The organism is Nonomuraea sediminis (genome assembly GCF_018531495.1).
GTDB classification, from domain to species: Bacteria; Actinomycetota; Actinomycetes; order Streptosporangiales; family Streptosporangiaceae; genus Nonomuraea; species Nonomuraea sediminis.
The window spans coordinates 448,088-504,835 of record NZ_JAHDTI010000007.1 but is presented as its reverse complement, the minus strand read 5'-3'; the positions used below and the strand labels follow the sequence as shown (position 1 = coordinate 504,835).

The 56,748-nt window shown below is 69.7% G+C and carries 53 protein-coding genes (2 of these 53 only partly in view); 31 read left to right on the top strand and 22 right to left on the bottom strand.

What is annotated here, in order from left to right:
• The 6 genes in view from KIK09_RS30800 to KIK09_RS30775 are tightly spaced (at most 14 nt apart) and all read left to right on the top strand, a layout consistent with a single transcriptional unit that may run on beyond the window.
• On the top strand, positions 1-817 hold the 3' portion of the coding sequence (locus KIK09_RS30800) for a lipid-transfer protein (protein WP_214322891.1). The gene continues 371 nt to the left of window position 1, outside the view; only the last 817 of its 1,188 coding nucleotides appear in the window; its start codon lies off the left edge, out of view; it ends in the stop codon at positions 815-817.
• Between the two features lies 1 nt (position 818).
• Complete coding sequence (locus KIK09_RS30795) at positions 819-1,271, top strand: MaoC family dehydratase N-terminal domain-containing protein (RefSeq protein ID WP_214322890.1); 453 nt, start codon at positions 819-821, stop codon at positions 1,269-1,271.
• Entirely contained in the window at positions 1,268-1,660 is a 393-nt protein-coding gene (locus KIK09_RS30790) for a MaoC/PaaZ C-terminal domain-containing protein (RefSeq protein ID WP_214322889.1), read from the top strand. The genes KIK09_RS30795 and KIK09_RS30790 overlap by 4 nt, the downstream gene beginning before the upstream one ends.
• A 14-nt stretch (positions 1,661-1,674) precedes the next feature.
• Positions 1,675-2,502 carry an SDR family NAD(P)-dependent oxidoreductase gene (locus tag KIK09_RS30785; RefSeq protein WP_214322888.1) on the top strand — a complete coding sequence of 276 codons (828 nt, stop codon included), beginning with the start codon at positions 1,675-1,677 and terminating at the stop codon, positions 2,500-2,502.
• Between the two features lie 7 nt (positions 2,503-2,509).
• Positions 2,510-2,881, top strand: coding sequence for an acyl-CoA dehydrogenase family protein (locus KIK09_RS59455; protein WP_214322887.1), 372 nt, complete (start codon positions 2,510-2,512; stop codon positions 2,879-2,881).
• Positions 2,882-2,891: 10 nt separating this feature from the next.
• Positions 2,892-4,439, top strand: coding sequence for an acyl-CoA synthetase (locus tag KIK09_RS30775; protein ID WP_214322886.1), 1,548 nt, complete (start codon positions 2,892-2,894; stop codon positions 4,437-4,439).
• 353 nt (positions 4,440-4,792) lie between these two features.
• On the opposite strand, the gene KIK09_RS30770 is transcribed toward KIK09_RS30775, so the two are convergent.
• On the bottom strand, positions 4,793-5,353 hold the full coding sequence (locus tag KIK09_RS30770) for a PadR family transcriptional regulator (protein ID WP_214322885.1): 561 nt from the start codon (positions 5,351-5,353) through the stop codon (positions 4,793-4,795).
• A 74-nt stretch (positions 5,354-5,427) separates the two neighbouring features.
• On the opposite strand from KIK09_RS30770, the gene KIK09_RS30765 reads away from it, so the two are divergent.
• From KIK09_RS30765 to KIK09_RS30750, 4 genes are all read left to right on the top strand, one after another.
• Positions 5,428-6,816: an MFS transporter gene (locus KIK09_RS30765; protein ID WP_214322884.1), complete on the top strand. Its 1,389-nt coding sequence runs from the start codon at positions 5,428-5,430 to the stop codon at positions 6,814-6,816.
• Positions 6,813-7,604, top strand: coding sequence for an alpha/beta hydrolase family protein (locus KIK09_RS30760; RefSeq protein ID WP_214322883.1), 792 nt, complete (start codon positions 6,813-6,815; stop codon positions 7,602-7,604). The genes KIK09_RS30765 and KIK09_RS30760 overlap by 4 nt, the downstream gene beginning before the upstream one ends.
• A complete protein-coding gene (locus KIK09_RS30755; protein ID WP_214322882.1) occupies positions 7,601-8,377 on the top strand; it encodes an alpha/beta hydrolase family protein in 777 nt (258 codons plus the stop codon). Before KIK09_RS30760 ends, KIK09_RS30755 begins: the two co-directional genes overlap by 4 nt.
• Before the next feature lie 103 nt (positions 8,378-8,480).
• Positions 8,481-9,308 (top strand): alpha/beta hydrolase family protein, encoded by an 828-nt coding sequence (locus KIK09_RS30750; RefSeq protein WP_214322881.1) that lies wholly within the window; start codon positions 8,481-8,483, stop codon positions 9,306-9,308.
• On the opposite strand, the gene KIK09_RS30745 is transcribed toward KIK09_RS30750, so the two are convergent.
• The 11 genes from KIK09_RS30745 to KIK09_RS30695 all read right to left on the bottom strand — a co-directional run bounded on the left by KIK09_RS30745 (position 9,305) and on the right by KIK09_RS30695 (position 20,916).
• Complete coding sequence (locus KIK09_RS30745) at positions 9,305-10,225, bottom strand: phosphotriesterase family protein (protein WP_214322880.1); 921 nt, start codon at positions 10,223-10,225, stop codon at positions 9,305-9,307. The two genes, KIK09_RS30750 and KIK09_RS30745, sit on opposite strands and share 4 nt — an antisense overlap.
• Positions 10,222-11,433, bottom strand: a complete 1,212-nt coding sequence (locus KIK09_RS30740) for an FAD-dependent oxidoreductase (protein WP_214322879.1) — start codon at positions 11,431-11,433, stop codon at positions 10,222-10,224. Before KIK09_RS30740 ends, KIK09_RS30745 begins: the two co-directional genes overlap by 4 nt.
• On the bottom strand, positions 11,430-12,125 hold the full coding sequence (locus tag KIK09_RS30735; RefSeq protein ID WP_214322878.1) for an SDR family oxidoreductase: 696 nt from the start codon (positions 12,123-12,125) through the stop codon (positions 11,430-11,432). Before KIK09_RS30735 ends, KIK09_RS30740 begins: the two co-directional genes overlap by 4 nt.
• Positions 12,126-12,163: 38 nt before the next feature.
• On the bottom strand, positions 12,164-12,928 hold the full coding sequence (locus KIK09_RS30730; RefSeq protein WP_214322877.1) for a sugar isomerase domain-containing protein: 765 nt from the start codon (positions 12,926-12,928) through the stop codon (positions 12,164-12,166).
• Entirely contained in the window at positions 12,928-13,800 is an 873-nt protein-coding gene (locus KIK09_RS30725) for an ROK family protein (RefSeq protein ID WP_214322876.1), read from the bottom strand. The genes KIK09_RS30730 and KIK09_RS30725 overlap by 1 nt, the downstream gene beginning before the upstream one ends.
• Positions 13,794-15,857 carry a GH36-type glycosyl hydrolase domain-containing protein gene (locus KIK09_RS30720; protein WP_214322875.1) on the bottom strand — a complete coding sequence of 688 codons (2,064 nt, stop codon included), beginning with the start codon at positions 15,855-15,857 and terminating at the stop codon, positions 13,794-13,796. The genes KIK09_RS30725 and KIK09_RS30720 overlap by 7 nt, the downstream gene beginning before the upstream one ends.
• Positions 15,854-16,627 (bottom strand): carbohydrate ABC transporter permease, encoded by a 774-nt coding sequence (locus tag KIK09_RS30715; RefSeq protein WP_214322874.1) that lies wholly within the window; start codon positions 16,625-16,627, stop codon positions 15,854-15,856. The genes KIK09_RS30720 and KIK09_RS30715 overlap by 4 nt, the downstream gene beginning before the upstream one ends.
• Positions 16,620-17,537 carry a carbohydrate ABC transporter permease gene (locus tag KIK09_RS30710; protein WP_214322873.1) on the bottom strand — a complete coding sequence of 306 codons (918 nt, stop codon included), beginning with the start codon at positions 17,535-17,537 and terminating at the stop codon, positions 16,620-16,622. Before KIK09_RS30710 ends, KIK09_RS30715 begins: the two co-directional genes overlap by 8 nt.
• A complete protein-coding gene (locus KIK09_RS30705) occupies positions 17,534-18,811 on the bottom strand; it encodes an ABC transporter substrate-binding protein (RefSeq protein WP_214322872.1) in 1,278 nt (425 codons plus the stop codon). Before KIK09_RS30705 ends, KIK09_RS30710 begins: the two co-directional genes overlap by 4 nt.
• The gene (locus KIK09_RS30700; RefSeq protein WP_214322871.1) at positions 18,808-19,590 is read right to left on the bottom strand and encodes a GntR family transcriptional regulator; all 783 of its coding nucleotides are present in this window, start codon (positions 19,588-19,590) and stop codon (positions 18,808-18,810) included. Before KIK09_RS30700 ends, KIK09_RS30705 begins: the two co-directional genes overlap by 4 nt.
• Positions 19,591-19,737: 147 nt before the next feature.
• Positions 19,738-20,916, bottom strand: coding sequence for an ROK family transcriptional regulator (locus KIK09_RS30695; protein WP_214322870.1), 1,179 nt, complete (start codon positions 20,914-20,916; stop codon positions 19,738-19,740).
• A 78-nt stretch (positions 20,917-20,994) separates the two neighbouring features.
• On the opposite strand from KIK09_RS30695, the gene KIK09_RS30690 reads away from it, so the two are divergent.
• The 5 genes from KIK09_RS30690 to KIK09_RS30670 all read left to right on the top strand — a co-directional run bounded on the left by KIK09_RS30690 (position 20,995) and on the right by KIK09_RS30670 (position 28,526).
• Positions 20,995-22,851 carry a DUF5107 domain-containing protein gene (locus KIK09_RS30690; RefSeq protein WP_214322869.1) on the top strand — a complete coding sequence of 619 codons (1,857 nt, stop codon included), beginning with the start codon at positions 20,995-20,997 and terminating at the stop codon, positions 22,849-22,851.
• A 15-nt stretch (positions 22,852-22,866) separates the two neighbouring features.
• Complete coding sequence (locus tag KIK09_RS30685) at positions 22,867-25,386, top strand: DUF8189 domain-containing protein (RefSeq protein ID WP_214322868.1); 2,520 nt, start codon at positions 22,867-22,869, stop codon at positions 25,384-25,386.
• A gap of 11 nt (positions 25,387-25,397) precedes the next feature.
• The gene (locus KIK09_RS30680; protein ID WP_214322867.1) at positions 25,398-26,729 is read left to right on the top strand and encodes an ABC transporter substrate-binding protein; all 1,332 of its coding nucleotides are present in this window, start codon (positions 25,398-25,400) and stop codon (positions 26,727-26,729) included.
• Between the two features lie 74 nt (positions 26,730-26,803).
• Positions 26,804-27,673 carry a carbohydrate ABC transporter permease gene (locus tag KIK09_RS59450; protein WP_214322866.1) on the top strand — a complete coding sequence of 290 codons (870 nt, stop codon included), beginning with the start codon at positions 26,804-26,806 and terminating at the stop codon, positions 27,671-27,673.
• A gap of 7 nt (positions 27,674-27,680) precedes the next feature.
• The gene (locus KIK09_RS30670) at positions 27,681-28,526 is read left to right on the top strand and encodes a carbohydrate ABC transporter permease (protein ID WP_214322865.1); all 846 of its coding nucleotides are present in this window, start codon (positions 27,681-27,683) and stop codon (positions 28,524-28,526) included.
• 12 nt (positions 28,527-28,538) lie between these two features.
• Here the strand turns inward: KIK09_RS30670 and KIK09_RS30665 are convergent, their stop codons facing one another.
• Both KIK09_RS30665 and KIK09_RS30660 read right to left on the bottom strand, forming a co-directional pair.
• Positions 28,539-29,642, bottom strand: coding sequence for a glycoside hydrolase family 172 protein (locus tag KIK09_RS30665; RefSeq protein WP_214322864.1), 1,104 nt, complete (start codon positions 29,640-29,642; stop codon positions 28,539-28,541).
• A gap of 118 nt (positions 29,643-29,760) precedes the next feature.
• Complete coding sequence (locus KIK09_RS30660) at positions 29,761-30,336, bottom strand: helix-turn-helix domain-containing protein (RefSeq protein WP_308164372.1); 576 nt, start codon at positions 30,334-30,336, stop codon at positions 29,761-29,763.
• A 59-nt stretch (positions 30,337-30,395) separates the two neighbouring features.
• Between KIK09_RS30660 and KIK09_RS30655 the strand changes: the two genes are divergently transcribed.
• Positions 30,396-31,697: an alpha/beta hydrolase gene (locus KIK09_RS30655; protein ID WP_214322863.1), complete on the top strand. Its 1,302-nt coding sequence runs from the start codon at positions 30,396-30,398 to the stop codon at positions 31,695-31,697.
• A gap of 15 nt (positions 31,698-31,712) precedes the next feature.
• Here the strand turns inward: KIK09_RS30655 and KIK09_RS30650 are convergent, their stop codons facing one another.
• The gene (locus tag KIK09_RS30650; RefSeq protein WP_214322862.1) at positions 31,713-33,107 is read right to left on the bottom strand and encodes a PucR family transcriptional regulator; all 1,395 of its coding nucleotides are present in this window, start codon (positions 33,105-33,107) and stop codon (positions 31,713-31,715) included.
• 93 nt (positions 33,108-33,200) lie between these two features.
• Here KIK09_RS30650 and KIK09_RS30645 point away from each other — a divergent pair, with 93 nt between their 5' ends.
• The 7 genes from KIK09_RS30645 to KIK09_RS30615 are packed head-to-tail and all read left to right on the top strand — an operon-like array spanning position 33,201 to position 40,947.
• Positions 33,201-34,322 carry an S-methyl thiohydantoin desulfurase family protein gene (locus tag KIK09_RS30645; protein ID WP_214322861.1) on the top strand — a complete coding sequence of 374 codons (1,122 nt, stop codon included), beginning with the start codon at positions 33,201-33,203 and terminating at the stop codon, positions 34,320-34,322.
• A complete protein-coding gene (locus KIK09_RS30640) occupies positions 34,319-35,842 on the top strand; it encodes a hydantoinase/oxoprolinase N-terminal domain-containing protein (RefSeq protein ID WP_214322860.1) in 1,524 nt (507 codons plus the stop codon). The genes KIK09_RS30645 and KIK09_RS30640 overlap by 4 nt, the downstream gene beginning before the upstream one ends.
• 8 nt (positions 35,843-35,850) lie before the next feature.
• On the top strand, positions 35,851-37,416 hold the full coding sequence (locus tag KIK09_RS30635; RefSeq protein WP_214322859.1) for an ABC transporter substrate-binding protein: 1,566 nt from the start codon (positions 35,851-35,853) through the stop codon (positions 37,414-37,416).
• Position 37,417: 1 nt separating this feature from the next.
• Positions 37,418-38,434 carry an ABC transporter permease gene (locus tag KIK09_RS30630; RefSeq protein WP_214322858.1) on the top strand — a complete coding sequence of 339 codons (1,017 nt, stop codon included), beginning with the start codon at positions 37,418-37,420 and terminating at the stop codon, positions 38,432-38,434.
• Entirely contained in the window at positions 38,431-39,309 is an 879-nt protein-coding gene (locus KIK09_RS30625; RefSeq protein ID WP_214322857.1) for an ABC transporter permease, read from the top strand. Before KIK09_RS30630 ends, KIK09_RS30625 begins: the two co-directional genes overlap by 4 nt.
• Positions 39,306-40,073, top strand: a complete 768-nt coding sequence (locus tag KIK09_RS30620) for an ATP-binding cassette domain-containing protein (protein WP_214322856.1) — start codon at positions 39,306-39,308, stop codon at positions 40,071-40,073. Before KIK09_RS30625 ends, KIK09_RS30620 begins: the two co-directional genes overlap by 4 nt.
• Positions 40,060-40,947 (top strand): ABC transporter ATP-binding protein, encoded by an 888-nt coding sequence (locus KIK09_RS30615; RefSeq protein ID WP_214322855.1) that lies wholly within the window; start codon positions 40,060-40,062, stop codon positions 40,945-40,947. Before KIK09_RS30620 ends, KIK09_RS30615 begins: the two co-directional genes overlap by 14 nt.
• 40 nt (positions 40,948-40,987) lie before the next feature.
• Here the strand turns inward: KIK09_RS30615 and KIK09_RS30610 are convergent, their stop codons facing one another.
• The 3 genes from KIK09_RS30610 to KIK09_RS30600 all read right to left on the bottom strand — a co-directional run bounded on the left by KIK09_RS30610 (position 40,988) and on the right by KIK09_RS30600 (position 44,616).
• Positions 40,988-43,288, bottom strand: coding sequence for an ATP-binding protein (locus KIK09_RS30610; RefSeq protein ID WP_214322854.1), 2,301 nt, complete (start codon positions 43,286-43,288; stop codon positions 40,988-40,990).
• Positions 43,289-43,390: 102 nt separating this feature from the next.
• Positions 43,391-43,915 (bottom strand): hypothetical protein, encoded by a 525-nt coding sequence (locus KIK09_RS30605; protein WP_214322853.1) that lies wholly within the window; start codon positions 43,913-43,915, stop codon positions 43,391-43,393.
• A complete protein-coding gene (locus KIK09_RS30600) occupies positions 43,870-44,616 on the bottom strand; it encodes a hypothetical protein (protein WP_214322852.1) in 747 nt (248 codons plus the stop codon). Before KIK09_RS30600 ends, KIK09_RS30605 begins: the two co-directional genes overlap by 46 nt.
• A 225-nt stretch (positions 44,617-44,841) precedes the next feature.
• On the opposite strand from KIK09_RS30600, the gene KIK09_RS30595 reads away from it, so the two are divergent.
• From KIK09_RS30595 to KIK09_RS30585, 3 genes are all read left to right on the top strand, one after another.
• Positions 44,842-45,267, top strand: a complete 426-nt coding sequence (locus tag KIK09_RS30595) for a hypothetical protein (RefSeq protein ID WP_214322851.1) — start codon at positions 44,842-44,844, stop codon at positions 45,265-45,267.
• Positions 45,264-45,563: a transcriptional regulator gene (locus KIK09_RS30590; protein ID WP_214322850.1), complete on the top strand. Its 300-nt coding sequence runs from the start codon at positions 45,264-45,266 to the stop codon at positions 45,561-45,563. The genes KIK09_RS30595 and KIK09_RS30590 overlap by 4 nt, the downstream gene beginning before the upstream one ends.
• A 355-nt stretch (positions 45,564-45,918) precedes the next feature.
• Entirely contained in the window at positions 45,919-48,237 is a 2,319-nt protein-coding gene (locus KIK09_RS30585) for an ATP-binding protein (protein WP_214322849.1), read from the top strand.
• A 222-nt stretch (positions 48,238-48,459) separates the two neighbouring features.
• On the opposite strand, the gene KIK09_RS30580 is transcribed toward KIK09_RS30585, so the two are convergent.
• Positions 48,460-49,023, bottom strand: a complete 564-nt coding sequence (locus tag KIK09_RS30580) for a dihydrofolate reductase family protein (RefSeq protein WP_214322848.1) — start codon at positions 49,021-49,023, stop codon at positions 48,460-48,462.
• 263 nt (positions 49,024-49,286) lie between these two features.
• Between KIK09_RS30580 and KIK09_RS30575 the strand changes: the two genes are divergently transcribed.
• From KIK09_RS30575 to asnB, 3 genes are all read left to right on the top strand, one after another.
• Positions 49,287-49,922, top strand: a complete 636-nt coding sequence (locus KIK09_RS30575) for a TetR/AcrR family transcriptional regulator (RefSeq protein ID WP_214322847.1) — start codon at positions 49,287-49,289, stop codon at positions 49,920-49,922.
• 77 nt (positions 49,923-49,999) lie between these two features.
• Positions 50,000-51,211, top strand: a complete 1,212-nt coding sequence (locus tag KIK09_RS30570) for a cytochrome P450 (RefSeq protein WP_214322846.1) — start codon at positions 50,000-50,002, stop codon at positions 51,209-51,211.
• A gap of 95 nt (positions 51,212-51,306) precedes the next feature.
• Positions 51,307-53,145 carry an asparagine synthase (glutamine-hydrolyzing) gene (gene asnB, locus KIK09_RS30565; protein WP_214322845.1) on the top strand — a complete coding sequence of 613 codons (1,839 nt, stop codon included), beginning with the start codon at positions 51,307-51,309 and terminating at the stop codon, positions 53,143-53,145.
• 207 nt (positions 53,146-53,352) lie between these two features.
• Here asnB and KIK09_RS30560 read toward each other — a convergent pair whose 3' ends face one another.
• Positions 53,353-53,979, bottom strand: a complete 627-nt coding sequence (locus KIK09_RS30560) for a TetR/AcrR family transcriptional regulator (protein WP_214322844.1) — start codon at positions 53,977-53,979, stop codon at positions 53,353-53,355.
• Between the two features lie 65 nt (positions 53,980-54,044).
• On the opposite strand from KIK09_RS30560, the gene KIK09_RS30555 reads away from it, so the two are divergent.
• Complete coding sequence (locus KIK09_RS30555) at positions 54,045-54,320, top strand: SCO4226 family nickel-binding protein (protein WP_250573979.1); 276 nt, start codon at positions 54,045-54,047, stop codon at positions 54,318-54,320.
• Between the two features lie 39 nt (positions 54,321-54,359).
• Here the strand turns inward: KIK09_RS30555 and KIK09_RS30550 are convergent, their stop codons facing one another.
• Positions 54,360-54,806, bottom strand: a complete 447-nt coding sequence (locus KIK09_RS30550) for a ClpX C4-type zinc finger protein (protein WP_214322843.1) — start codon at positions 54,804-54,806, stop codon at positions 54,360-54,362.
• Between the two features lie 97 nt (positions 54,807-54,903).
• Here KIK09_RS30550 and KIK09_RS30545 point away from each other — a divergent pair, with 97 nt between their 5' ends.
• Positions 54,904-56,283, top strand: a complete 1,380-nt coding sequence (locus tag KIK09_RS30545; RefSeq protein WP_214322842.1) for an alpha/beta hydrolase domain-containing protein — start codon at positions 54,904-54,906, stop codon at positions 56,281-56,283.
• A 350-nt stretch (positions 56,284-56,633) separates the two neighbouring features.
• Here the strand turns inward: KIK09_RS30545 and KIK09_RS30540 are convergent, their stop codons facing one another.
• Positions 56,634-56,748, bottom strand: the 3' portion of a protein-coding gene (locus KIK09_RS30540; RefSeq protein ID WP_214322841.1) for a MarR family winged helix-turn-helix transcriptional regulator. Its footprint extends 383 nt past the window's final position; only the last 115 of its 498 coding nucleotides appear in the window; its start codon lies off the right edge, out of view; it ends in the stop codon at positions 56,634-56,636.

The window sequence follows — 56,748 nt, the reverse complement described above, 5'->3', positions numbered from 1 at the left end:
CACCAGCCCGTTCGCGCGGTTCGACGCGATCCGCGAGGCGGCACAGGGCATCGACGACACGGCACCGCTCGCGGCGCAGTTCTTCGGCGGAGCCGGCCGGGAATACGCCGAGGAGTACGGCACCGACCCCGCGACGTTCGCGGCGATCGCCGTGAAGGCACGCAGGCACGCCGCGCACAACCCGCGGGCCGTGTTCCGCGAGCCGCTCACCGTCGAAGAGGTGCTCGCGTCACCGCCGATCTACGGGCCGCTTACCCGGCTGCAGTGCTGTCCTCCGACGAGCGGCGCTGCCGCGGCGATCCTCGCGAGCGAGGACTTCTGCCGCCACAACGGGATCGAGCCTGCCGTCCGCATCGCGGCGCAGGCGTTGACCACGGACCAGCCCGGCAGCTTCGCCGGCGCCGGCATGCGGAAGCTGGTCGGCTACGACCTCGCCGTCGCCGCCGCCCGGCGGGTGTACGAACAGGCCGGTGTCGGTCCGGAGGACGTCCCCGTGGTCGAGCTGCACGACTGCTTCACCACGAACGAGCTGCTGAGCTACGAGGCCCTCGGTCTGACCCCGGAAGGCACCGGCGAAAGGTTCGTCGCCGACGGCGACAACACCTACGGCGGCAAGGTGGTGACCAATCCGTCGGGCGGACTGCTGGCCAAGGGACATCCGCTTGGCGCCACCGGTCTCGCTCAGTGCGCCGAGCTCACCTGGCAGTTGCGCGGCCAGGCAGGCGCGCGCCAGGTCGAGGGGGCGAGGCATGCCCTGCAACACAACCTCGGTCTCGGCGGTGCGTGCGTCGTCACCCTTTACGAGAAGGTGGGCTGACATGCCGGTCGATGTCGGTGTGATCGGCAGGTGCTTTCCCGACCTGACCGTCGATGTCGAACGCGGACGGCTGCGCTTCTTCGCGAAGGCGATCGGTGAGACCGATCCGGTTTACACCGACGTCGCCGCCGCCCGGGCCGCCGGGCACCCCGACCTGCCCGTGCCGCCGACGATGCTGTTCGGCCTGGAGCTCGACCGGCCCGACCCGTACCGGTGGCTCGACGAGATCGGCGTCGACCTGCGACACGTCCTGCACGGCGAGCAGTCGTTCACGTACCACGCGCTGGCCTATGCCGGCGACCGCCTCACCTTGTCGGCACGTGTCTCAGACGCCTACATCAAGGATGGCGGCCGGCTCGGCTTCGTCGTACGGGACACCGACGTCCGCAGGGACGCGACCCGCATCGCGGCGATGCGCCAGGTCATCGTGGTGCGCCACACGGATATCTCATGACGATCACCGCGCTCCCCCCGCTGACCGTCGACCCGATCAGCCGCGCCACCCTCGCCCTGTTCGCCGGCGCATCCGGCGACCACAATCCGATCCACCTCGACCTCGACGTCGCACGATCCGCCGGACTCGACGACGTGTTCGCCCACGGCATGTTGTCGATGGCGTACCTCGGCCGGCTGCTGACCGGATGGGTGCCGCAGGAACGGATCCGCGAGTACTCCGTGCGGTTCACGCGGATCACACCGGTGCATGCCACGCCGACCTGCCGCGCGACGGTCACGTCGGTCGATGTGGTCGCCGGTGAGCGCCGCGCGAGTCTCGACCTGACCGTGACTCTCGCCGACGGCACTGTGACGCTGACCGGCACCGCCATCGTCGCGCTGTACTGAAGGGAACCGACCGCATGGGAACGCTTACCGACAAGGTGGCCATCGTCTCCGGGTCCGGGCGCGGCATCGGGCGCGAGGTCGCGGTGAAGCTCGCCGCCGAAGGCGCCCGCGTCGTGGTCAACGACCTCGACGAGGGACCGGCAAAGGAGACCGCCGACGCTATCGCGTCTGCTGGCGGCGAGGCCGTCGTGTGTATCGGCAGCGTCACCGAGGCCGGCTTCGGTGAGCGCTTCGTCCAGGCCGCCGTCGACACGTATGGCGGCCTGGACATCGTCGTCAACAACGCCGGCTACACCTGGGACTCCGTGATCCAGAAGATGTCCGACGAGCAGTGGGAGGCCATTCTTGACGTCCACCTCACCGCGCCGTTCCGCATCCTTCGCGCCGCGCAACCTGTGATCAGTGCCGCCGCCAAGCGGGAGGCGGCCGACGGCGCACCCGTGTGCCGGAAGGTCGTCAACATCTCGTCGCTCGCGGGCATCGGCGGCAACGCCGGCCAGGCCAACTACGCCGCGGCGAAGGCCGGGATCGTCGGGCTGACCAGGACGCTGGCGAAGGAGTGGGGACGTTACAACGTCACCGTCAACGCCGTCGCCTTCGGCCTCATCACGACGCGGCTCACCGAGGCGGCCGCGGACAGGACCGCGACGATCGACGTGCAAGGCCGTCAGATCAAGGTCGGTGTGAACCAAGCGTTGCTCGCCGCCACGGAACGGCTCGTGCCACTCGGCCGCGCCGGAACCCCGACGGAGGCGGCCGGGGCCGTCTACCTGCTCTGCGTCCCCGAGTCCGACTACATCAGCGGCGAGACAATCGTCTGCGGTGGCGGGCTCGTCCTGTGAGGGCACGATGACGTTGACTCCCCGGCCACAATGGCTCGACGACGGCAAGCTGCTGCCCGCCGCCGGGCGGATGATCGGCGCGATCGCGATGACGGAGCCGGACGGTGGCTCCGACCTGAAGAACCTCACGACCCGCGCCGTCCGGACCGGGCGGGCGTTCGTCGACGATGCGATCGAGCGGCACCTGCGCGGCCGCCTCGATACGGCGACCGCGTCGATGGCGAAGTGGTGGCTCGCCGACCTGCAGTGCCAGGTCGGCGACCGGTGCCTCCAGTTGTTCGGAGGATACGGGTACATGCGGGAATACCTGGTTCAGACGCCAGGTGCAGAAGATCGAAGTGATGAAGGAACTGATCGCACGTTCCCTATGACGTGGTGAGGAGACGACGATGTACCTGACCCTCGGCCTGCACCGTGCGCTGCAACAGCGTCCGCACGCACCGTTCACCATCACCCGTGACCGGGTCCGCACCGTCGCCGAGTGCGCCGACCGCGTCGCGCGACTCGCCGGCGCGCTCGTTCAGCTCGGTGTGGCGAAGGATGACCGCGTCGGCATCCTCTCCCTCAACTCCGACCGCTTCCACGAGTACCTGCTCGCGGTACCGTGGGCCGACGCCGTGATCGTCCCGGTCAACTTCCGCTGGAGTCCCACCGAGATCGCCACGTCCCTAGAGGAGTCCGGGACCGCCGTGCTCTTCGTCGACGACACGTTCGCACCGCTCGTCCCGGCGTTACGCGAGCAGTGGCCAGGACTGCGCACCGTCGTCCACTGTGGAGACGGCCCGGTGCCCGGTGGGGCACTGCCGTACGAGGACCTCGTCGCCGACGCCAAGCCCATCCCCGATGCGCGCCGCGGTGGCGACCAGCTCGCCGGCATCTTCTACACCGGCGGCACGACCGGCTCGCCGAAGGGCGTCATGCTCAGCCACGCCAACATCATCACCTCGGCGCTCGGCAGTTCGGCCGCCGGCCATTTCGTCACCCCAGGCGGACGGCTGCTGCACGTCGCGCCCCTGTTCCATCTCGCCGGCCTCGGCGCGTGGGTGGCGGGAAACCTGGTCGGCACCACGCACATCGTGCTGCCCACGTTCGACCCGGCCGCCACCGCCAGAGCACTGGCCGAGTACCAGGCGACCGACGTGCTGATGGTCCCGACGATGATGCACATGCTCGTCAACGACCCCACCGCACACGAGGTCGACCTCTCCGGTGTCCGTCGCCTCATCTACGGCGCATCCCACGTCTCCGAACCGACTCTCCGAGCGATCGAGAAGATCATGCCCAATGCCGCGCTGACCCAGGCGTACGGCATGACCGAGCTCGCACCCGTCGCCACCCTGCTGCAACCCACTGACCACGCCGACCCGACGCTGCGCACCTCGGCCGGACGCGCCGCACCCCACGCCGAGGTCCGCATCGTCGACCCAGACGGCAACGAAGTACCACGCGGCCAAACCGGCGAGGTCGCCGTCCGCGGAGCACACGTGATGCTCGGCTACTGGAACCGGCCCGAGGAGACCGCGCACGCGTTACGCGACGGATGGATGCACACCGGCGACGCCGGACGCATGGACGACAACGGCTACGTCTACATCGTCGACCGCATCAAAGACATGATCATCACCGGCGGCGAGAACGTCTATTCCGCCGAGGTCGAAGCCGTCCTGGCCACACATCCCGCCGTCGCCACCTGTGCCGTCGTCGGCGTACCTGACACCGAGTGGGGCGAACGCGTCCACGCCGTCGTCGTCCCCAAACCCGGCACCCACCTGACCGGTGCCGAACTACGCGAGTACTGCAAGACCCGCATCGCCGGCTACAAGTCACCCCGCAGCATCCAATTCGTTGACCAGCTACCCATCTCCGCAGCGGGCAAGATCCTCAAACGTACGCTCCGCGACCAGTACCGCGAACGCCCCGAACACCTCCTAGGCTGACCGCGACGCGCTGCCGGGGGCGTAGGCAAACGCGGTCGCGTTCCTGGTCTCCAACGAGGCCCGCAAGCTCCACGCCGCGGCTGCCCGTCGAGCGTCGCTCGAACGCCATCCACGGCGAGCTGGCCGCGCTCGCCAACCGCACCTGCTGCATCCCGCTCTTTCCCCCGCCCCGCGAGCGTTGGCGGCGTCGGTCCCTGCTGACCCTCCACGAGTGGAGCCCGGCCACCGGGCGCCTGGTCGGCCTGACCCACGTCGCCGCCGAGCGCCGCGCCGTACCCGCGTGGACGACTTCAAGCCCTTACCGATCAGTCGGTGCTGCCCGCCCGTGATCTCTGGAATGCACGGCGTGCGGTTCATCCAGACCGGGGTAGTCCGGCGAGGATCTCCCCCAGCCAATGGACATGTGTCTCGAGAGCCCGGCCCTCGTGATCGTGCGCGAGGTCGAGGACGCGCATCGTCCGGTCGATGTCCAGCTCCGGCGCCCAGCGTTCGATGGGCCGCGCCCGGTTCCGGTACTCGGTCAGCTGTGCTTGCCTGGCAGCCAGTTCGACCCGTACCAGGTCTGCCAGGTCGGCATCGGACAGCAGCGCGCCGACGAAGATGAACCGGGTGAGGAACTCGGGCTCGGCGAACCGAGGCGTCGGTTCGTACGGCCCGGCCAGCCAGTCGCGCAGCACCTGTTCGCCCTGCGGGGTAAGCCGATAGACCTTGGAGTCGGGGCGTCCATCGTTGCGCTCGATGTCGAAGACCACCCACTCCTGCTCGGCCATGCGGGTGAGCGCCCGGTAGATCTGGCTCAGCTGCGTGCTGGGCCGCAGCATCCGGCCCAGCTCAGAGTCCAGCCACCGCTTGAGGTCATAGCCGGTGGAATGCCGCATGCCCAGATAGCCCAGCAGCAGGTTTTCGAACTTCACACGACACCCCATACGCCACTAGTCATATATGCCACAAGTCATATACTCTCACGGCACCCCCACCTGGAGTGTCCATGATGACCACCACCCGGATCTCCCCAGCATCCCTTCTGACCGCCTTGATCCTGGCCATCACGGCCTACCAGCTCACCATCACCATGACCATCCCGGCGCTGCCGGCCATCACCGCGGGCCTCGGCGGCGACACCGGCTCGATCGGCCTGGCCCAGGCGCTGTTCGCCCTGGCCGGCGCCCTCGGCACGGTTTTCCTGCCGTTGTCGGACCGGTTCGGCCGCCGCAACGCCCTGCTCGTAGCTCTGGTCGCGGGTGTGCTCGGCTCGCTGCTGTGCGCGCTCGCCTCCGGGCCTGGCCTGTTCACCGCGGGCCGCGTCCTGCAGGGCTTCGGTGTGGTCGCCCTGCCGTTGTCCAACCTCCTCATCCACAGCAACCTGCCCGCCGAACGCTTCGGCCGCGCGCTCGGCTTGCTCAACATGGTCAACCTCGGTATCAGCGGGACGGACACGATCCTGGCCGGATGGCTCGCCGACACCTACGGCCACCGGATCATCTTCTGGATCATGCTGGTGGTTCAGGTCGTGGCCGTGGTCACCGTCGGACGCCTCCTGCCGGCCGACGAACCCGACCGCACACTACGCCCGGACTGGACCGGAATGGTGACGCTCGCCCTCGGCGTGCTGACCCTGCTGACCGGCGTCTCCAACAGCAGCACGTGGGGCTGGACCTCACTCAAGACCATCGGTGCGCTGATCGGCGGACTGGTCCTGCTCTCCGTCTTCGTCGCGGTCGAAAGACGCGCTGCCCGGCCGATGGTCCAGGTGGGCCACCTGCGCTCGCGCCGTACATGGCCGCTGCTGCTGGTGCCCATCTTCGCGATGGGTGCGCTGCTTGGCCTGATCGCCTTCGTGTTGCCGATCTACGGGCAGAACCCCCAGGTCGGCCTGGGATTGTCCGCGCTGGAGTTCGCCATGCTCGGCAGTATCCCCTCCTCCATCCTGGCCTTCGTCTGCGCTCCGATCGCCGGCATCATCGCCCCGAAGGTCGGCTGGCGCCGCGTGCTGTTGCTCGGTCTGGCGGGCATGGCCGCGGGCATGATCGTGCTGACCGCCTTCCTCTCGGTGCTGTGGGCCGTGATCATCTGTGCGGCGCTGCTCGGCGCGCTGTTCTTCGGCTTCGCCTCGACCGCCGCCAACGGCCTGGCCGTACTGCTGTCGCCCAAGGAGAACCCCTCGTTCCTGCCCGCGATGATGTCGTGCGCGTTCTCCATGGGCGCCGCACTGGGCATCTCGATCGCCGTCTCGGTGCTGACCGGCCTGGGCGGCGCGAGCCAGGGAGCCTTCACCGCCACCGTAGGTGTGCTGGCAGGTATGGCGGTGCTGTCTCTCCTGGCCGCCGCTCTTGTTCCCAGCCCCCAGCACACGCCCGCAGAGCAGGTCCCCGCGTGACCGAGCGAGAACTCCATTTGCGCGGGGACGGCCACACCATCCCCGCGACCTGGAACACCCCCGCCCCCGCCGGCCCCGCCGTACTGCTGATCCACGGCACCAACGGCAGCAGGGACGACGTCGGCGGCCTGCTGCGCCGGCTTGCCCAGGCCCTGGCCGAACGCGGCCTGGGCTCGCTCCGCATCGATCTGCCCGGCTGCGGCGACAGCGAACTGCCACAGACCGCCTGCACGATCACCTCCCAGGTCGCCGACGTGACCACCGCGTTCCGCTGGATGGCCGGGCAACCCGAGACCACCACCGCCGCGCTGCTCGGCTTCTCCCAGGGCGCGTTCGTCACCGCGCTGGCCACCACCGCGATCACCCCCACCGCCCTCGCCGCGTGGTCCCCGATGAGTCGCCTGGACCTCGACGGGTTCTTCGCCGGACTGTACGAGATCGCCCAGCGGGAGGGATCGGCTCCCATGCCGCCCTCCCCCGGCTTCGCCCCTTGGAGGTTCGGCCTGGAGTGGTTCGAGACAGCCATCGCCGCTCGCCCACTCGCCGCGATCGCCGACTACACCGGGCCGCTCTTCATCCTCGGCGCGGATCAGGACGACCTGACCGGCCCCGCCCAGGCCAGAGAGCTGTTCGCGCACGCCGGATCACGCGAGGCCCAGTTGCGCATCCTCGCCGGCGCCGACCACCTGTACAACGTCCTGACCAGCGACCAGCACAAGGCCGAGCAAGCCATCACCCTGACCGCCGACTGGTTCGCCACCGCGCTGCTGAAGGAGACCACACGATGACCTCGATCAAGATCGACGGTGGCGGCTTCGACATCCCCGCCGTCCTGGTCACACCGGACCTGCCCGGCCCGTATCCCGCAGTGGTGCTGCTGCACGGCACGATGTCGCACAAGGACGAGGTGGGAGATCTTTTCGTACGGCTGGCGCACCGGCTCGCCGTGGCCGGGATCGCCTCCCTGCGCATCGACTTCCGCGGCTGCGGCGACTCCACCGAGCCGCAGACGGACATGACGATCACTACCGAGGTAGCCGACGGCACCACAGCACTCGACTGGCTCGCCGCCCGCCCCGACATCGACAAGCTGGCACTGACCGGATTCTCCCAGGGCGGACTGATCGCCACCCTGATCGCCGGCACCGACCCACGGGTGGCGGCGCTGGTGCAATGGTCCTCCGGCGCGATCAACCTGATGGACGGCCCGTTCGGCCGACTCCGCGCGCAGGCCGAACAAGACGGCCAGGTCACCGTGGACATGCCCTGGCGGTCGTTCACCTTCTCCAGGGAATGGTTCGAGACCGCGGCCGCCACCGACGCCGCAGCCGCCATCGCCGGATATCGAGGACCACTGCTCTGCGTGGCCTGCACGGGCGACGACCTGGTGCCACCAGCGGCAAGCCGCGCCCTCATCGCCGCCTCCGCCTCGACGGACGCCACCCTCAAGGTCTTCGAGGGCGGCGACCACATCTTCGGCGTGGAAACCAACCAGCCCATCGCCGAGAACACCGTCACCCTGACCGCCGACTGGCTCCGCGATCACCTGAGCGGAAACTGAGGCGGGCGACAACCCAACACGGCTCATGCCGAAGCGTGCCCCATTGACAACAACCTCGTTGAAGCAAAAGATACGGTCATCCGTACAACATAGGGGAGGTTGTATGAGGCTTCTGGTTGCGGTGATGCTGTTGTTAGGAATCTTGGCTTCCCCCGCGCAGGCCGCCGGCACGATCGAATCCCACTACAAGGTCGCCGGACCGTGGGCGGTGGCCAGCGCCGACGTCGGCAGCGCGTACAAGCTCTACTACCCGGCCGACCTCGGCGCCGGAGGTGTCAAGCACCCGATCGTCACGTGGGGCAATGGCACGTACGCCGCGCCCACGGATTATCCGGGCGTGCTCAACCAGCTGGCGTCCTGGGGCTTCGCGGTGGTCGCCTCGACGGACAAGACAACGGGCACCGGATCGGAGATGATCGAGGCCGCGCGGTACCTGGTGGCCAGGAACGCCGACCCCACCAGCGTCTTCTACGGCAAGCTCGACGTGACCAAGGTCGGCGCCGTCGGCACTTCGCAGGGCGCGGGCGGCGCGGTCAACACCGCGACCAAGTCGGGCGGCCTGATCAAGTCCGTGGTACCGATCGCCCTGCCTGCGCCGATCTGGGTGGCGCCCGGCGACAAGTTCTTCGTGGACCAGCTGACCTGCCCCGTCCTGTTCCTCAGCGGCACCGACGACGGCATCATCTCGCCGCACTCCGCCGTCCTCGCCTACTACAACGCCGTCCCGGGCGCCGCCGCCAAGGCCATGCTCAAGGGCGCCGGGCACACCGAGATCCGGGGGACGGGCGGCGGCTACCTCGGCTACTTGACCGCCTGGTTCATGTACACCCTCCAGGGCGACAGCTACGCCAGGGGCGCGTTCGTCGGCTCACCACCGGAGATCAACACCAACGCCTCCTGGGAGAACGCCGCCCAGAAGAACCTCCCCTAACGCAGAGAGAAGGCGGCCTGAGCGTTGCCGATCAGCGCCGCCTTCGCCACCTCGCCGAGTCCCGCGGCCTCCAGCCGCGGGACGAACCTCTCCAGCAGGTACGTCAGGCCCGGGCCGCCACCGAGACTCGGCCAGTAGGACCTGCGCGCCAGATCCATGCCGAACAGCAGCCGGTCCCCCAGCCCCCGCGCGGCAAGCGCCTCGACGAGCGCGACGATGTCGCTGTCCGGCCCGTACTTGATCCGCCCCGGCCGGTCGAAGGCCAGATAGGCCCCACGCTCGGCCAAGGAGGCGAGATATCCGGCGTCGGGGTTGTGGTCGATGTGCCCGAGGATGACCCGGTCCACCTGGAGCGCGTCCAGCAGCTCGTGTCCCATGGTGCCCTTGTCGCAGTGGGTGACCACCGGGACCCCGGTCCGCTGGGCGGCCTCGGCGACGGCCTTGATCAGCCGTTCGCCGGGCAGCCTGTGGTAGCCGGCCGCCAGTTTGATGGCACCGGCCCGCGCGGGTGAGCGCCGGATGATCGGCCCGACCAGGCCGAACTCGTCCATGCCCGCCTCGATCTCGGCGGCCAGCAGGCCGGCGATCTCGTCCACGGTGTAGTGGTGCAGCCAGTGCGCGTCGCTGTAGTACGTGCTCTTGTGGAAGCCGGTCACGGCCACCACGTGCAGCCCGGTCCGCTCGGCGAGCGCCCGCATCAGCCGTGGGCTGCGGCCGAAGCCCAGCGGGGTCATCTCCACGACGGCGGACAGGCCGAGCCGCTGCGCCGCGGCGACCTCCTCGACGGCGGCCTCCAGCGAGTCCAGCCGGTAGTCCGGCTCATTGCGCACAGCCCAGTCGCCGGTCATGAACAGGTGCTCGTGCGCGTAGGTGACGCCGAGCTCCTCGACGTCTCCCAGCACGGTGCGGACACTCACAACAGCGCTCCTTCCGCCAGCAACCTGCTGCGCAGCACGTTCACGTCGATCTCGGCCGGATCCAGGGAGCCCTCGGCCGCCAGGGCGGCAGCCGTACCCGCCGCCTGGCCCATCGCCATGCACTGCGCCATCGAGCGGGCGGAGGCATGTGCGTCGTGTGTCGCCGACAGGCATCGCCCGGCGACGATCAGGCCTGGTGTCTCGACCGGCAGCAGGCACCGGTACGGGATGCCGTAGGTGCCGAAGTCGCGGACGTACTCCCAGCGCGTGCCCGATCCCGAGTCGTGGTCCTCGATGGGCGCGCCGCACCGGGCGATCGTGTCGGGATGATCCCGCCCGGCCAGCACATCCTCTGCGGTCAGGACGTACCGCCCGACCAGCCGCCGCGACTCGCGCACTCCGATCCTGACGTTCGTGCCGAGCAGGACGGCGGAGCCGTACCCGGGGACCTTCTCGCGCAGGAAGCGCACGTACTCGCCCACCTGCCGCCGCCCCTCGCGCTCGGCCTGCGACAGCTCCATCGGGTCGGTCGGGTCAAGGCCGGTCACCCGGGTGAGGTTGGTGTGCACGATCCCGTCGTGCACGGTCCTGTGCACGGATCCCTCGCGCCTGGGCAGGTCGCTGTCGGCCATGAGCGCGTGGAGCTCGGCCGTCGAGGTGGCGGACAGGTCCACGCCGCCGAGCCTGAAGGTCGCTGTCATGGGCTGCAGCCGCATGCCGGGCCGCTCGAGCGCGGCCCCGGCCCGCCAGGCGAGTTCGGCGTCGCCGGTGGCGTCGATGACGACGGGCGCCTTGACCTGGAATCGCCCGGCGACGGTCTCCACCTCGACTCCGGGGCCGCAGACCCGGGCGTGCAGCAGGACGGTGACGCCGGAGGTGAGCTCGTCCCACACGACCTTGAGCGCTTCAGGCTCGTAGGTCACCCCGGTCCCGGCCCCGTAGGTGTTGGGCCGCTCGAAGGCCGACCCGGTGTCGAACAGCCGCTCGCACACCTCCCACCCGATCCCGCCGACCACCCGCGGTGACTCGGGGCCTGGTGCGTAGAAGCCGTAGAAGGTGTCGAGCACCGCGGCGCCGGTCCCGCCGAGGAACCCGTTGGACTCCACGAGCAGGCAACGGGCGCCGGAGCGGGCAGCGGCCACGGCGGCGGCGCACCCCGCGCTCCCACCTCCCGCGACGATCACATCGCCTTCCCAAAGGACCTTCATCGCAGATGCCAGCCGCCGTCGACGGGGATCACCGCGCCGGTCGTGCAGCCGGAGGCCGGGGAGAGCATCCAGAGGACGGCGGCGGCGACCTCCTCCGGTTCACAGAGCCTGGCGCCGAGCGGCATGAGCTCGGGCAGCCTGGCCTGGATGGCGTGATCGGTCTGGGCGCGGCGGCTCATCGCGGTGGCCACGAGCCCGGCCGAGATCAAGTTGATCCGCACTCCGCGCGGAGCCGCCTCGCGGGCCGCCGACCTGATCAGCGGTATGAGCGCGCCCTTGGCCGAGGCGTAGGCCACGGTGCGGAAGCCGTCGTCGAGCGAGGTCCCCAGCGCGGAACCGATCACCACGATCGACCCGCCCTCCCCCATCGCGGGGACCGCGGCGCGCAGCAGCCTGAAGACCGACTCGTGGTTGACCCGGTGCACCTCGCTCCAGGCCTCGTCGCTGCATTCGGAGATGCCGCCGTCCCCCAGGGACCTGCCGGACATGCCGACCGCGTGCACCACCCCGGTGAGCTTTCCATGTACGGCTGTCGCCTGCGCCACCGCCTGCTCAGCGCCGCCCGGCCTGGTGATGTCGATGCCATCGCCCTCGGCGAGGTCGACGCCGAACGCCGTGCCTCCCGCCGCCTCCACCGCCTCGACGCACGCCCGGCCGATGCCCCCGGTCGATCCGGCGACCAGAACGGTCATGAGACCTCCTTCGACGGCCTCACTTGAATGATGCTCTGTCAAGGCTTCCTCAAGACCTCGGCCGCCCGGCGTGCGTGCTCCAGGTAGGCGCCTTCGAACAGCTCCTCGGCGCGCCGGCGGCCGACGAGCTTGGCGCTGGAGATGACGGGCGGGACCAGGCCGTCCTTGGCGAGGTGCTCGGCCGTGCGTACCTTGATCTCGTTGACCACCGCGACGGCCGCGACCGTGCTACCGGGGCCTACCGGCTCGACCAGCCCGTCGATCTGGCACATCGCGTCGCCCACAGGGGTGCAGAGGTCGATGACCACGTCGGCGTGGTCGGCCAGCCTGGTGCCGCTCGGATGCCCTGGCTCGACAGCGGTCGTCTCGCGCATCGACGTCACCGCGATCACGGGCAGGCCCGCCTTGCGCAGCCCCATGGCCATCTCGATGGGGACGGCGTTGAGCCCGCTGACGCTGAACACGATGGCCGCGTCGGTGGGCCGCAGTTCGTAGTTGGCCAGGATCTGGTCGGCCAGCCCTTCGACCCGCTCGATGAACATCGCCTGCCGCATCCCGTTCGGGCCGGCGACCTGCGTGTAGAACGTCGACGACAACTCCACGATGGGATGGAACCCCGGGTAGGAGCCGTACCTGGGAAACAGTTCCTCCACGCCCATCCGGGAGTGCCCGGTGCCGAACGTGTGCACCACGCCACCGGCCCCGATCACCCGAGCCGCGGTCGCGGCCGCGGCCGCGATGGCCTCCTCCTGGGTTCGCTCGATCTCCCCGAGCAACTCGACCGCCCGCTTGATCCACTTCACTATGACTTACCTCCATAAAGAGCGGCACCGATCGCCCCGGCCGACGGGCCGAGCACAGCGGGCAGCACCGCCACGTCACCGATGAGCGGCCTGCGCCGCTCGAACACGTCCCGCATGGCGGGCTGCATGAGATCGAGCGCTCCGGCGACGCCACCGCCGACAACAACCGTCCGCACCCCCAGCAACGCCACCGCATCGCCGAGCCCCACCCCCAGCGCCCACCCGGCCCGGCTCAGCGCCTCTATCCCTGCCCGCTCCCCCCTCCGCGCCGCCTCGGCGACCTGAGCGGGAGTAACCCCACCAAGAACGTCGTCGCCCCGGTATGTCCGGACGATGCCTGGGCCCGCGGCGAACGCTTCGACGCAGCCGCGGTTGCCGCAGCAGCACTCCGGGCCGTAGGAGTCGACGGTGATGTGGCCGACTTCGCCGAGGTTGTCCCTGGGGCCGGGCAGAATCTCGCCGCCCAGTGCCACCGCCCCGCCGACCCCTGTTCCGAGCACGGCGAAGAGCACGTCGGACAACCCCTTGGCCGCGCCCATGCGGAGCTCGGCCAGCGCGAACGCCCGGGCGTCGTTGACCACGGCCACCGGCAGCCCGGTCCTGGCACTCAGGGCGGGCCCGATGGGAAAGCCGTCCCAGTCGCCGGGCGGGTTGGGCACGAACAACGCGACTCCCGCGGCCCGGTCCACGTGCCCGGGCAGACCGATCCCGATGCTCTCGACCCCCGCGGGCAGCAGCTCGGCGACCAGCGCCACCACCGCTGCCGGCCCGGACGGAGTGGGAACCGTCCCGGAACCGACCACGTTCCGGTCCTCCAGGAGCACCCACTTCACCGTGGTGCCTCCGACGTCGATGCCGAGGCGCATCACCATGCGAGAGCCGTACCGGACAGGACGCCGGACGGGGTGACCACCTCGACCTCGCCGGCGGCGGTCAGCCGCCCGGTCCCATCGGCCGAAACCGTCAGGAAGCGGCTCTGGAACGAGGCCCCGCCACCCACGCGGAGCCGGCCTGACGCGTCGGGCTCGACCCCGAGCAACCGCAGGTAGGCGAGCAGCGGCTGGGCGTGCGCGTGCAGGTTGGCCACGGGGTAGGCCTGCATGGCGACACCCACCTCGGCCAGATCCCACGTGCGCCCAGGACGTTCGGACTCCGGCGGCAGGTAGGCATCAGGGCCGGACAGCGTGCCTTCCCAGACATCGGGATACACCTGCGCATGGGTGAGCATCGACATCCGCCGCCACCAGGCCCACCCCAGCTCGGGGTGGTGCTCGGCGGCAGCCCAGATGAGCGTCATGTTGATCGCGTACCAGATCGCGCTGTCCTCAGCCCCGTTGCCAGACAGGACCGGCCAGTTCAGGCGAGGACCGAGCGGCGACTCGGCGCCCGCCGTCATCTCGATCGTCTGCAGCAGAGCGCGCGCCTGCTCGGGCGAGGCGGCTCCGCACAGGATCGCCCACGGCTGGACCTCCAGCCACAGGTCGTCCTCGCCGACCACTGCTCCAGGCCCGTAGGCGCGCCGGAACCAGCCGCCGTTCCACTCCCCCGCCACCGCGTCGCGCAGCTCGGCGCCGAGCTTGCGCGCCTCGGCACCGGTCGCGTGATCGCCGAGCCGCTCCGCCACCGCCGCGTAGCGGGGCAGTACCCAGGCGGCCATCGCCGAGTTGAGCACGGACTCGCCGCGCTCGATCATCTCCTCGCGGGGCACGCCGCTCCTGGAGATCGCCATGTCGTTCCAGTCGGCGTTGAGTATCCGCACGTGCCCGTGCTCGCCCCTGCCGACGACGTCGGCGAAGAACCGGAACTGCCGCCGCAGGTTCTCCTCCAGCGACACGGCCGAGGCACCGTGCACCGGGTGGTACGGCACCTCCGTACCGAATGCCTGGACGTCCCCGGTCGCCGCGAGGTATTCGGCGGCGAGCCACAGCGCCCACAGATTCTGATCGGAAGGCCTGAACACATCGGTCCACGGCGACTTGTCCGGTCGCAGCGCGTACGGCAGGTCCCCGTCGGGACTCCCCCACGCGCACGTGTTGCGCAGCACGGACAGCGCCAGGTCAGGCTCGGTGTACACGAGAGGCAGCGCGTGCTGCAGCGGATCGCGCGCGGCGCCGTTGAACCCGTGTCTGAAGGAGTAGCACGACCCCTGATCCAGCGTGTGCCCGCCGAGCACCCCGTCGGCACACGCGCCGCCCGTCAGCAGCGCCGCATGCCACGGCACCTCCCGCTCCGCCTCAGGAGCCTGTACGGCCAGCGCCGCCGGCAACCGTTCGGCGAGCCCGCGCAGGCTGTCCTCAAACCCGGTCACGTCGTCGTCCAGCAGGCCGTAACGCAGGTCCACCACCGTGGAGTCCCCCGCATCGAGCTCCAGCGCCAGGTCCAGGCGCCCGGACCGGGTCCGCTCCCCGCCGAGCACCTCCAGCTCCAGCCCGGGATCCTCGGCGGGAACGGGACCGCTGATCAACCGGACGTCCGCGGGATGCGCCGCCCATTCCTCGGTCAGCGGCAGCCGTACAGGATCGCCTGTCAGGTTGCGCACCACCAGCCTGATCAGGACCCACGGCTGCTCCCCCTCGGGGCAGAGCACCGTGCGTTCCAGCGACACCCGCTCATCGGCCACCCTCACCACCGCGAACGTCGGCCCGAACAGGCGCTCGGCCGTCGACCCCGCGGTGGTCAGGTCGCCGATGCTGCTCACGCCGGTGCCGCGGGTCAGCCAGCGCAGGCCGGTGTGCTCGTCGAACAGGTCGCAGCGGCCGTAGTTGTCGGCGACCAGCGTGACGCGCCGGTTGCCGAGGTGGACGAAGTGCCGCCTGCTCGGCGGGTCGAGGATCGGGTCCCAGGTGGCACGCGGATCGCGTTCCTGGTCCATCGTGTAGGAGAAGGCGGGCAGGCCGTGGACGCTCGTCCACTCGCCGAAGGAACTCATCGTTTGACGCCCCCAAGGGTCAGTCCTGCGACGTAGTAGCGCTGGAGGAAGAACATGAGCGCGATCGGCGGCACCGCGGTGACCAGCGCGGCGGTGGTCATCAGGCGGATGTCGTAGCCGACCTCCGTCTGCAGCTGGGAGATACCCACGGGCAGCGGCCACAGCGACGGGTCGTTGGCGACCAGCAGCGGCCAGAGCAGGTTGTCCCATTGCGCGAGGAACTGCAGCAGGAAGAGCGTGAGCAGCGCGGGTCTGAGCAGCGGAAGCGCGATCGTGGCGAAGATCCGGAACTCGCCCGCGCCGTCCACGCGGGCCGCGAGCAGCAGTTCCTCCGGCAGGCTGAGCGCGAACTGGCGGACCAGGAACACGCCGAACGCGCTCATCATGCTCGGCACGATCATGCCCTGGTAGGTGTCGATCCAGCCGAGCTGGTGGACGATCACGTAGACCGGCACCATGACCACGGTCGGCGAGAGCGTCAGCGTGCCGACGACCAGGGCGAACAGCGCCCGGCTTCCGGGGAAGCGCAGCCTGGCCAGCGCGTAGCCCGTCGCTCCCGAGAAGACCACGTCGAGGAAGCCGATGCCGAAGGAGAGGATGAGGCTGTTGCGGAAGTAGACGGGGAAGTTGCCGCTGGAGAACATCTCGGCGATGTTGGCGAACAGGCTGAACTCCCCGCCGCCGCCTTCCGGCTGCGCGGCCACCACCAGCATGACGCCGATCGGCAGCAGCATGACCGCCACGACCAGCGGGAGCAGGACTCTACTCATCGCCGCCTCCCCGCAGGAAGCGGAACTGCACCAGTGACGCCACGATCAGCACCGCCAGCAGCACCATCGCCATGGCCGACGCGTAGCCCATGCGCTCGAAGCTGAAGGCGGTCGCCCACATGTAGTACGGCAGCACCTCGGTCGCACCGGCAGGCCCACCGCCGGTCAGCAGGAACGCGGGGATGAACGCCTGCATCGACCCCACAACGGCGATGACCAGGACGAACAGCAGCGTCCGCCGCAGCAGGGGCAGCGTGATGGACCAGAACGTGCGCACGGGACCGGCTCCGTCGAGCGCCGCGGCCTCGAACACGCTCGGCGACAGCCCCTGTAGCCCCGCGGTCAGGATGATCACGAAGAGCCCGAGATGTTTCCAGGTGACCATCAGGACCAGCGCCCAGACGGCCATGCGCTCGTCGGTCAGCCAGGACACCGGCCCGAGACCGACGGCGCCGAGCACCGCGTTGGCGGGACCGCCGTCGGCGTAGATGATCCGCCACACCACCGAGGTGGCGACCAGGGGCATGACCGCCGGAATCATGATCAGTCCGCGCAGCACGCTGTTGAGCCGTCCAGGCCTGGCAAGAGGTACGGCTATCGCCAGGGCCAGCAGGATGGATGGGATCACCGAGCCGATCGTGTAGATGACCGTGACCTGGGCGGAGTTCCAGAAGCCCGGGTCCTCCAGCATCCGGGCGTAGTTGCCGAGGCCGATCCATTGGGGCATGCCCGTCAGGTCGTAGCGGGTGAAGCTGAGGTAGAGCGCCGACAGGAAGGGCAGGAGCCAGAAGACGCAGAAGAAGATCGCCGCAGGAAGCGCCAGCAGCCCGCCGACCGTGGCCTCCGCGCGCCGCTGACCCTTGCCCGACAGCGCGACGGGACGCGCCAGCCGTACGCCGACCGTGGTCATAGCGCGAGCCGCATCGCCCGGTCGAAGTCCTGCGCCGCCTGCTCCGGGGTCTTCTTGCCATAGGCCACGGCGTCGCCCGCGTCGGTCAGCGCCTTGGCCATCTCGTTCCAGATCGGGGTCTGCGGCCCGAAATCGGCGTGCGGGGCCGAGGCGACCATGATGTCGATGGCCTTCTGGTCGGCGCCGCTCAGCTTCTCCCATCCGGCGATGGGGGTGAGCGATCCCGCCTCGCGCAACTGCTTGGCGGCCACGTCGGGCCGTTGCAGGTAGTTGATGAAGTGCCAGGCGGTGTAGGGCAGCTTGGACTTGGCCGAGACGCCCCAGCCCCAGGTGTAGGCGGGTGCGACGGCCGGTCCCGCGTCGAAGCGCGGCATCGGCGCGATGTCGAAGATCTTGCCGAACTCCAGCTTCTTGCTGAGCGTCGGGAACAGGTCCATGGCGAACAGGCCGGAGACGAGCATGGCCGCCTCGCCCGTGCCGAACAGCCCGAAGCCGGACAGCGGGTTGGAGAGCTTGGGGTTGCCGACGCTCGCGTAGTAGCGCAGCGCCTCGACACCGGCGTCCGTGGCCAGCGTGGCCGTGGTGTTGTCGGAGCTGAGAATGCTGCCGCCCTTGCCTTTGACCAGGGCCAGGAGCTGCATGACCGTCCACTGCGGGTTGCCGAGGATCCACTGCAGGCCCACCTTCTTGCCGTCGGCGGAGGTCAGCTTCTTGTTGTACTCGGCGACCTCCTCCCAGGTGGTGGGCGGCTTGTCCGGGTCGAGCCCGGCCTCGGCGAAGCGGTCGCGGCGGTAGTAGAGGTAGCAGATCGTGTAGTCGGTCGGCACGCCGTACAACTTCCCTTCGTATGACAGGGAGTTGATGGCCGTCTGGTCGTATCCCCCGGCGACGGCCTTCGCATCGGCCGCGCCCAGCGGTTTGGGCATGATCGGAGCCAGGCGGCCCTTGCGTGCGTGGCCGGGGAAGGTCCAGCCACCGATCCTGAACACGTCGGGCGCCGCGCCACCGGCGAAGGCGGTGAGCAGCTTGGTGTCCAGCTGGTTGACCGGGACGTAGAGCGGGGTGACGTCGACGCCGCCGAACTCCTGGACGTACTGGTGCACCAGCGGCGTGAAGACCGCGTCGTAGGCACGCGTCTGGTGCAGCCAGACCGACAGCTTGCCGCGTGGCACGCCGTCGGCGGGGACGGCCGGCTCAGCGGGTCCACCGCACGCGGCGAGTAAGGGGGACAGTGCGGCTGCGGCGAGTAACTGCCGCCTCGACGGATGGTTCAACGTGGCTCCTGACCCATGAGGGCGTTCTTCGCGTCGTTGAGCTCGACGGAGAAGACGGCGAGGTCCCCTCGCGCGTGCCGGATCGTGTACTCCAGTGGCTGCCCGCCCTCGGTGATCGTGGTGCGGGCGGTGGCCAGGAGGGCTGCGGCCATGGGCACGTGCAGCAGCCCGGCCAGCCGGTAGTCGGCGTTGACCGCGCCGATCGTCTCCCTGCCCGAGGCCGGGGTGAGCCCGTACTTGAGCCCCAGCAGGCCGTAGAGGGACCCGGTCAGGTCCTCCTCGAGGATGCCCGGTACCAGTTCCGACGGGAGATGAGCGCTCTCGATCATGCAGGGCTCGCCGTCGAGCAGCCGGATTCGCTCCAGGAAGACGACCTCGGCGCCGGTCTCGAGGCCGAGGGCCGGTGCCACGTCGGCCGTGCACACCTGCATCCGCGCCTCGAGCACCTGCGTGGTGGGCCTGCGTCCCAGCCTGGCCATCGTCTCGGTGAAGCCCGCGGGCCTCGAGCCCAGCTCGGAGGCGACTCCCAGCGGTGCCGTGTAGGTGCCGCTGCCCTGCCTGGCCACCAGCAGGCCCTCCTGGACGAGGTCGCCGATCGCCCTGCGCGCGGTCGCCCTGCTCACTCCGGCGAAGACCATCAGGTCCTTCTCCGCCGGAATGGAGGTGTTGGGCTCGCACTCGGCGATCACCAGGCGCAGTCGCTCGCGCAACTGGTAGTAGAGCGGCACGGCGGCGCCGGGGTCCAGAGCCAGTCGCCGCGCCCAGTCGATATCGCTCATCCGTCCCTCAAAGCCTGAGAAGTTGTACGGACGACCGCATCTTTTCTGGATCGCGCCGTCTCTGTCAACGGCAAACTCGCCGACTACGTCGCGCAGTCATTCGATTACACGTCAAGCGCCACCACGCCGGAGGTGTTTCGTGCTGAGTCAGGTCGCGGGCGATCTCAGGGGTCGGACGGGGGTGTCCTCGGAGCCGAGCAGGAGGTCGGCAAGGTGGCCGAGGGCGTGCCAGATCGCGCCGAGCGTGACCGCGTCCGAGCCGAAGGACGAGGCCACGATCCGCGGTGTCCGCATGCAGCGCAGGTCCATCTCCGCCTCCAGCACGGGAAGCATGAGGTCCGCCCGCCCGGCCATCGTGCCGGTCAGCACCACCAGTTCGGGGTCGACGATGGAGACCGTAGTGGCCACCGCCTCCGCCACCACGCGAGCGTAGCGACCGAAGGCGGCGACCGCGTCAGGCTGTCCCTCCCCCGCGGCGGCCAGCACGTCCCGGGTGTGGTCACCGGTCGCGCCGCCGTGCGGGACAGCCGCGCACTCGTCGATGTGGCCGATGGCGTGCTCGCAGCTCAGAGCGCTGAACCGGGAAAGGTCACCGGCGACGCCGCCGTGCCCGCGCCGGAGCTGGCCGTCGATGACGATGCCGAGACCGACCCTGCGTCCCGCCTGGACCACGATGACGTCGCGCACGCCGCACGCCGCTCCCAGGCGCTGCTCCGCGAGCGTCGCCAGCCGTACGTCGTTCTCCGCCATGACGACGCCGGGCACGACGCCGGTCAGCCGTTCGACGAGGTTGACGCCACGCCAGTCGGGAATGGCCGCGCAGGCGAGCACCGTGCCGTCCAGATCGAGCGTGCCGGTGCTCGCGACGGCCGTCACCCACACGTCCTCCTCCGCGATCCCGGCCGTGGTCAGGCACTCCATGACGGCGTCCCGGGCAAGCTCGAGCCGTTCCGCGGCCGGCGTGGCCGGGGAGGGCAGTCGCACCGCCTCGCCGCGCACGTCACCGCGCAGGTCGGCGACCGCCGCCCTGATGGTGTGGGCGCCGATGTCCAGCCCCACCACGTTGCCCGCCTCAGCTCGGAACCTGTAGCGGTGCGCGGGACGGCCCCGGCCCGTCGCCACCGGCTCCTCCTCGGCGACCCAGCCCTTGGCCTGCAGTCCGCGGACCACCTCGCCGGCCGAGGCCCGGGCCAGGCCCGCACGCTCGGCGATCTCCGCCAGCCGTAGCTCACCCGCGCTCCTGATGATCTCGAGCACGGCCTGCTCGTTGATCTGCCGCAGCCGGTTGAGATCGCCCGCGGGGAACAGCGTCCTGGCCTCAATCACCTATCGCCTCTTCCTGAAGTGCCTTCCAAGGATTATCGTCAGTCTCCGTCAATATTACTTCACCAGAAGGGAGGAACAGTGCCGGGATCGACTCTAGAGGCGTCGCTCGTCCGGATCAGGATGAGCGAGCCGGGCACAGCGAGCCTGTTGCCGATCCTGCACGGGACGGGTCCGCTCGCATCCGCGGAGGGCACCGATCTCGACACCTCCTACGGGCAGCCGCACACCTTGCTGCCCTACCACGCGCAGAACGGGTACGCGCGGGCTCCGCGGGAGGTCGACTGTACGGCCGCGATCCTGAGGAACGAGTGGCTGGTCGCGACCTTTCTGCCCGGCCTGGGTGGCCGGCTGTGGTCCCTGGTGGACAGGGTCACCGGCGAGGATCTGCTCTACCGGCCTGACGTGCTCCAGCCGGCCAACCTGGCCCTGCGCAACGCCTGGTTCCCCGGCGGCGTCGAGTGGAACCTCGGCGCGACCGGGCACTGGCCGCTGACCTGCGCGCCGCTGTTCGCCGGACGGGTGGAGGGCCCGGCGGGCACGCCGGTGTTGCGGATGTGGGAGTTCGAGCGGATGCGTCGACTGGTCTTCCGCGTCGACGCCTGGCTGCCGCCCGGCTCCAGGACGCTGTTCGTCAGGCCGCTGCTGCACAACCCGCACGACGAGCCGGTTCCCGTCTACTGGTGGTCGAACATCGCGGTCCCCGAATCCGGCGGGGTCCGGGTGCTGGCTCCGGCCGAGTCCGCCTACCTGCTCGACTACACCGGGCAGGTGCGCACGACCGCCGTCCCCCGCCGGGACGACGGATATCCGGCCAGGTCCGCCCTGCCGACCGACACCTTCTTCGACATCCCCCGAGGGCGGCAGCCGTGGATCGCCGCCATCGGCGAACAGGGCACCGGTCTGCTGCACTCCTCCACCGCCCGGCTGCGCGGGCGCAAGCTGTTCCAGTGGGGCACGGGTCCCGGCGGCCGCCGCTGGCAGCGATGGCTCGGCGGCGCGGGCACCTACCTGGAGATCCAGGCCGGTCTGGCCCGCACCCAGCTGGAGCATCTTCCGCTGGCACCCGGGGACACCTGGGCGTGGACCGAGAGCTACGGCCCCGTCGAGGTGGACGCGCACGGCGCCTGGCCGCAGGCGGTGGACGCCGTCGCCGCCCTGGTGGATGACGGGCGGCTGAGCCGCGCGGACGCCGAGGCCGATGTCTGGGCAGGCAAGCAGCCGGCCGAGCTGCTCGCCACCGGGTCCGGCTGGGGCGCCCTCGAGGTGCTCGCGGGCGGCATGCCGTACGACGAGGCCACGCCGTTCCCGCACGAGACGCTGGGCGACGAGCAGGAGCCCTGGTCAGTGATGGTGCGGGCGGGGAGGCTGCCGGTCAGCGACCCTCCGGCCGCCACCGTCACCGGGCCGATCTGGCGCAAGCTGCTGGAAGGCCAGGAAGCGAACTGGCACGCGCTGCTTCAGCTCGGCCTGGCTCGCCTCGCGGACGGCGACGACGAGGGCGCGCGGCAGGCGTGGCAGGAGTCCGCGGACCTGCGTGAGACCCCGTGGAGCCTGCGCAACCTGGCCCACCTGGATCGTGACCGCGCGCCCGACCTCCTGGCGCGCGCGCACCGCCTGCTGCCGGGATACCGGCAGCTGACCGCCGAGACCCTGGCGGCCCTGATCAGCGCGGGGCGCGCCGCCGAGGCGCTCCGCCTGGTCGACGAGCTTGACCCGGCCCAGCGGGCCAACGGCCGGATCAGGTACTACGAATGCCGCGCCGCCGTGGAAGCCGGTGAGATCGGGCGGGCGGCAGGCCTGCTCGCCGAGGGAATCGAGATCGACGACCTGCGGGAAGGCGAGGACAGCCTGGACACGCTGTGGTTCGCCTACCAGCACGCGGCTGACAGCACCGAACCGCTGCCCGAACGCTACGACTTCCGCATGCATCCCTAGAGAGGACTTGGGACCGTGAGATTACCCCCCAGACTCATCGCCGCGCTCCTCACCCTGCTGCTGTCCCTGGCATCCCCGATCGTCCTGCCGGCCGGGCCTGCCAGGGCGGACGCGCGTCCCCTGACGGTCCCCGCGCTGCGGGAGTGGACCGCCGCCACCGGCTCGTTCGGGTACGGCTCCGCGAGCCGGATCGTGCTCGATCCGGCCACGGCGTGGGGCACCACGGGCCAGACCGTCGCCGACGACCTGGCGGCGCTCACCGGAACCCGGCCGGCCGTCGTCAGCGGCACCAGGCCGGCCGCCCAGCCCGGTGACATCCACCTGGCGCTGGGCGCGACCGACACCGCGCTGGGCGAGGAGGGTTATCGCCTGGAATCGGGGCCCGTGCTGTCCATCAGCGCGCGGACGATCGCGGGAGCCTTCAACGGCACCCGGTCGGTCCTGCAACTGCTGCGGCAGTCGCGGACGGTCGCGGCCGGCGTGGCGCGCGACTGGCCGACGTCGCCGCAGCGGGGCGTCTGGCTGGACACCACCGCCCGCCACTTCGACCCGGCCTGGTGGCACAACCTGATCAGGGACATCTCCTACCTCAAGCTGAACGAGCTGGGCATCCAGATGTACGGCGACGGCCGGCCCACCGACGCCGAGCTGTCCGACCTGCTGGCCATCGCCGACCGCTATCACGTCAACGTCACCCCGCAGCGTCAGGTCGCCGGTCACGCCGACCTCGACATCCTGAAGGGCCACCCGGAGTACGCGGTCGGCACGAGCGGCCTGCCCGCGGGCGCCTTCGACTTCACCAAGCCGGGGGCGCTGGCCATCGCGCAGCAGGCCATCGAGGAGACCATCGCCAAGTTCCCGGGAAAGTACTTCCACGCCGGCGGTGACGAGGTCCTCGCCTATCCCGCAACGGGGCTCAACTGGGACGACTACCCGCAGTTCGCCGCGTTCGCCAGGACCAAGACCGGCAATCCCGCGGCGACCGGCGGTGACGCCTTCGACTGGTACTTCAACTGGATCAACGGCATCGTCAAGTCCCACGGCAAGTCCCTCGTGATGTGGAACGACTTCCTCCAGCCGGACGGCGTGCTCGGGATCGACCGCGACATCATGATCGACTACTGGGACCACCCGACGGGGCACACCGGCTTCACCGCGCAGGAACTCGCCGACGCGGGGCACAAGATCTCCAACCTGGATGCGGGAGTCCTGTACTACAACGTCGGCGGGAGCCGTCCCGACGCCCGCAGGATCTACGAGAACTTCGACGTCACCGCGTTCAACGGCGGCACGGTCACCGGTGCGGCCGTCTCGTCCGTCCTGGGCGCCAGGATCGCGGTGTGGACCTGGGCTCCCCCCGGCGCCCCCGCGGAGAGCAATCAGGAGATCATCGGGCGGCTGTACGAGCCGGTGCGGTCGCTGGCCCAGATCGACTGGGGCACGCCCAAGCTGTACCCGGCCTTCGCCGACTTCAACGCCCTGGTCCACCGGCTCGGCCGGGCGCCCGGATACCTGGTCACCCCGGCCACGCACGGCTCCGGGCCCGGCATCGGCGCGGGCTTCGAGATGAACGGCGAGCTGAGCGTCGTCCAGCGGACGCCCGCAGGCACCGTCAGGCACGGCTGGCAGAAGGTGCCCGGCGGCGGCCCCTGGGAGTTCGAGACCTTCCCGAACTGGGTGCTGCACGACGTCTCCTCCGACCCGGTGCTCGCGCGCTACCCCGGCGGCGTCAAGACCCTGGTCGCGCGCCGCTCCGACGGCATGCTGCTGCAGGCGACGCAGTACGTCGGCAACGCGGGGCCGTGGCTCTACCGCGAGCTGGGCGTCTCGGCCACCGGCAGGCCCGCGATCCTGGTGGGCGCCGACGGGCGGCTCGCGCTGGCCGCCCGTCAGGCCGACGGCAGGTTGCTGGTGGGCAGGGAGAGCTCCGAGCGCGGCACCTGGACGTTCGGCAACGCCGGCACGGGCGTCGCCGGCGATCCGAGCATGGCGCTCGACCACGCGGGGAAGATCGCCATCGCGGCCAGGAGCACCTCCGGGCAGCTCGTGCTCCTGCGCGAGCGCCCCGACCTTGGATTCGACGCCACCACCATCGGGCAGGCGGGCATCGCGGGCACCCCGGCACTGGCGGTCAACCTGCACGGCGAGCTGGTCTACTTCGCCAGGACCGGCGGCGGCCAGGTCCAGTACGGCAGGGAGCAGGCCCCCGGCCAGTGGCTGTACCAGAACGTGGGCCCCGGCGGGCTCGCGGGCGACCCGGCGGCCGAGGTCGACGTCAACGGCAAGCTGATCTACTTCGCCCGCACCGCGAACGGGCACCTGCAGCACGGCTGGGAGTCCACGCCCGGCAGCAGGACCGTCTTCACCATCGAGGATCTCGGCTCCGGCATCACCGGGGAGATCTCCACGAGCAACGACGTCTCCGGCAGGCTCACCTACTTCGCCGCGGACTCCACGGGCCGCATCAGGCACGGCTACCAGAAGGTGCCCGGCGGCGGCCCCTGGGGCACCTGCCACCTGGAACTCGACTGCTGAGGGGACTGAAGATGAATCGATCGATCATGTCCGTCGCGAGCGTCCTCGCTCTCTGCGTCAGCCTCGCCGCCTGCGGCGGCCGGGCGGGCCAGGACGGCACGCCAAAGGAGTTCACCTACTGGTCGATGTGGAAGCAGGGCGAACTCCAGCAGAAGGTCCTCAAGGCCACGTTCGACGAGTTCACCGCCAAGACCGGCATCAAGGTGAACATCCAGTGGGCGGGACGTCAGGTGCTCCAGCAGGTCACGCCCCGCCTCAACGCGGGCAACCCGCCCGACCTCGTCGATTCCGGCAGCGACGCGCTCGAGGCCACGCTCGGGCCGATCAACGGCCTGCAGGGCCTGGCCGACGTCTACAACTCCCCCGTCGACGGGGAGAAGGACAAGGTGGCCGCCGTGATCCCGGCAAGCCTGGTGGAACCGTACAAGACCGAAGACCGGCAGCCCTGGATCGTGCCCTACATCACCGGCGGCAGCACGATCTGGTTCAACGGCAAGATCGACCCCCAGCTCACGGCTGATCCGCCGAAGACCTGGGACGATCTCATCGCGGCGCTCGACCGGCTGAAGGCCGCCGGCCGTACCCCCGTCGTGCTGGACGGCGACATCAAGGGCTACGAGGGCCTGTGGCTGGTCTGGGCGCTGCTGCGGGCGGGCGGCGTGGGCACGCTGAAGAAGGCCGCGCTCGACAAGACCGGCGCCGCCTTCGACGACACGGCCTGGCCCGCCGCCGTCGGCGCGATCGAGAAACTGGTCAAGGGCGGCTACTTCCCCGCCGGGTTCTCCGGCACGAAGTTTCCCGCCCAGCAGTCGGCCTGGGCGGACCAGTCCAGCAAGACCGACATCTGGCTGATGGGCACCTGGGCGCCCTCGGAGACCACCGCCTCGTTGACCAAGGCCGGCAAGGATCCCAAGGAACTGATCGAGTACCGCTCCTTCCCCTTCCCCTCGATCACTGCGAACGACAAGGGGGCCGGGGTGATGGAGACGAGCATGATCGGATTCGGGATACCCGCCAAGGCTCGCCACACCGAGGCGGCCAAACGGTTCCTGACGTTCTTCATGAACAGGGAACGGCTCGCCAGGATGACCACCGAAGCCGAGACCATGGTCCCGAGGACCGACATCAAGGCGCCCGAGCCGCTCACCGACTTCGCGGCCGAGTACAAGAGCGCGACAGCCTACGCCGAGATCACCGACGGCGTCTCGGCGGCCGCCGCCCGCTGGAACAGCGACATCTGGGAACCCATGGTCGGCGAGTTCTTCGAGGGCAGGTACGACACGGCCTCGTTCATCAAGACCTTGAAGCAGAAGACGATCGCCTTCCACCAGAACGGCGGCTGAGCATGCAGCTGGTAACCGCGCCGGTCCGGGGACGGTCACGTCCCAGGGCCGGCGGGTCCGCCGCCTCCCCCGCCGTGCGGCGACGCGGGAAGCTGTACTGGCCGTTCGTCGCGCCCGCCCTGATCGTCTACTGTGCCCTGTTCGCCGGGCCGGCGATCTACGGGGTGTACGTGAGCTTCCTGAGGTGGCGTGGCCAGGGCGACCCCCAGGTGTGGGTGGGCCTGTCCAACTACGCCAGGCTCTGGCACGACGACGTCTTCCACCGGGCCTTCCTCAACACGGTCGGGCTCCTCGTGGTCGCCGGCGTGGCGGTGTTCGCGCTGTCGTTCTTCGTCGTCACGGTGCTACGCGAACTGCCGCGCAGGCGGCTGATCCAGAGCGTGCTGTTCGTGCCGTACATGCTGTCGCCCATCGCGATCGGCATCGCGCTCGGGCTCGTCCTGTCGCCTAACGGACCAGTCAACTCCCTGTTGGGGCTGCAGACGGTCTGGCTGGCCCCGGGCATGCTCTACAAGAGCGTGCTGGCCGGGCTCGTCTGGGTGTCGAGCGGCTTCTACATCATGATCATCATGGCGGGCGTGAGCCGGATCCCCAAGTACTTCTACGAGGCCTGCCAGCTCGACGGAGCCGGGACCTGGCGGCAGTTCTGGACCATCACCCTGCCTCTGACCTGGGATGTCGTCTCGGTCGCCGCCGTTTTGTGGACCATCAACACGGTCAAGGTGTTCGAGTTCGTCTACGGCTTCGTCGGCATCGCCTCCGACTCGCCCCCCATCCAGGCCAGGACGCTCACCATCCAGCAGTTCCTGACGACCACCGGTGGCCGGACGCCGCAGTACGACATGGGCTCGGGCTCGGCGATGGCGGTCGTGATGGTCCTGCTGATCGTCGGCCTGGTCATCGTGCTGCGCCGGGTGATGCGCCGCGACCCGATCGAGTTCTAGGAGTCCCATGCGCATCACCCGCCTCCTCGGCATTCCCCTGCTGGCGCTGTGGACCGTCGTCAACGCCGGCCTGCTCGTGTGGGTAGCGATCACCTCCTTCCGCGACGGCAGCGAGATCTTCTCCAAGCCGCTGGCGCTGCCGTCCTCGGTGGACTTCCACACCTATGCCGGCGCCTGGTCGAGCTCCGCGCTCGGGGTCGGCTTCGCCAACTCGGCGCTGCTGGTGTCGACCGCGGCCGTCACCACCGTCGCGCTCGCCGCCCCTGCCGGCTACGCGCTGGCCAGGACCAGGGTCCGTACGGCCGGCCCGATCACCACGCTGTTCGCGGTGGGGATGGGCATCCCCGTGCAGATCATCGTCATCCCGCTGTGGGTCCTCATGCACCACATCAGCTCGGCGATGTACGAGGCGGTGGGCTGGTGGGACGACAGGATCAGCCTGTACCTGCTGTACGTGGCCACGTCCCTGCCGTTCGCGGTGTTCCTGCTCACGGGCTTCTTCCGCTCCCTGCCTTCCGAACTGGAGGAGGCGGCCACGGTCGACGGGGCGGGCGGGCTGCTGACCTTCCGCCGGATCATGCTGCCGCTGGCCCGCCCCGGCATGGTGACGGCGCTGCTGATGACGTCGCTCGGCCTGTGGAACGAGACGCTCCTCGCCCTGGTCTTCATCACCGACGACGACAAGTACACGCTCCCGCAGTCGCTCCTGGGCCTGTACGGCACGATGCAGTACACCTCGAACTGGGGCGGCCTGTTCGCCGGGATCGTCATCGTCGTCCTGCCGATGCTGGTCGTCTACGGCCTGCTCGGCCGCCGGGTGGTCGAGGGCATGACCCTGGGCGCGGGGCGCTGACCGGCACCGGCGTCAGACGGTGTCCAGCCCGTCCAGGCCAGGCAGGTCGGGGAACGGGCCGTGGGGATGGCTCTGGTACCAGAAGGCGGTGGAGGCGACGTCGTCGCTCAGCGGCCGGTAGCGCAGTCTCTCCTCCATCATGTTGCGGAATCCCAGCGCCTGGATCGTGACCCGCAGCCCGGTGGCGAACCGGATCGGATCACGGACATGCCATCTGTACAGGCCGAAGCGTTGCTGGCTGCCGTAGAAGCCGTCAGGCTTGATGACCTGCGGCATCCCCAGGTACGGCGTGCTGTAGGGCTGATAGGCGCCCGGGGGATCCTCGAAGGCCCAGGCGCCGCCGACGTAATCCTCGGTACCCGTCCCGCAGATGGTGGGCCATTCCCCGTCGTCGTCGAGGTAGAACTTGATCTCCCCCTCGCCCCACCAGCCGCTGTGATGGGATTCCCACGCCAGGTACGTCCCTACGTACTGCCCCTGGCCGCGCACCCCGTCCAGGATGGTGTGCGGCCGGCCGAAGGGCACCGGATCGCTTCTGCGCCACTGCGCGTGCAGATAGGCGTCATCCTGGTCGACCTCGGTCAGCGCGTAGGTGATCTGGTAGAAGAAACCGTCGATCCGGTCGGGGCTGAGATTCTCCACGGTGATCCTGGCCCGGCGCCGGAACGGCATCTCCCAGTAGCTGTTGAGACCGCCCGCCGGGTTCACCACCACCGGCAGGGAGTTGACCGGGCAGTAGGTGGCCCAGCCCTGGCAGAAGAAGTCACCCAACGGCACCTCGACCGACGGCGACTCCTCATCGTCCCAGTGGCAACGCAATACCAGCCGCCGCAGGAAACGGGGCTGCACGGTCATCCACATGTGCTGGATCGCGCCCGGCCCCTCGATGTCGGCGATGACGCGGACCTCGCCGCCCAGGAGGTCGACGCACGGCGACACCTTCCAGCCCGGTCCCAGGTCGCGGGCCGCGTAGGCGGTCGAATGGGTGCCGACCTGCGCACATGCGCCGCCTCCTGCGGCTCCCGTCGGATTCTCGGCACTGATCGAACGCGTCCGCGCCGCTGACAGGCGGGCGATATTGCCCAGGTGGGTCCCCAGCCCGTTGAATCCGGTCATCGCGCTCCTCACGACACGGTTATTATCGCTGGACTCTGACGATAATTCGCCCGCGTATGTCTTGTGAAGTCCCAGCCGTACTGGAGCGGTGGGCCGTGTACGTGATGACAGTCCATCATCACGTACTTGGGTCAGGACGATCCGGGCCTGATTCAGAGTCGGCGGGTGGCTGTTCGACCGGGAAAAAGATCGGGCTGAGCAGGTGTTGCGTGCGGTCCGGCGTTGGCTGGTTGGTCAACAGGGGCAGGATCACGCGCCGGAACTCGCCGATCATCTCTTCCAGCTCGCCGCGGGTGAGCCAGACGGCGTGCTGCCGGTAGCCGACGAGATCCGCAACCGGGTCGGCATCCTCGCGGTCGAGGTAGGCGTTGAATTCAGTGACCATGACGGCCATCGAGGTAGCGAAGACGCGCCGGTGGTCGTCGGGCGTCATGGCCGCGAGCACGTCGGCGTCGAGCACGGCTCGGTCGTGGCGTAGCCGGTAGCGGCGCTCCACCGCGCCGCGCACCCGCCTCTCGCCCGCCACTTCCAGGATTCCACCGGCCGCGAGCAGGTCGACGTGCCGATAGACCATGGCCTTCGAAGTGTCGGGGATCCGCGCGCATAGCTGGCCGGTGGTGAGTTCGCGCTCTCCGCGCATCGCATGCACGATCCGCAGCCGCACCGGATGCGCCAGTAGCTCCAAAGTGTCCACGATGCAACATTCTCATGCTGTGCTACCGTTCGCCAAATAGTAGAAAGGTTGGTGTCGGGATGACCAGAGGAACGGATCCGGCGGCGATCGCCACGGCGGTCGTCGAGATGGCGCGGAGTGGACGCTTCGCGGACATCGAGACATTGTTCGCCCCGCCGCTGCGAGCGGTGGCCTCCGCTGAGACGCTGCAAGTCGCCTGGGAAAGTCAGCTCTCCAGGATCGGGGCGATCTCCGCGGTCGGGACGCCGATCAGCGAGCCGGCCCCCGAAAGCTGGGTGACCGCATCGGGGAAGGCGGAGCTGGTCAAGGTGAGCGTCCCGGTGACGTACGAGCGTGGCGGGCTGACGGTGGTCATGTCGGTCGACGAGACCGGCCTGCTGCAGGGCCTGCAGCTCGCGCCCGCGCTCACCGAGCCATGGGCGCCGCCGTCGTACGTCCGCCGCAAGAGGTTCGACGAGCATGAGGTCACCGTGGGCTCCGGCGCGCTGGCCGTACCCGGAACGTTGAGCCTGCCGCGCGGGCACGGTCCGTGGCCCGGAGTGGTGCTGCTCAGCGGCGGCGGGCCGTTCGACCGGGACGCCACCAGTGGCCCCAACAAGCCCCTCAAGGACCTGGCCTGGGGACTGGCCGGCCGCGGCGTGGCAGTGCTCCGGTTCGACAAGGTGACCCACGCCCACTCCGGACAGGTGGCGGCGATCCCGGACTTCACCATGAGCGACGAGTACGTCCCGCACGCCGTCGCGGCCGTCTCCCTGCTCCAGCGCCACCCGGCCGTCAACGCCGCGCGTGTGTATGTCGCGGGCCACAGCATGGGCGGCAAGGTGGCCCCGAGGGTCGCCGCCGCCGAGCCGTCGGTGGCAGGACTGGTGCTCTTGGCCGCTGACACCCAACCCATGCACCAGGCCGCCGTCCGCGTCGTCCGCCACCTCGCCTCGCTCGATCCCGGCGCGCAGGCCGCGGTCGAGACGATCACGCGGCAGGCCGCACTTGTCGACAGCCCACACCTGTCGGCTGAGACACCCGCCGCGGAGCTGCCGTTCGGCTACTCCGGGGCGTACTGGCTGGACCTGCGCGGCTACGACCCGGTCGCAACCGCGACCGCGCTGGACAAGCCGATGCTCATCCTGCAGGGCGGCCGCGACTACCAGGTGACCGTCGCCGACGACCTCGCGGGCTGGCAGGCGGGCCTCGCCCACCGTACGGACGTCACCATCCGCGTCTACGACGCCGACGACCACCTGTTCTTCCCCGGCTCCGGCCCGTCCACGCCCACGGACTACGACAAGCCCCAGCACGTCGATGAGGTCGTGATCGCCGACATCGCCGACTGGCTGGCACCGCGCCAGTCGGCGAACGTATGACGGACCAGCGCGTCTTCACCACGGCGCGGTGAGGCGGAGACGGCAGGCCAGGTGCAGGGCGAAGCGGGTGTCGGGGTCGTCGAGGTCGGCGTCGAGGATGGCGACGATCTTCCTGATCCGGTAGGACACGGCGTTGAAGTGCAGATTGAGCCGGGTGGCGGCGAGCCGGGGCGAGCGGCCGCAGTCGAGGAAGGCGGCCAGGGTGGCGACGGCCTGCCGTCCCTGGTCCTCACCGAGTTCGTCCAGCGGGCGGAGCAGGTCGTCGACCACCTTGCGGCTGATCGGTGAGGCGGCCACCTCGGCGAGGACGCGCTGGATGCCGGTGGCGTCGAAGTGGGCGACCGCGGTGTGTTTGGCGACCGCGGTGGCACAGGCCGCCCTGGCCTCGGCCACGGAAGTGCGCAACCCGGGCAGGCCGGGCTGCGCCGTACCGACACCGCAGTGCAGTGGTCGGCCGGGATGGCGTTCGCGCAGGACGCGGGCGAGGTCGTCGGCGGCGCGGGCGAGCGCACCGTCGGCCACGTTCGCCGTCGAGGTGCAGGTGACCAGCAGCGCGTCCTCGACCGAAGCGACGTTCCAGTAGCCGGCGGAGGTACGGGGGTTGCGCAGCACCCGCATGCTGATCGCGTCCAGCAGGCCGCGCCGCTCGACCAGGTCGTCCACGTGGGCGTCGATCCAGAGGGCGATGTGCCGGCCGTCCACAGGCAGGCCGAGGATGCGCGCGCGTTCGGCCAGCCGGCTCGCCTGGGCGCGGTCCGCGACGACGAGTTCGATGAGCAGGTCGGAACGCATCTGACCGGGGGCCAGCTCCCTGGCCAGGGACGCGGCCCGCATCCTGGTCACGGCGGCGTCCACCGCGGGGAGAACCAGGCGCACCGCGTCGTCGTCCGCCGAGGCGGTGACCTGCTCCCCGTCCAGGCGCAGGTCGGCCGCGAGGACGGCGCCCACGTCGCGGAGCAGGCGTTCCAGGTCGCCCGACTCCTCCGCCTCCGCGGCGACGGCCATCGCCTGCAGCGCCCTGGCCAGGGACTCCGCGGCGCCGCTGCGGATGATCCGATCGATCTGCAGGAGTACGTCGGCGACGTCGCGCTCGCCCGGGATGCCGAGGACCGACAGCCCCGCCCGGTCGGCCAGCATGCAGGTCGTGATCGGCAGGGCGGTCGCGCCGATCAGCACCAGGGCCGCGATCCCGCGCTGCGCCGCGTGCCGTACCGCGATGTCGAGCTGGTACGGCAGGGCCCGGGCGGTGAGCCGGTTGGACACCACGACGCAGGAGCCCGGCTGGGCGTACCGGATCGCGGACAGCGCGTCGAGCGCGGTCACCGCGACGATCGAGGGCCCGCGCTCGGGACCGGCCAGCAACCGCAGGCCGAGGTGTTCGCTCTCGAGGAGATCGGCGATGCGCTCCATGGACGGGAGCTTATGCGCTCATCACATCGAACGCCGAAATGTTGTGCGCTGCAGACTATGTCCGGCCGTCAAGCTCCGAGCATGCTGGTCGCCATGCACGACCGGAAGCGGGTGACCCCCGCCGACATCCCTCATCTCACGTTCGGTTGCGCGATTCTCGGCACCGGTGGCGGCGGCGGAGTCACCTCCGCCGCGCTCTCGGCGAGCGCCGCGCTCCGCGAGCACGGCGACGTCCCGCTGGTCACGCTCGATGAGCTGCCGCAGGACGGCCTGGTGCTGCCGCTCGGCGCGATAGGCGCGCCCACGGTGTCGGGCGAGATGCTGCCCAGCGGCCGGGAGGCCGCACTCATCCGCGACACCGTGGAGCAAACACTCGGCAAGCCGGTCGTCGCGGTGATGGCCTCGGAGATCGGCGGCGGCAACGGCGTGGAACCGGTGGCCCTGGCCGCCTCCCTCGGCCTGCCGCTGCTCGACGCCGACGGGATGGGCCGGGCCTTCCCCGAGGTTCAGATGGTGTCCATGTACGTCGCGGGCCGCGACCCAGGGCTGGTCGTCATGGCGGACGTGCAGGGCAACGTCGCCACGCTACGCCCGGTGGACGGGCTGTGGTCCGAAGCGCTGGCCCGCGCCGTGTGCGTGGCCATGGGCAGCACGGCGATCATGGCCGACTACGTCCTCACCGCCGGGGAGATGCGCGGCGCGGTGATCGAGGGCACCCCCAGCCGGGCCATCGCGCTCGGCCGGGCCGTGGAGGGTGCGGCCGACCCGGTCGAGGCCCTCCGCGCGGAATTGGGCGCGGTCAGCCTGATCACCGGCAAGCTCGTCGACATCGAGCGGCGCACCGGCGGCGGGTTCGTTCGCGGCAGCGTGGTCATCGAGGGCATCGGCGAGTGCAAGGGCCGTCTGCTCCGCATCGAGATCCAGAACGAGAACCTGGTCGCGCTGGAGGACGGCAGGGTCAGGGCCAGCGTGCCGGACCTGATCTCGATCGTGGACAACCAGACCGCCGAGGCCATCTCCACCGAATCCCTCCGCTACGGCATGCGGGTGATGGTCCTGGCCTGGCCGTGCGCGCCGCTCTGGCGCACCTCGGCCGGCCTGCGTACGGCGGGCCCGGCGGCCTTCGGTTACGACATCGACTACATCCCCGTGGAGGAGTGCGGCGAAGCGGCGAGCCCGGTAGCCGCGCAGGGCGAGAAGGGAGCGCGACCGTGAGCACGTGTGACCTGCGAATCGGCGTGGACGTGGGGGGCACCAACACCGACGCCGTCGTCCTCGACGGAGCCAACCGGATCATCGCCAGCACCAAGCAGCCGACCACCCCGGACGTGACCACCGGGATGCGCGCGGCGATCAAGCAGGTGCTCGACAGCCTGGGCGCGGACCGCGACCGGGTGGGCTGGGTCATGCTCGGCACCACCCACGCCACCAACGCGATCCTGGAGCGCCACCGGCTCGGCCGGGTCGCCGCGGTACGGCTGGCCGCGCCCTCCTCCACCGCGGTGCCCCCGCTCGAATCCTGGCCCGCCGACCTGCGGGAGGCCACCGTGGTGCGCACCGCGGTGCTGGGTGGCGGCAGCTACGTGGACGGCAGGAAGATCGCCCCGCTGGACGAGGAGGGGCTGCGCCGCTTCCTCGCCACGGTCGCCGGGCACGCCGACGCGGTCGCGTTCACCTCGGTGTTCAGCCCGGCCGCCCCCGACCAGGAACTGCGCGCCGCGGAGATCACCGCCGAGGAGCTCGGGCCGCAGGTCGCGGTGTCGCTCAGCCACGAGATCGGCGCGCTTGGCCTGCTCGAACGCGAGAACGCCACGGTGCTGAACGCCGCCCTCTACCAGGTGGCCGCGCACGTCCACGACGCGCTGCGAGACGTCCTTGACTCCTACGGCCTGGACGTCAACCGCTACTTCGCGCAGAACGACGGCACCCTGATGACCGTCGACTACGCGGCCCGCTACCCGGTGCTCACCATCGGATCCGGACCGGCCAACTCGATCAGGGGGGCGGCCTACCTGTCGGATCTGGGTGACGCGATCGTGGCCGACGTGGGCGGCACGTCTACCGACCTCGGCGTGCTGGTCAACGGGTTCCCGCGAGTGTCGTCCGCCGGGGTGGAGATCGGCGGCGTGCGGACGAACTTCCGGATGCCGGACATCCTCGCCCTCGCCCTCGGCGGCGGCACGATCCTCGGTTCCGGCGCTTCGGTCGGTTACCGGATCACCACCGAGGCGCTGGTCTTCGGCGGCGACACCCCGACGCTGACGGACGCGGCCGTGGCGGCCGGCCGTACCTCCTTGGGGTCGGTGAAACCTCCGGCCGGGCTGGCGGCGGCGCTGCGGCTGACCGACGAGCAGATCGCCGACGCGGTCGACCGGATGTCGCTCGGCAAGACCGACCTGCCGCTGGTCGTGGTGGGCGGCGGTGCCTTCCTCGTCCCCGACGAGGTGCCGGGCGTGAGCGAGGTCGTACGGCCGGCCCACGGCAACGTGGCCAACGCCGTGGGAGCCGCGATCGCCCTGGTCAGCGGCTCGATCGAGACGATCGTCCCGGCCGGACCCGGCCGCAGGGAAGCGATCGACGAGGCGTCGGAGACCGCGCGCAACCGTGCGGTGCAGGCAGGCGCCGCCCCCTCGGCAGTGGAGATCGTGGAGATCACCGAGATCCCGCTGAGTTACCTGCCGGAGCCCGCGCTGCGGGTCCAGATCAAGGCGGCCGGGCCGCTGGGAGAACTCTAGGAGGTCCAATGCGCAGGACAACCCGGGCCGTGGCGGCGCTGCTCGCCGCGGGGCTGGCGATCTCGGCCTGCGGCGGCGGGAAGGTGCGCGGCGCGCAGACGCATCAGCCGACGTCGCAGGCCGGCGACACCGCGTTCGTGTACGCGTCCAATCTGGACGTGATCACCGAGTGGGATCCGGCCGCCTCCTCGTCCAACGAGATCATCGCCCTGCAGAACATCTACGAGACGCTGACCAAGTACAACCCGGCGACGAAGAAGGTCGAACCGCGGCTGGCGACGTCGTGGACCACCGACGCGGACGGCAGGAAGTGGACCTTCAAGCTCCGCGAGGGCGTGAAGTTCCACACCGGCAAGGCCATGGACGCCGAGGCGGTCAAGGCGGCCATCGAGCGGACCAGGAAGAAGAAGGGGTACGCCGCCTACATCTGGGACGCGGTCAAGTCGATCAAGGCCGTGGACGCGACCACGGTGGAGTTCACCCTGTCCCAGGCGGCTCCGCTGGACGTGATCGCCTCCTCGGGCTACGGGGCGTACATCTACGACACGGCGGCCGACCTGGCAGGCGGCAAGCAGGACGGCGGCACCGGCCCCTATGTCATCGGCGACTGGCAGAAGGGGCGCGAGGTCGAGCTGACGCTGACGGTGTTCGACGGTTACTGGGGCGGCTGGGACGGCCCGCACTACAAGACGATGCGGTTCCGGGTGAGCCCGGAGGAGACCACCACCTGGCAGCTGCTCCAGCGCGGCGAGGTCACCTACGCGGAACGGCTCGGCCCGCAGCTGTTCGACCAGGCCAAAGCGGCCGGGCTGCAGACCTCCGAGACGCCGTCGTTCCAGAACCTGCTCGTCCTGTTCAACACCGGCACCATGGACGTCAAGGTGCGCAGGGCGCTGCAGAAGGCCATCGACTACGACGGGCTGATCGCGGCCGCCAAGGGCGCGGTCGCGCCGGCGAGCGGGCTGGTGCCCGAGGGCCTGCTCGGCCACGCGGCCGACATGACGCCCGAGCAGGACCTGGCCGGGGCGGAGGCGCTGCTGAAGGAGGCGGGGTACGGACCCGGCGGCAAGCAGCTGACGCTGACCATGACCTATGCCCAGGGCGACAGCGACCAGCAGTTGCTCACCACACTGCTGACCTCGGCGCTGGCCAAGCTCGACGTGCGGCTCGACGCGACCCCGCTGTCCTGGAACGCCCAGTGGGACCAGGGCAAGGGCAAGAAGCGGCAGGACCTGTTCGTCATGTACTGGTATCCGGACTACGCCGACGCCTACTCCTGGTTCCTCAACGTCTTCCGCGGCATGGACCCGCCGTCGTTCAACCTGTCCTACCTGAAGGACGACGCGATCGACAAGGAGATCGACGCGCTGCCCGGCCTGGCCGCGACCGACAGGGCCAAGGCCGAGACGGCGTACGCGACCCTGCAGAAGCAGATCATCCAGGAGCAGGCAGCGGTGGCCGTGCCGTACGTCCAGCGCTACCGCAGGGCCTACGCCGCCGGTGTCAGCGGCTACGTGGACAACCCGGCCTACCCGAGCGTCGTGTTCGCCTACGACCTGAAGCCGGGCAAGTAGCGTGTTGCGCCATCTGATCCGCCGGCTCGGGCAGGCGTTCCTGGTCGTGGCCGGCGTGGTCGCGCTCACTTTCGTGATCACGCGGCTGCTGCCCGGCGACCCGGCCGTCGCCTTCGCCGGGCCCAAGGCCAGCGCCACCGAGCTGGCCGCCGCGCGTCAGCGGTTCGGCCTCGACGACCCGCTCTGGATGCAGCTGGTGACCTACGCCCGGGACCTGCTGACCGGCGACCTGGGCACCAGCCTGCACACCCGGCAGCCGGTGGCCGACGACCTGGCGCTGGCCTTCCCCGCCTCGCTGGAGCTGGTGGGCGCCGCGTTGCTCGTCGCGATCGTGGTGGGCATCCCGCTGGGCATCGCCGCCGCCCGGTACCGCGCGAAATTTCAGGATTTCTCGGTACGGCTGAGCACGATGTTGGCCGTGTCCGTCCCGGTCTTCTGGTTGGCGCTCGCCGTCCAGACCGTGTTCGCCAGCGGGCTGCGCTGGTTCCCGGTCGCCGGCGAGTACGACAGCACGCTCGACACCGTCAGCCCGCTCACGGTCTACACGAACATCACCGCCGTTGACGCGCTGATCACCGGGAACTGGCCGATCCTGACCAGCACGCTGCACCACCTGGTCCTGCCCTCTCTGGTCGTGGCCGCCTACCCGGCGGGCGTGGTCGCCCAGCTCACCAGGGCGGCTCTGATCGAGGAATCCGGCCAGGACCACGCCAGGATGGCCAGGGCGCTGGGGTTCAGCCAGACGGAGGTGCTCACCCGTTTCTCGCTCCGCCCGGTGCTGAACCCGCTGCTGTCGCTGGTGGCCCTGGTGTTCGCCTACTCGATCGTCAACGGGTTCCTGGTCGAGGCGATCTTCAACTGGCCCGGCCTCGGCCGGTACGCGGCCGACTCGATCCGCAGCCTGGACATCCCGGCCATCGCCGGCGTCACCCTGCTGGTCGCGTTGCTCTACGTGCTCGCCAACCTCATCGTGGACCTGCTCCAAGGCGTGATCGACCCGAGAGTGAGGCGACGATGACGCGCAGTGTCTTTTTCCGCCGCACCCGGAACCCCCGCCTGCCCTTTCTCCGCCGCACCCGGAACCCCCGCCTGGACCTCCTGGCGCGCGTCGGGGCGGGGCTTCTGGTGGTCGTCGTGCTCACGGCCGTGATCGGGCCGCTGCTCCTGGTATCCGCCGAACCGCACCCCGCACAGAGCTTGCTGCCGCCGAGCGGCGAGCACTGGTTCGGCACCGACCAGGTCGGCCGGGACATCCTCACCCGGGTGGTGTACGGCGCGCGTACCTCCCTCTTCGTCGCGGTCGCCGTGCTCGTCCTGTCCGCGCTGGTGGGTGTCACTCTGGGCGTCGTCGCCGGTTACTCGGCGGGCTGGCTCCGGGACGTGATCATGCGGGTGACCGACATCTTCCTGGCCTTTCCCGCGCTGCTGCTGGCCCTGGCCACCGCCGTGGTGCTGCAGCCGAGCGTCAACACGGTGGTGATCGCGATCGCCGCCACCTGGTGGCCGTGGTACGCCCGGCTCACCGCGTCCGTGGCCCAGTCCGTGGCCGCACGCGGGTTCGTGGACGCGGCCCGCTGCCTGGGCGTGGGCACGCCGAGCATCGTCGTGCGCCACGTGCTGCCCAATTCGCTCACGCCCGTGCTCGTCCAGCTCTCGCTGGACGCGGGTGGGGTCATCCTGACCGCGGCGGCGCTGTCCTATCTGGGCCTGGGCGCGCAGGAGCCGACGGCCGAGTGGGGGCTGATGATCGAGCAAGGGCAGGCCCTGTTCACCACGAACTGGTGGGTGGTGACCTTCCCTGGCCTGGCCATCCTGGTCACCGCGTTCGCGTTCAACGTGCTCGGTGAGGGGATGCGGGACGCACTCGATCCGCACAGGAAGAGGACGCGATGATCCAGATCAGGAACCTGGAGGTCAGGATCGGCGACCAGGTGATCGCGGCGGTGCCCGCGCTGGACGTCGCCGCCGGGACCTGCGCGGCGATCGTCGGGGAGAGCGGTTCCGGCAAGACCACCACGCTCATGGCCGTCCTCGGCCTGCTTGACCACGCCGAGGTCAGCGGTTCGATCACGGCCTGCGGGGTCGACGTGACCAAGAACGGCGCCGACGGCCTGCGCGGTTCGAAGATCGCCCTGGTCATGCAGAGCCCGCAGGGGGCCTTCACCCCGACCATGCGCCTGGGCGCCATGCTCCGCCGTACTCTCGCCAAGCACGGGATCAAGGGCATGGCGGCGGAGGAACGCATCGCTGGGGCGTTGCGCGACGTGATGCTCGACGCGTCGGTGCTGCGGCGCTATCCCCATGAGGTGTCCGGAGGGCAGGCCCAGCGATTCGCTCTCGCGGTCGCGCTCGCCCTCGGTGCCGAGGTCATCCTGGCCGACGAGCCGACCAGCGCGCTCGACGTCACCGTCCAGGCCGAGGTGGTGAACGTGCTGCGCCGCCTGCACGACGAGCGCGGCCTGACCGTGCTGCTCGTTTCGCACGACCTCGCCCTGGTTTCCGCGATCGCCGACCACGTCACGGTCATGAAACAGGGCCGGGTCGTCGAGTCGGGCCCGGCCGCGGAGGTGTTCACCGCTCCGGCCTCGCCGTACACGCGTGAACTCATCGCCGCGATCCCCGCGCTGCCCGAGGAGGCCGACCATGCTCAAGGCTGACAACCTCACCCTGGGGTACGGCGGCGCCGCGGTCGTCCACGGCGTCACCCTGGACGTCACGGCGGGCGGCGTCGGCCTGATCGGCGAGAGCGGCTCAGGCAAGACCACCGTGGCCAGGGCCCTGCTCGGCCTGCTCCCACCCATGTCCGGCGGGGTGACCTACGGCGGGCGGGACTTGGCCGCGATGGACCGGATCGGCTTCCGCGGCGCGGTGCAGCCGGTCTTCCAGGACGGCAGCGAGGCGCTGAACCCGAGGATGCGGGTTGCCGCGTCCCTCAGGGAGGCGTTGCGCATCCATCGCAAGCCCGACCGGATCGCCGAACTGCTCGACGCGGTGGGCCTCGACCCAGCGCTGGCGCAGCGGCGCCCGCACGAACTCTCCGGCGGACAGCGGCAACGTGTGATCATCGCCAGGGCGCTGGCCGTGGAGCCGACCACGTTGATCCTCGACGAGCCGACCAGCGCGCTGGACGTCACGGTCCAGGCCCGCGTTCTCGACCTGCTCGAATCGCTGGCCGCCGAACGCGACCTGAGCTACCTGCTGATCACGCACAACCTGGCCGTGGTGCACCGGCTGTGCCGTACGTCGCACGTGATGTTCGCCGGGCGGATCGTGGAATCGGGCCCGACCAGAACGCTGCTCACCCGCCCGGCGCACCCCTACACGGCCGCGTTGCGCGCCGCCGTACCCCGGCTGGGCGGGTCACCCCCGGCACCCGCGGCCGGCACGGGCCCCGCCGCCCCGGACGGCTGCCCGTTCCGCCTCCGCTGTCCGCTGGCCGTGGACCGGTGCGCGGCCGAACGCCCGGAGCCGCGCGAGGTCGCCGGCCGCACAGTCGCCTGCCATCGGGCGGAGGAGGCACTCACCCCCTGAACCTCGAGGTGCTGGGTAATACCACCTCCCCACGGGACACTCATCGGTGGCGGCCGTGCTGGACGGCCCAGGCCGCGATCTGCACCCGCGACGTGAAGCCGAGCTTGGTCAGGATGTGCTCCACGTGACCCTCCGCCGTGCGCGTCGCTATCACCAGCGCGGCGGCGATCTCCTTGTTGCTCAAACCCTGCGCGACCAGTTCGGCGATCTCCATCTCCCTGCGCGTCAACGGCCCTGACTCGGCCTCGGGCTTGACCGCCGCCGCCGAGTCAGGCTTCGCTTCCAGCGCGAAGGAGATCGCGTCTTCCACGGTGAACCGGGTCCCGCGCCGGTAGGCCGACTCGTAACCTTTGCCCGCCAGGATCTCCCGCGTGTTCTCCTGGCACTGGTCGTGATAGGCGGTCACGAAGTTGAACAGGGAGATGCCGGTGCGCAGCCAGATCGTCTCCAGCGCCCCGAGCAGGGTGGCGGCCCGCTCACTGTACCCTTCAGCCGCCGCGATCCAGGCCAGGACCTCGATCCCGATCGCGACCCCCACCTGGTCGTGGAAGGCGCCCTTGATCCGGATGCTCTCCTGTTCCAGCGCGGCGGCCCTGCGGTAGCCGCCCGCCCTCCAGACCGCGATGCCCATCATCCACAGCGTGTGCGCCCTGAACCACACCTCACCGTGGGAGGCGCTCAGTGCGATGCACTCCTCGCAGTAGGCGACGGCTCTGTCGGCGTCGTCGAGCAGGATGCTGGTGGTCGCCAGACGGATCAGGGCGTACGCGGTACCCATCAGGTCGCCGGCGGCGCGGTGCTGGGCGAGCGCCTCCTCGAACAGCGCGACCGTCGCGGGCAGGTCTCCCCTGAATTCGGCCAGCCCGGTGATCTGCGCGACGTACGCCAGGGCGCTCGCGTCGTCCAGTTTCTCGGCCAGCGCCCGGCTGGCCTTGAGCATCGGCAGCGCGGCGGCCTCGTCGTTCTGCAGGAGGCTGAGCCAGGTGTCGAGCCACAAGGCCTTGGCCCGCGCCGGGGTCGCCTCGGTGTGGAGCGGGAGCAGGCGGTCGAGCCAGCCGCGTCCCTCCCGGATCAGGCCCGAACCGAGCCAGTACACGCGCAGCGCGGCGGCCATGAGCAGCCCGGCCTCGGCCTCTCCCGGCTCTGTCCGGCAGAAGTCGAGCGCCGCCCGGAGATTGGCGTGCTCGCGCCGCAGGCGGTTGGTCCACTCGAGCTGCTGCCCGCCGAACCACTCCGCCTCCGCCCGTACGGCCAGCCGCTCGTAGTAATCGCGGTGCCTGCGGCGCAACGCCGTCAGCTCACCGCTGCCGGACAGCAGTTCGGCACCGTACTGCCGCATGGTCTCCAGCAGCCGGTATCGATCCGGCGCGGCCTCGTCCCTGATCAGGATCGACTTGTCCACCAGCTGGATGAGGATGTCGAGGATGCTCTCCCTGGGCAGACCGCGGAGGCTGCAGACCTCCTCCACCGCCTCCAGGCCGAAGCCGCCGTAGAACACCGACAACCTCGCCCACAGCGTCTGCTCCTGGGAAGAGCACAGGTCGCGGCTCCAGTCCAGCAGCGCGCGCAGCGTCTGCTGGCGGTGCGGCTTGGTCCGCGGGCCACCGGACAGCAGCTCGAAGCGGTCGTCAAGCCGGTCCAGGAGCTGCTGCGCCGACAGCGCCCGCAGGCGGACCGCCGCCAGCTCGATGGCCAGCGGGATTCCCTCCAGCCGCTGGCAGAGCCGCCCCAGGACGGCCGCGTTGTCCGGTGTGACAGCGAACCTCGGCACGACCGAGGCCGCCCGGTCCGCGAACAGGGCGACCGCCGCCGAGACCGTGACGCTTTCCGGTGACTCCGTCGGAACAGACAGCGGGGGTACGGCCAGCACGTGCTCGCCGTACACTCCGAGCGGCTCCCGGCTGGTGCTCAGGATGCGCAAGCCAGGAGAGGCCCGCAGCAGTTCGTGCGCCAAGGTCGCGCAGGCGTCGAGCAGGTGCTCGCAGTTGTCGAGCACGATGAGCATCTGCTTGTCGGCGATGCGCTCGGACAGCGCCGTCAGGGGCGGCCTGGCCGACTGGTCGCCAAGTCCGAGGTGCCCCGCCACCGTCTGGACCAGTAGCTCCGGGTCCGTAAGAGCGGCCAGTTCCACCATCCAGACCCCGTCGGCGAACGCCCGGCGCAGATCCGTCGCGGCACGCAGCGCCAGGCGGGTCTTCCCGACTCCGCCCACGCCGGTCAGCGTCACCAGCCGAGCCAGTGAGAGCAGCCGTTTGACTTCCGCCAGCTCAAGGCGCCGATCGACGAAACTCGTGAGGTCTGCCGGCAGATTGTCCAGCAGGCGTCTCCCTTTCGAGACCATAGCCACTTCACGCTAAGCGGGCGGGGTTCGGGCGGTCAATCCGCCGCCCGCGCAGCCGCTGCGCCGTACAGGCGCCTGGCCCGTACGGCACAGCGAGGCTCGTCAGATTGGCTTTTTGGAGATGGAGGCGAACCAGCGGACCAGCGACGCAGTGGCCGCCTGCTGTGACCCCAGGTGTCGTGAACCGCTGTAGTCGGGCGTCCCGAGGTCGATCAGTCGCACGTCGGCGCCTCGCGCTCGCAGCTGAGCCAGGCATCGTCGGCTGTTGCCGTTCACGGCCTGCTCGTCCGACTTCGCCATGTAGAGCCGGACCGGAACCTTCGGCGTCCACGCGCACACGGCGTCCGTCACCCTCAGCGCCTGCGCCAACCGGCCGGTGGGGTGCGCGAGAGCATCCCGGCCGCGAGCGGTCAGCAGGTCTTTCACCATGTTCGGCGTGCCCTTGACGACTTCGGGGCCGGTGTGGGAGCCGTCGAGCAGCTTCTCGATCCGCCGGTCGTACGGCGCGCGGAAGACGTCGCTGGGCGAGTCGTACAGGTGGTGCGCCTGGTTGAACGCCACGAAGGTGAGTGCGGCATAGATCACCCCGGCTTTGGGATCCGTCTCGCCCTTGAGCAAGGCGGGCAATTCCACGTCCTTGAATGCGTACCCGCCGCTGACCGGCGCGAGTGCCCCCAGCCTGAACCAGTGATCGGCGCCCCCTTGCAGCGCCCTGGCCAGCCCCAGCGCCGCCGAGGCGCCCTGCGAGAAACCCGTCGCCAGCACGTCACGTCCGAGCTCCCTTCTTTGCGCGCCGCGAACACGCGGGCAGCGCGCAGCATGTCCAGCGTGGCCGTGGTCTCCGACGGGATGTCCATCCAGGGATGCGCTCCGGGCCCCTTGCCCATGCCCAGGTAGTCGGGGGCGACCACGGCCATCCCGGCGGACGCGTACGTCAGCGCCGAAGCCTTGCCCCACACCTCCTTGGTGACGGAGGGGGCATCACCGCGGAACAGCTCGGTGCCATGCGTGAACGACACCGTCCGTAATTGGCGGCCGGCGTTGCGCGGCAACGCCACCAGGCCGCTCGCGGTCGTCCGCCGTCCGGAGGGGTCAACGGTCCGGTACACCAGCCGGTACGTCTCCACGCCGTATCGCACCCTGCTGGTGTCCCAGGCCCCTCCCCGATCGCCCTTCAGCGTGGCGGTCACCCGCCCCGCCGACAGCACGTCGAGCCGTTCAGCCGACACCACGCTGCCCCGCTCCGGGGCGGCGATCGCCGGCTGCGAGCCCGCCATCATGCCTGCGGCCGCCACTCCGGCGACCAGCGCTTTCTTGCTCTGTTTCATGATTCCAAGCTAGGAGCGGTGGCGCAGGGCCTGCCATCCCGCCAGCCGCCTCCCGCATGAGGGGGTTGTCCCTACCGAGCGGGTCGACGTCGCGGGACCGCCCGCCCCTCCCTCCAGAACGGCATCGCCCAGCGATCCGCGATGGGAAGCAGCGGACACGCAGTGACCACGTCCCTCCTTGCCAAGTACTTACCGAAGTGACAAGTACTTGTTACATTGATGAGTATGGAGATGAATGATCTGGATCCCGCGGCCGCCCTGGCACAGGCAGAGCGGCTCAAGACGATGATGAACAGGCATTCGCGCTGGGTGGTCCGCTACCAACTGATGTACGGGGCGGCGTCGTTCGTGATGATCCTTGCGCTCGGCCTGCTGGATGCTCCACTGGGCGTCGTCGTCAGCATGGTGATCTGGCTTCCCGCCACCACCGCGCTGAGCGTGTACGCCGCGCGGCAGCCGGTTGCCTACCGTGGGATGGCGAAGACGCACGGAGTGATGATCGGGACCTGGGCCGTGTTGTATGGGATCGTGCTCTACCCCGGGATTCGCTTCTTCCCCGGCAACCTTGCCTGGTGGCTGCCGGGTGCGGTGCTGGTGGCGGTGCCCGGTTTCGTGACCGCCTACGTGACGTATCGAAGAGTGTGGGCATGAGCCATCCCCGGCACGCGCTGGACCAGGTCATTCATTCGCCGATCCGGTTCTCGATCATGGCGGCGCTGGCGGCGGCGGAAAAGGCGGAGTTCGCATTCGTGCGCGACACCGTAGAGGTGACCGATCAGGCACTGTCCAGGCAGGCCGCCATACTGGAGAAAGCCGGGTACGTGAAGATCACCAAGGGGCATGTCGGCAAACGCCCGCGGACCTGGCTGTCGCTCACCGCTCAGGGCCGCGGCGCGTTCACCTCACACGTCGAGGCACTGCGTGGGATCACCGAACACGCCCTCTGAGTAAACGGGACACGACTACGCGGCATCCTGTACCGCTTCAAAATCCATCGCGTAGGTCTTGAGCTGGGAATCCTCCAGAGTGGCTGCGCGGCTCGGTGGTACCTGTCGATCAGCCCGCCGAGCACTTTCCGACGCTCGATCCGTCCTTCCAGTGGTACGACGACCCGCTCGGCACGATCGGGTCACCGCTGCGAGCGGGACCGTTGTATCGATCAGCATCGACCGCAGATGCCTTGTAGATCAGCATGTCAAGCGCTCATGGCATAGCCGCCCTTGGTCAAGATTAGGCATTCGGATGGGCTTGAGGCGGAGCCGAACGCGGTACGAAGGAAGGGCTCCGCCCAGGGGGTGATCGATGAGGGTCGCGGAGAGAGGCTCGGCGCGCGATCGGCAGGGCAACCTGCCTGCCGAGGAGACCAGCTTCGTGGGCCGCAGACAGGAGGTGGCCGAGGTCAGGCGGCTGCTGTCGCAGTCTCGGCTCGTGACGCTGACCGGCCCCGGCGGGGTGGGCAAGACCAGGCTGGCGCTGCGCGTGGCAGAGCAGGTACGGCGGGCCTTTCCCGACGGGGTGTGGCTGGTGGCGCTGGCCGACCTGTCAGATCCTGGGCTGTTGATCGAGACGGTGGCCGACACGCTGGGCGTCCAGGACCGGTCGGTTCCTGGGCTCATGTCCACGCTGACGAGGTTCCTGAGTCCCAAGCACCTGCTGCTGGTGATGGACAACTGCGAGCACCTGGTGGACGCCACCGCCGCGTTCCTTGGCGAGATCATGCCGATGGCTCCCGCGGTGCGGATTCTCGCGACCAGCAGGCAGTCGCTCGGGATCGCCGGCGAGCAGACGTGGGCGGTGCCCTCCCTGTCGGTTCCCGATCCTGACGAGGCTCGGATGACGTATGCCTGGGCCCGCTCGGAGGCGGTGAGCCTGTTCGTCGAACGGGCGCAGTCGGTGCGTCCCAGCTTCGCGCTCACGCCGCACAACGCGCGGACGGTGGTGCGGATCAGTCAGCGGCTTGACGGCATCCCGCTGGCCCTGGAGCTGGCAGCCGTGCGGCTGCGCGTGCTGTCGGCGGAGCAGATCCTGCAGCGGCTGGATGACCGATTCCGCCTGCTGACCGTCGGTAAACGGGCGTCGATCCCACGTCACCAAACGCTCCGCGCACTGATCGACTGGAGCTACAACCTGTGCACCAACGCCGAACGCACACTCTGGGAGCTGGCCTCGGTGTTCTCGGGCGGGTTCGATCTGGATGCCGTCGAGCAGGTCTGCACGCGTGAGGGGATCATCGCCACCGACCAGGTGCTGGATCTGGTGGACGCGCTGGTGGACAAGTCGATCCTGAGCGTCTCGCATGACCAGGGTCAGGTTCGCTATCGGATGCTGGAGAGCCTTCGCCAGTACGCCTTCGACAAGATGGCAGACGCTGATCTGCTGACCGAACAGCGGTGCCGCCATCGCGACTACTACCAGGAACTGACCGAGCAGGTCGGTCGTGAGTGGTTCGGCCCGGATCAGCTGGCCTGGAGTGCGCGCCTGCGGCGCGAGCACGCCAACCTGCAGGCCGCGATGGAGTTCTGCCTGACCGAGCCGGGCCAGGCGCAGCCCGCTCTGGTCATGGCCGCCAGCATCTGCGCCTTCTTCGAGTCCGGTCACCTGAGCGAGGGCCGCCACTGGCTCAGCCGGGCGCTCGCCCTGGCGCCTGAGCCGACCCCGGCGCGCGCCACAGCGCTGTGGGCTGCCGCCTCCCTGGCGAACCTGCACGGTGACCTTCCCGCTGCCCGTAGCTTGCTGCAGGAATGCAGGGAGCTGGCCGTACGGCTGGGTGATCGGTCGAGGGCCGCCGCGGCGGACAGCGTCTGCGGCTGGGTGGCCATGTGCGAGGGTGACGCGGCCACGGCGGTCATGCTGCTGGAGAGGTCGCTGGCCGTGCACACCGCCATGAAGGACGCGGAGCGGATCACGAACGATCAGATCATCCTGTCCGTGGCGTGCTACCTGGCAGGGGACTCGGGTCGTGCGATCGCCCTCTGCGAGGAGTGCCTGGCGGTCACCCAGGCCCATGGTGACCTGTGGCACCGGTCGTGGGTGCTGCTCTACTTCTCCTGGGTGATGTGGCGGGAAGGAGATCATCGGCGTGCCGGGCTCATGGCCGCGGAGTGCCTGCGGATCAACCGGGCCCTCGACGACCGGGTGGACACCGGCCACTGCCTGGAGATCCTGGCCTGGGTCGCTGCGGCCGACGAGCCCGAGCATGCCGCCCGGCTGCTTGGCGCGGCCCACGCGACCATGGCGGCCATCGGCGCGCCCCTGTACCCCTTCTTTCAGCCCGACCATGACCGTTGCACGGCAGCCACAAGGGAGGCGCTCGGCGACCGGAGGTTCACCACCCTGTTCGAGGCAGGCGCGGCGCTCACGATCGAGCAGGCCGCGGCCGAGGCGATGCACGAGAACCCGCCTTCCGCCCCTCCGGCCGCCGGGGAATCAGTACGCTCGCCGCTCACACCGCGCGAAGCTGAGGTCGCGAGGCTGGCCGCGCAGGGCCTGACCAACAAGGAGATCGCCCGCCGCTTGGTGATCAGCCAACGAACCGCGGAAACCCACATTCAACACATTCTGACCAAGCTCGGGTTCACCTCTCGCAATCAGATCGGCGGGCCGCCCGACAAGGACGACTGACGCGCACTCCTTACGGCCCGCCGAGCTTGTCATCCGCCTTCTGACGGCCTCAACGGATCTTCGACATTTCTTTCACCCCGGGTGCGGATACTGAGGCCATCAGAACGCGCCGCACCGAGCAGGCCGTCCATCTCGTTCGCGGAGAGACCAGCATGGGCCGGCTCAAGGCAGAGGGCTTCGTTGACAACCTGTGAACACGCGACTGGACATGCCCGGTGGTTGCTAGCGCGTCACGCGGTAGCGGAGGTAGACGACTCCCGAGTTGAAGGTGCGGGTCTCGACGAGTTCGAGATCCACCCGGCGCTCGCGCTGGGGAAAGAACGGAATGCCACCGCCGACCAGCACCGGGTAGACCCTGGCCCGGTACTCGTCGATCAGGCCCAACGCGGCCGCCTCGGCGGCGAGAGTCGCGCCGCCGATCGCGATGTCGCCCTCCCCCGGCTCGGCTCGCAACCGCTCGATCTCCTCCGCCAGGCCGCCGGAGGCCAGGCGGGCACTGCCCTGCACCGCCGACAGCGTGGTGGAGAACACCACCTTGGGGAGCGGCTTCCAGAGCGCGGCCCACTCGAGCCTCGAGTCGTCGAGCGATGGATCCTGGTCGGCGGTCTCCCAGTACAGCATCGTCTCGTACAGCCGTCGTCCCAACAGGTGGACGCCGACCTCTCGTATCTCGTCGATCCAGGAGCGAAAGACCTCCTCGTCGGGCGGCGTCCAGTCGAGGCCGCCGTCCGGCCCGGTGATGTAGCCGTCAAGTGAGACGTTCATCGAATAGGTCACGCTGCGCATCAGAAGTCCTCCTCGGTGACGGGTTCGACAGTACGACCGCCGGACGCCGCAGGACTCATCGCGGCTCGCGGGATCTTCTGGGCCGAGTCACCTCACGAGACCCGCCGATCGGGTGGCAGGTGACGCATGTTCCCTCCACGGACACGCGCGACGTCAGGCGGCCGCCCGCGTTTTGACCACGGCGAAGGCTGGACGGTATACGGGCGGTAGGCGAAAGGCTACGGTGCACTCAATACATCGCGAGCAGAAAGGGGACGGGCGCGATGTCGAGCGACGATACGGCCTCCGCCCGGCGGGAAACACGCGGGCTCCGTAAAACCCCGTTGAGCAATCCCGATCGGCGCCGTGAGGTGCTGGATGCCGTCCTCGCGCTGCTGGCCGAGGTGGGCTACGAGCGGCTGACCATGGACATGGTCGCTCAGCGTGCCCGAGCCAGCAAGACCACGATCTATCAGCGATGGCCGTCAAAGGCCCGCCTGGCGGTGGCGGCTCTGGAGCAGCACCGGCCACAGATCATCGACCACGACACCGGCTGCCTTGTCGAAGACCTGCGGTACCTGCTCGCCGCGTGGTTCGCCGGCTGGACACAGCTTGACCGCGGATTGGCGATCGCCCTGCTGGAAGGCAGCAGAACCGATGCCGAGCTCGCCCGCCTGCGTCGGGAACGACTGCGCACCCCGCTGCGTCAGGCCGCCCAGGCGATCCTGGCGCGCGCACATGAGCGCGGGCAGATCCCCGACGGCGTCGATGCGGAACTTCTCGTGGAGATGCCGTTGTCGCTGCTGCTCATGCAGGTGCTGATCGAAGGCGAAGAACCCGGCCGCGCGCTTGTCGACCGGGTGGTGGACGGGGCGCTGGCTCCGCTGCTCGGCATGACATCACGTGAACATCGCCAGTAAGGACGGGATTGTACGAATAGTACGAGGGCGTACTGTGGAGTTGTGAGCACCACCGCCGGATGAAGCGGAGCCACTCCATGAACGCAGCCCAGCCACTGACCGTGACCTTGCCCACGCAACGCAGCTGCCCGTTCGATCCGCCTTCGCGATACCAGAGCCTGCAACAAGAGCAGCCCATCGCCCCGCTGGCCTTCCCCGACGGAAGTGTGGGCTGGCTGCTGACCCGGCACAAGGACGTCCGCGCGGTGCTGGCCGACGACCGCTTCAGCTCCGACCGGACAAGGGCCTCCTCCCCCGTACGCCGCACCTTGTTCCGCCCCCAGGACAGCCCGGGAATGCTGCTGAACATGGATCCCCCGCAACACACCCACTACCGGCGCATGCTCACCCGCCACTTCACCGTGCGCAGGATGCGCGCTCTGACCCCGAGAATCGAGCAGATCGTCGCCGACCACCTCGACGCCATACAGGCGGCCGGTCCTCCAGTGGACCTCGTCCCAACTTTCGCCAGGCCGATCCCTTCGCTGGTCATCTGCGAGCTGCTCGGCGTGCCCTATGCCGACCGGGACGGCTTTCAGCAGCGCACCGCCACCCTGCTCAAGCTCGACACCCCCGAGGACGAGTCGCGGCAAGCCCGTACGGCGCTGCGCCAGTACATGCGCGACCTGGTCGCCGCGAAACGCCAGCACCCCGACGACGCCCTGCTCAGCACCCTGATCCAGGCAGGGCAGGACCCGCAGACGGCGCTGACGGACGAGGAGCTGGCCGGCATCGGCCTGCTGCTGCTGGTCGCAGGACACGAGACCACTGCCAACATGCTGGCCCTGGGCACGTACACCCTGCTGCGCCACCCCGACCAGCTGCATGCCCTGCGTGAACATCCCGAAAATATCGAACGCGCGGTCGAGGAGCTCCTTCGCTATCTGACCATCCTGCAATTCGGCCCCGTCAGGGTCGCCCGCCAGGACGTCGAGCTCGGCGGCGAGCGCATCCGTGCTGGGCAGACCGTGGTGCTGGCCCTGGCCGCCGCCAACCGCGACCCCCATCAGTTCGCCCATCCTGACGAGCTCGACCTGGCCCGCGAACCCTCCCAGCACGTCTCCTTCGGACACGGCGTTCACCAGTGCCTGGGCCAGCAACTGGCTCGCGTCGAGATGCACGTCGCCTTCCCCGCGCTGCTGCGGCGCTTCCGCGGCCTTCGCCTGGCCGTAGCACCGGAGCAGGTCCCGATGCGCGACGACATGTTCATCTACGGCGTCCATGCCCTTCCCCTCACGTGGGACAGCTGAACACGCCGCCGGGCCGTACAGCACCTGAAGGACGAACGCTGACACGCAACGACACCCGTACGTAGGAACTCCAGCGACCGAAACGGAGAGCGACCGTGTGTGGTATCGCGGGATGGATCTCTTATCAGCGGGATCTACGCGCAGAGCAGGCGATCGTGGATGCGATGACGGAGACGATGGCCTGCCGCGGCCCGGACGACCGCGGCACCTGGGTCCAGGGCCACGCCGCGCTCGGCCATCGACGCCTGGCCGTCATCGACCTGCCGGGCGGCAGGCAACCCATGAGCATCCAAGCAGCGGGAACCACCACGGTCATGGTCTACTCCGGCGAGGTCTACAACTTCACGGAGCTACGGCAGGAGCTCGCCTCCCGAGGCCACCGCTTCACCACCGACTCCGACACCGAGGTGGTGCTGCACGGCTACGTGGAGTGGGGCGAGGCCGTCGCTGAGCGGCTCAACGGCATGTACGCCCTGGCCATTTGGGACGCACGCGAGCAGAAGCTCGTCATGATCCGTGACCGGATGGGCATCAAACCCTTCTACTACTACCCCACCCCCGACGGGGTGATGTTCGGTTCCGAGCCCAAAGCCATCCTCGCCAACTCTCTCGCCTCGCGCACCGTGACGCTGGACGGCCTGCGGGAGACATTCGCGTACGTCAAGACCCCCGGCCATGCCATTTGGCAGGGGATGCGCGAGGTCGAGCCGGGCACTGTGGTCACCGTCAGCCCGGAGGGCATCCGCACCCGCGTCTACTGGTCGCTGCAGACCCGGCGGCACCCTGACGACAGGGACGGCTCCATCGCCCGGGTGCGGGAGCTGCTTGAGGACATCATCCACCGCCAACTTGTCGCGGACGTACCGCGCTGCACCCTGCTCTCCGGCGGCCTGGACTCCTCGGCCATGACGGCCCTCGCCGCCCGCCGGCTCGCCGCAGCCGGGGAGAAGATCCGCAGCTTCGCCGTCGACTTCGTCGGCCAGAGCGAGAACTTCATCCCCGACGACCTACGCGCGACCCCCGACGGTCCCTACGTCCACGACGTGGCCGGCCACTCCGCGACCGAGCATCAAGACATCGTGCTCGAGTCCGGCCAACTGGCCGACCCTGAGATACGGGCCCGCGTGATCCGGGCCCGGGACCTCCCCATCGCCATGGGCGACATGGACGCCTCCCTGTACCTGCTGTTCAAGGCCATCCGGCAGCACTCGACAGTAGCCCTGTCGGGAGAATCCGCTGACGAGGTGTTCGGCGGCTACCAGCAGTTCTTCGACCCCGCGGCCCGCGCCGCCGACACCTTCCCCTGGCTGGTGCGCTTCCGGCAGCACTTCGGCGACGACGACAGCGTCCTCACACCGGACTTCACCAAGGCCCTCGATCTCACTGCGTACGTACGGGACAGCTACCGCCAGGCGGTGGCCGGGATCCAACGCCTCAACGGCGAAAGCGACTTCGAGTACCGGATGCGGCAGATCAGCCACCTCCACCTCACTCGTTTCGTCCGCGTCCTTCTGGACCGCAAAGATCGCATGAGCATGGCGGTCGGGCTGGAGGTCCGCGTGCCGTTCTGCGATCACAGGCTGGTGGAATACGTCTACAACGCTCCCTGGGAGCTGAAGTCGTTCGACGGCCGGGAGAAGAGCCTGCTGCGCGAGGCCACCGCCGACCTGCTGCCCACGTCGGTGTACGAGAGGGTGAAGAGCCCCTACCCCTCCACCCAAGACCCCGCATACGCCGTAGCACTGCAGAACCAGGCCAAGGACCTCCTGAGCACCCCGTCGCACCGGGTGTTCGACCTGATCAGCCGCGAACGGCTCGCCCGGGCCACCGCCAGCACGCCCCAGATCAGCCAGGCGTCCCGGCGTGGTCTGGAGATGGCCCTCAACCTCGCCCTATGGGTCGACCTGTACTCTCCCGACCTGACGCTCAGCTGAGCGCTCGACGTCCGTCGGATCGGTGATCGGCAGGTCGGCGGCCTCCTCCGTATGGCTTGCCTCGGCCAAGCAGTACCCCTGTCCAGCCGAGGGCGTGTCGTCATGGTGCGAACATCGCATCCGCTCAGGAGGACGCGGTCCTTGCGCTGGACCGGCTCCCCCTCGTCCACCAGGATGAGCATCGGCTTGCCGGGCTTGTTCCTGGCCTCAGGATGCCGGTCTCGCGAGCCGCAGTCGCTGCTCGATGCCCACGCGGGCGCGATCGAACACCTTGGGGTCGGCGAACATGACGTAGGTCGAGTTCGCCAGGGCCAGCAGCGAGTTGAGCTCGAACGCGAGCTGCTCCGGATCTTCCTCTGCCGCGACGTCTCCGACCGACTGCGCCTTCTCGACGAGGTCGACCAGGCGTCGCATCCACTCGGCCTGGAACTCGGCGATGCGCTCGCGTACCTGCCCCGGGTGGGTGTCCAGCTCGGCGGCCGCGGCCGCGAAGAAGCACCCGCCGGGAAAGGTGCCGCTGCCGACGTGCGTGAGAAACCCGTCGAGCAGCTGGGTGAGCTGCTCGATCGGGTCGCCCGCGGCGAGCGCCGGGCGGACAACGTCGGCGTCGAAGATTTCCGCCGCGGTTTCGACGGTGGCGAGCTGGAGCTCTTCCTTGCTGCCGAAGTGCGCGTAGAGCCCGCTCTTGCTCATCCCGATGTGCTGGGCCAGGTCACCGATGGAGAGCCCGCGCAGCCCCTCGGTCGTGGCGAGCTCCGCCGATGCCTTGAGGATCGCGTTCCTGCTGCGTATGCCGTCCGAACGCGGGCGGCGCCGCCTGCTGGTGCTCGTCATGTTTGACAAGTTAGCACGGTCGTGCTTACTCTCCAACGAAGTACGAACGGTCGTGCTATCTATGCATGATCAGTCCACGTCAGGAGATCACCATGGCGAAGTTCATGGACGTACACGAAGGCTTCACCGGCGCCACCCAGGAGCAACTGGCAGCGGCCCACGAGGCCGACCTCGCGATCGAAGCGGAGGAGGGCGTTCACTTCGAACGCTCCTGGCTCGACCCGCAATCGGGCAAGGTCTTCTGCCTGGCCACCGGGCCCGACAAGGAGGCGGTGATGCGCATCCACGAGCGTGCCGGGCATCCCACCGCCGAGGTCTACGAGCTCGAGGCAGAGGTCTGATCCCGCGCCCGAGATCTTTGTGGCGCGCCTGGTACTCCGTCAACCGGCTCGGTCGCCGTCGGCGACGTCGGCCGCGAACCGGTCCCAAGCGGCCTGACGCGACACCCCCAGAGCCTCTCCGATCCTGGCCCACGTCACCCCGCGATCCCGCAGCAGCCGCACCCACGCCCGCAGGTCACGCTCAGCCTGCTCCACCGTGAGGGCCTGGCGGGGAAGCATGGTCAGCATGTCCTCGTCGGACATGCTGACCAGGTACTCGTCGGTACGCGGGTCGGGGCCGCGGTGCACGCGCTGCGGGGCGCCGTCCGCCCGGGGCGGGGTGTCGGCGATGACCAGACGGCACAGCTCCACGCAGGCGTCGCAGATGTAGACGCCGGGGCCCGCGACCACCCTCCCGGCCTCGGCATAGGGCTTGCCACAGAAGGAGCATCGGGTCGCCAGACCCTCTGCCGAGCCTACGGGTCGCCTGCGCCTGCTTTGCGTCACGCGCCGATCATCCCACACGGGCTGTCAGCCTGCCCTTGACAGCCATTCCTGTCAAGGGCAGGCTGACAACCAAACGATCTCCCGAGAGGACAGGCTCATGCGAACCGCCCTGCCCGACCTGCAGCCCTCCCGCGGCGGCCGCGGCCGCCCCTTCGGAGCCGCCCGCAACGAAGATGCGGACCACGGCTACATCGAGGAGGAATACCTGCTCAGCGGCACCGCCACCGCCTACCGCGACGACCCCGCCGAGCCGGGGCAGGTCGGTGTACGCGCTCACGCCCCCTACGTCACCCGCGTCCTCGTCCGAACCCCCGAGCCACGAGAACGCTTCAACGGCACCGTCGTGGTGGAATGGTTCAACGTCTCCGGCTTCATGGATGCCGGCGTGGAATGGCTCTACACCCACACCGAACTGATACGCGGCGGATACGCCTGGGTCGGCGTCTCGGCCCAGTGCGCCGGTGTCACCGGCAGCGCACTGCCCCCCGACGGAGCCGCGCCGGGAGGGCTCAAAGCCTGGGACCACGACAGGTACGGCACGCTGTACCACCCCGGCGACGACTACTCCTACGACATCTTCTCCCAGGCCGGGCACGCCATCGCCGAGCTGTTCCCCGGCGCGCGGCTCATCGCCGCCGGCGTGTCACTGGCCGCCTACCGGCTGACCACCTACATCAACAAGATCGATCCCATCGCCCGCGCCTACCACGGCTACCTGACCCATAGCCGCATCGGTGCCGCCTCTCTGCTCGTGCTGCCCGACCCGCCCCAGATGGACCCCCGGCCGGTGCCGTTCCGCGACGACCTGCGGGTACCCGTCCTGGCCCTGCTGACCGAGACCGACCTCATCACCCTGGACTACCTGTCCGCCCGGCAACCCGACGGACCCTGCCTGCGCGTCTGGGAGATCGCCGGAACGGCCCACGCCGACACCTACAGCGACGCCGCTGCCTCCCACGACATGACACGCCTGGAACCCGCCCGCATGGCCGCCGCCCTCGCCCCCCGCGAGCGCGCCGCCGGCTTCGAGCTCGGCCACACCGTCAACGCCGCGCCGCAACACCACTACGTCGCCAACGCCGCCATCCACCACCTCGCCCGCTGGGTACACGACGGCACGCCTCCGCCGCACGCCCCCCGCCTGGACACCCGGCCCGGACCGCCGCCCGCGATCCGGCGCGACGGCCTCGGAAATGCGCTCGGCGGCATCCGCACCCCCTGGATGGACGCGCCAACCGCCGTACTGACCGGGATCAGTCCCAACAACGGCCTGATCGAGAGGCTCTTCGGCCAGACCGTCCCCTTCACCGGCGCCACCCTGGCCCAGCTCTACCCGGGCGGCGCCGGCGACTACCTGGCGGCCTTCGGCGCGGCCACCGACGCCGCGGTCGCCGAAGGCTTCCTGCTGGAGGCGGACACCAACGAGATCAAGGACCTCGCGGCCGCCGCGTACCAGGCCGAATCCCGTAAACCGTAGAGATGGGCAGCGACTCGGCACCGTACGTGAGCATTCCAAGGCGGTCTCGCTGCCCTCACAATGATCAAGCCGAGCCGCGTGCGCCGAGGACAGCGAATCGGTCCGGACCATCCGCGCCTGGGCGCAGCACTGGGCCTGCCGGAAATTGGCTCGCGGCGGCACGACTGCACCCACCGCTCCATGACCGCGTTCATGCGTAGCAGGACGCCGGTGAGCTCCGTGTGGATACCAAAGGGCTGCGGACTTCCCACCCTGGTCATGGATTCGGCCACCCCAGGGGCCGCCGCCCGGCGCTCCGCTTGACTCACCAGGACCTGCCGCCCGCCTGACTCATCGTGGGAGGATGCGGGTCAGTCCTGCGGGCGGGCGGCGATGAGGCGGCGGACGAGCTCGGCCAGTTGCTCGCGCTCGGGCTCGGTGAGGGTTGCGAACCATTCGCGCTCGCGCCGATTCTGCTCCTCGAAG

What these genes read in the sequence shown, in the direction of transcription:
- KIK09_RS30710 (WP_214322873.1), bottom strand. Translation starts at nt 17,537, where the DNA reads ATGACCACGGTCGGCGTACGGCTGGCGCGTCCCGTCGCGCTGTCGGGC.
- KIK09_RS30680 (WP_214322867.1), top strand. Translation starts at nt 25,398, where the DNA reads ATGAATCGATCGATCATGTCCGTCGCGAGCGTCCTCGCTCTCTGCGTC.
- KIK09_RS30795 (WP_214322890.1), top strand. Translation starts at nt 819, where the DNA reads ATGCCGGTCGATGTCGGTGTGATCGGCAGGTGCTTTCCCGACCTGACC.
- KIK09_RS30585 (WP_214322849.1), top strand. Translation starts at nt 45,919, where the DNA reads ATGAGGGTCGCGGAGAGAGGCTCGGCGCGCGATCGGCAGGGCAACCTG.
- KIK09_RS30560 (WP_214322844.1), bottom strand. Translation starts at nt 53,979, where the DNA reads ATGACGAGCACCAGCAGGCGGCGCCGCCCGCGTTCGGACGGCATACGC.
- KIK09_RS30615 (WP_214322855.1), top strand. Translation starts at nt 40,060, where the DNA reads ATGCTCAAGGCTGACAACCTCACCCTGGGGTACGGCGGCGCCGCGGTC.
- KIK09_RS30750 (WP_214322881.1), top strand. Translation starts at nt 8,481, where the DNA reads ATGAGGCTTCTGGTTGCGGTGATGCTGTTGTTAGGAATCTTGGCTTCC.
- KIK09_RS30610 (WP_214322854.1), bottom strand. Translation starts at nt 43,288, where the DNA reads ATGGTCTCGAAAGGGAGACGCCTGCTGGACAATCTGCCGGCAGACCTC.
- KIK09_RS30755 (WP_214322882.1), top strand. Translation starts at nt 7,601, where the DNA reads ATGACCTCGATCAAGATCGACGGTGGCGGCTTCGACATCCCCGCCGTC.
- KIK09_RS30665 (WP_214322864.1), bottom strand. Translation starts at nt 29,642, where the DNA reads ATGACCGGATTCAACGGGCTGGGGACCCACCTGGGCAATATCGCCCGC.
- KIK09_RS30575 (WP_214322847.1), top strand. Translation starts at nt 49,287, where the DNA reads ATGTCGAGCGACGATACGGCCTCCGCCCGGCGGGAAACACGCGGGCTC.
- KIK09_RS30645 (WP_214322861.1), top strand. Translation starts at nt 33,201, where the DNA reads ATGCACGACCGGAAGCGGGTGACCCCCGCCGACATCCCTCATCTCACG.
- KIK09_RS30740 (WP_214322879.1), bottom strand. Translation starts at nt 11,433, where the DNA reads ATGAAGGTCCTTTGGGAAGGCGATGTGATCGTCGCGGGAGGTGGGAGC.
- KIK09_RS30775 (WP_214322886.1), top strand. Translation starts at nt 2,892, where the DNA reads ATGTACCTGACCCTCGGCCTGCACCGTGCGCTGCAACAGCGTCCGCAC.
- KIK09_RS30655 (WP_214322863.1), top strand. Translation starts at nt 30,396, where the DNA reads ATGACCAGAGGAACGGATCCGGCGGCGATCGCCACGGCGGTCGTCGAG.
- KIK09_RS30715 (WP_214322874.1), bottom strand. Translation starts at nt 16,627, where the DNA reads ATGAGTAGAGTCCTGCTCCCGCTGGTCGTGGCGGTCATGCTGCTGCCG.
- KIK09_RS30590 (WP_214322850.1), top strand. Translation starts at nt 45,264, where the DNA reads ATGAGCCATCCCCGGCACGCGCTGGACCAGGTCATTCATTCGCCGATC.
- KIK09_RS30625 (WP_214322857.1), top strand. Translation starts at nt 38,431, where the DNA reads ATGACGCGCAGTGTCTTTTTCCGCCGCACCCGGAACCCCCGCCTGCCC.
- KIK09_RS30650 (WP_214322862.1), bottom strand. Translation starts at nt 33,107, where the DNA reads ATGGAGCGCATCGCCGATCTCCTCGAGAGCGAACACCTCGGCCTGCGG.
- KIK09_RS30555 (WP_250573979.1), top strand. Translation starts at nt 54,045, where the DNA reads ATGATCAGTCCACGTCAGGAGATCACCATGGCGAAGTTCATGGACGTA.
- KIK09_RS30720 (WP_214322875.1), bottom strand. Translation starts at nt 15,857, where the DNA reads ATGAGTTCCTTCGGCGAGTGGACGAGCGTCCACGGCCTGCCCGCCTTC.
- KIK09_RS30595 (WP_214322851.1), top strand. Translation starts at nt 44,842, where the DNA reads ATGGAGATGAATGATCTGGATCCCGCGGCCGCCCTGGCACAGGCAGAG.
- KIK09_RS30635 (WP_214322859.1), top strand. Translation starts at nt 35,851, where the DNA reads ATGCGCAGGACAACCCGGGCCGTGGCGGCGCTGCTCGCCGCGGGGCTG.
- KIK09_RS30545 (WP_214322842.1), top strand. Translation starts at nt 54,904, where the DNA reads ATGCGAACCGCCCTGCCCGACCTGCAGCCCTCCCGCGGCGGCCGCGGC.
- KIK09_RS30600 (WP_214322852.1), bottom strand. Translation starts at nt 44,616, where the DNA reads ATGAAACAGAGCAAGAAAGCGCTGGTCGCCGGAGTGGCGGCCGCAGGC.
- KIK09_RS30785 (WP_214322888.1), top strand. Translation starts at nt 1,675, where the DNA reads ATGGGAACGCTTACCGACAAGGTGGCCATCGTCTCCGGGTCCGGGCGC.
- KIK09_RS30620 (WP_214322856.1), top strand. Translation starts at nt 39,306, where the DNA reads ATGATCCAGATCAGGAACCTGGAGGTCAGGATCGGCGACCAGGTGATC.
- KIK09_RS59455 (WP_214322887.1), top strand. Translation starts at nt 2,510, where the DNA reads ATGACGTTGACTCCCCGGCCACAATGGCTCGACGACGGCAAGCTGCTG.
- KIK09_RS30790 (WP_214322889.1), top strand. Translation starts at nt 1,268, where the DNA reads ATGACGATCACCGCGCTCCCCCCGCTGACCGTCGACCCGATCAGCCGC.
- KIK09_RS30670 (WP_214322865.1), top strand. Translation starts at nt 27,681, where the DNA reads ATGCGCATCACCCGCCTCCTCGGCATTCCCCTGCTGGCGCTGTGGACC.
- KIK09_RS30735 (WP_214322878.1), bottom strand. Translation starts at nt 12,125, where the DNA reads ATGACCGTTCTGGTCGCCGGATCGACCGGGGGCATCGGCCGGGCGTGC.
- KIK09_RS30570 (WP_214322846.1), top strand. Translation starts at nt 50,000, where the DNA reads ATGAACGCAGCCCAGCCACTGACCGTGACCTTGCCCACGCAACGCAGC.
- KIK09_RS30700 (WP_214322871.1), bottom strand. Translation starts at nt 19,590, where the DNA reads ATGAGCGATATCGACTGGGCGCGGCGACTGGCTCTGGACCCCGGCGCC.
- KIK09_RS30580 (WP_214322848.1), bottom strand. Translation starts at nt 49,023, where the DNA reads ATGCGCAGCGTGACCTATTCGATGAACGTCTCACTTGACGGCTACATC.
- KIK09_RS30725 (WP_214322876.1), bottom strand. Translation starts at nt 13,800, where the DNA reads ATGGTGATGCGCCTCGGCATCGACGTCGGAGGCACCACGGTGAAGTGG.
- KIK09_RS30765 (WP_214322884.1), top strand. Translation starts at nt 5,428, where the DNA reads ATGATGACCACCACCCGGATCTCCCCAGCATCCCTTCTGACCGCCTTG.